Consider the following 41,656-nt stretch of genomic DNA (forward strand, 5'->3'; position numbering starts at 1 on the left):
TATGAACAGAGCGTGGGTGTGCTGGTCTCGGTGGAAGGCCTCGACGGTGCGGGTAAGCGGACGCTGATCGCCGGGTTGGCGGCCGCGCTCGACAGTCGCGGACTCCGCGTCGCGACCCTCGCCTTCCCGCGCTACGGCCGGTCGGTACACGCGGACCTGGCCGCCGAAGCCCTGCGCGGCGCCCACGGCGATCTGGCGGCTTCGGTGAACGCCATGGCCGTCCTGTTCGCGCTCGACCGGGCCGGGGCCGCCGACGAACTGGCGAAATTGCTCGTCGACAACGATATCGTCGTGCTGGACCGATACGTGGCCTCCAATGCCGCCTACAACGCGGCCCGGCTGGGCCAGTCGGCCGACGGGGAAATCGTGCGGTGGATCGGAGAATTGGAATTCGGCCGGTTCGAACTCCCGGTACCACGGGTGCAGTTGCTGCTCGATGTTCCGGTCGAGGTCGCGGCCTCGCGCGCACGCCGTCGCGGTGAACTCGATGCGGCGCGCGACCTGGACGCCTATGAACGCGACGGTGGATTACAGGAACGTACCGCCGAGGTGTACCGTGATCTTGCTCGGCATGATTGGTATGGGACCTGGTGGGTTTTCCGATCCACCGAAGAAGACGGTTCCGGCCGACTCGCCGGGGAAATGAACTCATTGGCCGCGCGGCTCGCCGCATTGGTCGCGAATTAGTGTTGGATATCCGGCGGGAACGCGCCACTGTGTGGCGTGGCGGCCCGTTACGAGCGCGGGAGATGACAACATAGTAACTATGAAGCCGAAGATTCTGGTCGTCGACGACGATATGGCGCTCGCGGAGATGCTCACCATCGTCCTGCGGGGCGAGGGTTTCGATCCGCACGTGGTCGGCGACGGCACCCAGGCCCTGTCGGCAGTTCGTGAGATCCGGCCCGATCTGGTGCTGCTCGATCTCATGCTGCCGGGGATGAACGGTATCGATGTGTGCCGGGTGCTGCGCGCCGACTCGGGTGTGCCGATCGTGATGCTCACCGCCAAGACGGATACCGTCGATGTGGTGCTCGGCCTCGAATCCGGCGCCGACGATTACATCGTCAAACCGTTCAAGCCGAAGGAACTGGTGGCCCGGGTCCGGGCCCGGCTGCGCCGCACCGAGGAAGAGCCGGCCGAACTGCTGAACATCGCCGATATCGTGATCGATGTACCGGCGCACAAGGTCTCCCGCGAGGGCGCGCAGATCTCGCTCACGCCGCTGGAGTTCGATCTGCTGGTGGCGCTGGCCCGCAAACCCCGCCAGGTGTTCACCCGCGAGGTACTGCTGGAACAGGTCTGGGGCTACCGGCATGCCGCCGACACCCGCCTGGTGAACGTCCATGTGCAGCGACTACGAGCGAAGGTCGAAAAGGATCCGGAGAATCCCGAGATCGTGCTGACCGTCCGCGGTGTGGGGTACAAGGCCGGTCCGCCGTGATCCGGCTCGAGTTGCCGGGTCCGGAGGCGCTACCTTGCGCGAGCACGTAGGGTCGGACGCCGGTCGGAAAGACGGACAGAACGGGCGTCTCGCCGACGTGCGGGAGGCGTTGACACCGGTCAACGAATGGTTCCAGCACGTCGGTAGATCACTGGGCCTGCTGTGGCGGCGTTCGCTGCAGCTACGTGTCATCGTTTCGACGCTCACCCTGTCGCTGATCGTCATCACGGTGCTGGGTGTCGTGCTGACCAGCCAGATCACCGACCGGCTGCTCGATGCGAAGATCAATGCCGGGGTCGAGGAAATGGACCGTGTCCGCAATACGGTCGAAACCCAGCTGGCCGGGGTCCACGACATCACCAGTCAGGAACAGCGGCTGTCCGACGCCCGGGATTCGCTGTCCAATCGGCGCGATCCCAGCCGGACCGGGGGCGCGGCGGGCAGTTTCGATTCGGCGCTGAGCATGATCGGCGGGACCCCACAGCAGGTGATCACCGCCGGACCCATCGAAGAGGTGCCCGACGCGCTGCGCCGGTTCGTGCAGCGCAACCAGGTCAGCTACCAGTTCGCCACGGTCGCCGACCCGGACGGCTATCACGGTCGTGCGCTCATCATCGGCAGTCCCAGCGCCGAGGTGCCCACGCTGGAGATCTATCTGATCTTCCCGCTGGGCAACGAGGAGCGCAGTCTGGCGCTGATGCGCGGCACCATGCTGGTCGGCGGAGTGGTGTTGCTGATCCTGCTGGCCGCCATCACGGCGCTGGTGACCCGGCAGGTGGTGCTGCCGATCCGGTCGGCCGCCCGTATCGCGGGCCGGTTCGCCGACGGCCGGCTCAAAGAACGCATGCTGGTGCGCGGCGACGACGATATCGCCCGGCTGGCGAAAGCATTCAACGAAATGGCCGAGAGCCTGTCCAACCAGATCAACCAGCTGGAGGAATTCGGCAATCTGCAGCGCCGCTTCACCTCCGATGTCAGCCACGAGTTGCGCACCCCGCTGACCACGGTGCGAATGGCCGCCGACCTCATCCACGGCAGCAGTGACGATCTCGATCCCGCGCTGGCCCGCAGCGCCGAACTGCTGGTCACCGAACTGGACCGATTCGAAGGCCTGCTCAACGATCTGCTGGAGATCTCGCGGCACGACGCAGGTGTCGCCGAACTCCAGGTGGAATCGCTGGATGTGCGGATGTGCGTACGCGCGGCGATCTCCACGGTGCGCCATCTTGCCCGCGACGCCGGAATCGAGGTGGTGATCGATCTGCCCGAGGAGCCGGTGGTGGCCGAGGTCGATCCGCGCCGGGTGGAGCGAGTGCTGCGCAATCTGCTCGCCAACGCGATCGACCACAGTGAGGGCAAACCCGTCCTGATCCGGATGCGCGGCGACACCGAAGTAAATGCCCTCGCCGTGGTGGTGCGGGATCAGGGTGTCGGTCTGCGGCCGGGGGAGGAGAAACTGGTGTTCAGCAGGTTCTGGCGGTCCGACCCGTCGCGGATGCGCCGATCCGGCGGGACCGGGCTCGGTTTGTCGATCAGCGTCGAGGACGCCAACCTGCACGACGGGAAACTCGAGGCGTGGGGACGACCCGGGGTCGGCGCCAGCTTCCGGCTGACCCTGCCGCTTGTCCGCGGCCAGAAGCTGGGTAAGAGCCCGCTGCCGTTGGAACCGGGTATGCGCCGGGCGCCGCGGCGGCCGAACTCCGAGAACGAGCGGGCGGGCGGCGAACGGGTGGAACTCGGCCCGCCGGTCACCGAAACCGAACCGTGGGCGCCCCTGCCCACCCCCGCGGAGCCGGATACGGGCGGTGCGGAACCGGAAACCCCGGCGTCGGGCCCCTCGACGACCGGAACGAAAAGCGCCGATACGGATTCGGAGCCGCCGGCCCGGGATCCCGGCTCCGGACCGGACGACGCCGCCGACCGGGAGCCATCCGGCCCGGCCGCCGGTTCGGTGCCCACCGACCATGGGGACCAGAAGTCATGAGCGCACGCAGGCGGTGGTTCCGGCAGTTGCTGGTGGCGGTCGCGGTGGTCGGCCTGGCCGCCACCGGGGGCTGCGCGAATCTGCCCGACTCCTCGCAACCCCAGGCTCTCGGCACGATCAACCAGGAACCGACCGCCGAGGGGCCGCCCCTCCCGACGCAGGGGCGCGATCCGGATCTGCTGCTGCGCGATTTCCTGCAGGCCACCGCCGACCCCGCCGACGGTCATCTCGCCGCCCGTCAATACATGACCCCCGCCGCGTCGACCCAGTGGAACGATGCCGACTCGACCGTGATCGTGGAGCGCGCGGATACGCTGCGCGAATCGCGTAACGAGAACGAGGCGACCTATGTGCTGCGCGCGCGCAAGGTCGGCGAACTCTCCGCGGACGGTTCCTACCACGCGGTGGACGGGATCATCGAGAACAAGATCGAGATGACGCGGGTCGACGGCGAATGGCGTATCGACGAGCTGCCCGACGGCGTGGTCGTGGAGTACAGCGCCTTCACCCAGTCCTACCGGCGGTACGCCCTGTACTTCGTCACCGCCGACGGGCAGCATGTGGCGCCGGATCTGCGCTGGGTCGCGGGGCGTCCGGACGAACTCGCGCAGCAATTGGTGACCATGCTGATCGCGGGTCCGCAGCCGTATATCGCCCCGGTCGTCCGCAATTACCTTGCCCCGCCCGTCGCGGTGCGCGGAACCGTCACCAAGGCCAACGGTGATCCGGTAGGCGTAGGTGTGGGCCTGGGCGGGGTGCGGATCGACTTCACCGGGATAGGCGAGCCCAGTCCCCGCGACCGTGAATTGTTCGCGGCGCAGGTGATCCTCACCCTCGCCGGCGCCGATGTGCTCGGCCCCTACATGCTGCTCGAGGACGGCCGGCCGCTGGACGAGCGGTTCGCCGGGAACGGCTGGTCGGTCGATGATCTGGGGCCGCTCGCCGATTCCGTGCAGCCGGACGCCCTGATCGGTTTGCACGCGCTGCGGGAGGGCAAGCTGGTCAAGGTAGAGGACAATCGTGCCCCGGCTCCCGCCCCGGGCTACTTCGGCGAGGTGCAGAACCTGCAGTCGGTGGGTCTGTCGCCGGACGGCAAACTGGTGGCCGCCGTAGCCGACGCGGGCCGGCAGCCCCCGCAGCCGCAACGCACGCTGATGGTGGGCAGCTACGGGGGCAACGCGTTCCCGGTCGCGGAGGGTGGCGCCGTCACCCGCCCGTCCTGGACTGCCGACGGCAGCGCGGCCTGGGCGGTCATCGACGGAAACCGGGTGATCCGCGCGGTCACCAACCGCGATACCGGCACTGTTTCGGTCCAGGAGGTGGACACCGCCCAGCTGTTCGCCCCCGACTCCGGGCCGACCTTCGCACTGCCGATCACCGAACTGCGGATCTCCCGCAACGGGGTCAGCGCGGTGTTGATCGCCGACGGCAAAGTGTATGTCGCCATGGTGCTGCGCCGGCCGGACGGCACCTTCGCGCTCACCTCACCGCGGCAGATCGCGATGGAGCTCAGCACCGACGCGACCTCGGTCGACTGGTTCAGCGACGATACGGTCATCCTGGCCACCGCAGGCAATGTGGATCCGGTACGGACGGTGAAGATCGACGGCTCCGGGATGGCCTCGCTGGGCGGACGCAACCTCACCCCGCCGGTCCGTCAGGTCACCGCTTCCATCGAACGCCAGTATGTCGCCGATTCCCGCGCGGTACTGGAATTCACCCGCACACCCGAAGGCGGCGACCCCTACTGGCGTGAGGTCCCCGGGCTCGGCGCGGACGCCGTACCTGTGCTGCCCGGCTGATCCCGGGCGCCGTGTCGGTGCCCACCGGCACACTTCGCGCATGCGGACACTGCTGGACCTGCTCGTACCGTCGGAATGCGGCGGCTGCCGCCGGCCGGGGATCCCGTGGTGTGCCGAGTGCGCGCGCAGTATCTCCGGCCCACCGATCCGGGTGTATCCCCGCGCGGATCCGGGAGTGCCGTGCTGGGCGCTGAGCGGCTACCGTGGCCCCGCGCGGCAAGCCGTACTGGCGGCCAAGGAACGCGACCGGCGTGATCTCGCCGGGCCGCTGGGACGCGCCCTCGCCGCAGGACTCGCGCCGTTGCGGGCCCCGGACCGGCCCCTGATACTTGTACCTTCGCCGAGTCGGCGGGCCGCGGCACGGCGGCGCGGCGGTGACCCGGTATTGCGATGCGCGCGGATCGCAGCGCAGTCGCTGGGCAGTTGCCAGGTTCTGCCGTGTCTGCGAGTCTGGTGGGGAGTCCGCGATTCGGCCGGTCTGTCGGCGCGCGAGCGCGACCGCAATCTACGCGGGCGGGTGAGTGCTGCGCCGCTGCCGTCGCATGCGGTGAACGCGCAGGTCGTCCTGGTCGACGACGTATTGACGACAGGTGTCACGGTATCCGCGTGCGCTCGGGCTCTCGTTGCCGCAGGAACACGCCCGGATGGCGTATTCGTGACGTGTGCTGGGTGAATCCGGGAAATTTGCGTTAACAGTGGCGAACCTTCGATCCGCGTACTAGCGTCGCGTGCACACACCCGATCCGGGAGTTTGGAGGTGGGCCTCGTACATCACGTGCCGGCCGACTGATCCGACATGGCCGGCACCGTTTCATCCCGCCGCATGCGACGACAAGTGTGCGGCCGAATCCGGGAGGTACGCGTGACGACTACTTCACGACCTTCAGTTCAGGACACAGCCCAGACGCAGCTGGACGACCAGCTCGACCGACCGCGGGACACCCGGGCGGATATCGTCGTCAAGGGCCGCAACGTCGAGGTTCCCGACCATTTCCGAATCTATGTGTCGGAGAAGCTGTCCCGGCTGGAACGCTTCGATCCATCGATCTTTCTCTTCGACGTGGAACTCTTCCACGAGCGCAACCGTCGTCAACGCAAGAATTGCCAGCGGGTGGAGATCACCGCGCGTGGCAAGGGCCCGATCGTCCGCGCCGAGGCCTGCGCGGACAGTTTCTACGCTGCATTCGAGGCCGTGACCGCCAAATTGGAGAGCCGGCTGCGCCGCACGAAGGACCGCCGCCGCGTCCACTACGGCGAGAAGACTCCGGTCTCGGTACACGACGCCACCGCCGACCTGGCCGATGATGCGCTGCTCGGCGACCTCTCCGGAATTCCGCACGACCACTCTCCGCACAGCCGGAAGCGATCCGATTTCGCGGCCGATTACCCCGAATACGAGGGGCCCGGGCATATCGTGCGTACCAAGGTGCACTCCGCGATACCGATGACGGTCGACGACGCCCTCTACCAAATGGAGTTGGTGGGCCACGATTTCTTCCTGTTCCAGGACAAGGAGACCGATCGTCCGTCGGTGGTCTACCGCCGGCATGCCTTCGACTACGGCCTGATAAGGCTCGCCTAGCCGACACTGCAGCCGACCGGTCCGCGCGATGGGCCGGTCGGCTTTATCGTTCCCGGCTCGCGGGCGTGTACCGCTCCCGATGCACCGCGGCACTCAGCGGCCGTCGGTCGCGCCAGCCGAAACGTTCCAGATCGGGAACACGCTGAAATTCGGTGACCGGCCCGATACAGAGCCAGGCGACCGGCCGGACTCCCGCGGGCAGGCCGATCAGCTCGGCAAGGAAGGGTTCCTCGTAGAAGGACACCCAGCCGACTCCGATCCGCTCGGCGGTGGCGGCCAGCCAGAGATTCTGGATGGCGAGAATTGTCGAATACAGGCCGGTTTCGGGAAGTGTCGCCCGGCCCAGCACCTGTGGCCCGCCCCGCGTATCGTCGTGGACCACCACAATGCCGGTGCCGCTCTCGGCGATTCCCTCGATCTTGATCGGCGCGAAGGCCCGGGCCCGTTCGGCGGGCAGTGATCGCGCGAAGTCCAGCCGTCGCTCGGCTACATGCGCCGCGAACGTCCGCAGCGTCGCCGGATCACGAACAACAACGAAATCCCAGGGCTGCGAATTACCGACACTCGGCGCGCAGTGCGCCGCCCCGAGAATCCGCCACAGCGTGGGGTCGTCGATGGGCTCGCCGGTGAACTCCGCCCGCACATCCCGGCGGGTTCGGATGGCCTCGTAAACGCTCATCTCCGCTGCACACACAAAGCCATTGTTCTTGCCCGGCAACCGGCCGAGCGGGACGGGGCTGTGTTTTATCGGCAGCGCCTGTGGTAGCGCGGGGCCCAGGCCCCGCGAAGGTCCCGTCGTTCAGGCCTCGGGAATCGGGGCTGCGCCGCCTGCGATGTGCGGTGGACCGTCCATAGAGTTGTGACCGTTGAGCACCTTCGGCCAAGGGGGCGGGCCTCGGCCCTTCGTAGGCCACGCTGAACTCTGCACCGAGAGGGTGCGGCCGTTCGCGGTGATCAGGTGGAGGTTTGCCGGGGGTTCGGGGCTCGCTGCCGCCGTGGGAGCGTTGTGCCCGGTCGGAGGTGGGGAGCGGGGTGCGGCGGGATCGCAGGGTGGTTCGAAGCCGGGGCCTGCGATCCCGCCGCCGGTGACTCAGCCTGCCAGGGCGACCGAGCGGCGGCGGAGCCGGCGGCGGCCTTCGGCGATCGCCGTACGCAGGCCCCGGCGCTTTCCGGTGACCGGATCGAACGTGGAAACCGCCTGGCCGTTGAATTTCCGCTCCGAGGCCGTTTCGGGGGCGTCGTCGGCGGTGTGGCGGAGGTACTTGTTGGGCAGCGACAGTTTCAGGATGGTGCGCCAAGCCTTGAAGTACTGCACCGGCAGCGAGCCGGTGGTGTACGGCAGATCGTATTTGTCGCACAGCTCGCGCACCCGGACAGCGACCTCGGCGTAGCGGTTACTGGGCAGATCGGGAAAGAGGTGGTGCTCGATCTGGTGGCTGAGATTGCCGGTCATGAAGTGCATGAGCTTGCCGCCGGAGATATTGGCGCTGCCCAGCATCTGCCGCAGGTACCACTGGGCCTGGGATTCGTTGTCGATATCGGCCTTGGTGAATTTCTCGGCGCCGTCGGGGAAGTGGCCGCAGAAGATGACCGCGTTGGACCAGACATTGCGGATCACGTTCGCCGTGAGATTGGCGGTGAGGGTGTGGAAGAACGAGGGGCCGGTCAGCAGCGGGTAGACGACGTAGTCCTTCACCGCCTGTTTCTTGACCTTGGCCACGACCTCGTCGACCTTGCGGTCGAATTCCGCCCGCTCCGGGGTTCCCGGCTTGAATTTTCCGGCGGCCAGCTTCCCGAGTTCGAGGTGCTGGATGGCGACGCCGTACTCGAACAGCGACTGCAGTACCAGGTTGTAGACCGGGTTACCGATATTGAACGGCTTCCAGCGCTGATCGCGCGTGACCCGGAGCAGCCCGTAGCCGATATCGTCGTCCATTCCCAGGACGTTGGTGTACTTGTGGTGCAGATAGTTGTGGGTGTGTTTCCAGTGTTTGGACGGGCCCGCGTTATCCCATTCCCAGTGAGTGGAGTGGATCTCCGGATCGTTCATCCAGTCCCACTGACCGTGCATCACATTGTGCCCGATCTCCATGTTCTCGATGATCTTGGCGGTGCCCAGCAACGCCACACCGGCCAGCCAGGCCGGGGGCAGGAAACTGGCGAACAGAACCGTCCGGCCGCTGATCTCGAGAGCGCGCTGCAGCCTGATGACATTGCGAATGTATCGGGCATCGCGCTCGCCCCGGGTCGATTCTATGTCCCGGCGAATCGCGTCGAACTCTGCTCCGAGAGCCTCGACATCCGCCTCGGTGAGATGCGCGTATTCCTTGACATCCGAGATAGCCATGGCGGCTACCCTACCGTAAGTTACGTCACCGTAGGTTTGGGGATCCGCGTAAGAAATGTGGTGTGCGCCCTATTGCGCGTCCCAAATCCCGATGATAGATCGAGGCGAACGCCGCAATCGTAGGTCACACTCGGGCCTCGGTGGGGATGATCGCGCGCCGTGGCGGCCGTGTTACACCCGCCACGGCATTTCTTTCCGGAATCGCAGCCGCCGCTCAGGCCGAGTAGGAACGCCGCGATGTGCGCAGCGCGTGCCGGGCTCGCCGCAGCACATCCTTCTCCTGCCGGGCCTTGGCCCGCAGAGTCCGCTCGGCGCTGCGCAGCATTTCCTTTTCCTGCTCCGCTTTGGCACGCAACGCGATTTTCGCCTCGTGCAAAGCCCAGCGCAGTCCGCGCCGCTTTCCGGTCGCCGGGTCGACACTCCACGGCCGGTTCTCCGACCCCGCGTGCAAGGTGACCCCGGCGAACTTGCGTTCCGAGGAGGTTTCCGGCGCATCGTCGGCGGTGCGCCGCAGGAATCGGTCGGGCAGGGCGAGCTTGTGAATGGTGCGGAAGGCGAGCAGATATTGTTTGCCCAGCGAGCCGGTGGTGTAGGGCAGGTCGTATTTTTCGCAGAGCTCACGCACCCCGACCGCGACCTCGGGGTAGCGGTTGCTGGGCAGATCCGGGAAGAGATGGTGTTCGATCTGGTAGCTCAGATTCCCGCTCATGAAACCCATGACCGGACCGGCGGAGAAGTTCGCGCTGCCGAGCATCTGCCGCAGATACCATTCACCGGGTGTTTCGCCCTCGAGCTGTTCCTCGGTGAACTTCTCCGCGCCGTCGGGGAAATGGCCGCAGAAGATCACCGCGTAGGCCCACAGATTGCGGATCAGGTTCGCTGTGGCGTTCGCCTTCAACGTCGACATGAAGGCGGGCCCGGTGACCGCCGGATAGAGCAGGAAATCCTTGGCCACCTGCCGGGCGATCTTGCGGCCGAACAGTTTGTTCGGTTCGGAGAAGATCTGAGTACGCGGTGTTCCGGAAAGCTCTTTCTCGATCGCCCAATCATGCAGAGCTATGCCCCATTCGAACGCCGCGGCCAATACGATATTGGCGATCGGCTGCACCAGGTGTACCGGCCGCCACGGTTCGTCGCGGGTCATCCGCAAGATGCCGAAGCCGAGATCCTCATCCTTGCCCAGCACATTGGTGTAGGTGTGATGGGAGTAGTTGTGCGCTCGCCGCCATTGCGCCGACGGGCCGGTCATATCCCATTCCCAGTTCGTGGAATGGATCTCCGGATCGTTCATCCAGTCCCACTGACCGTGGCTGATGTTGTGGCCCAGCTCCATGTTCTCGATGATCTTGGCGACCGACAGCATCGCGGTGCCGGCTACCCAGGCCCAGCGGTTGCGGCTACCGAACAGCACGGCCCGGGCTGCCAGTTCCAGCCCGCGCTGAGCGGCGATGGTGCGCCGGATATAGCGCGCGTCCCGCTCGCCCAGGGATTGCTCCACCGACCGGCGGATCGTGTCGAGCTCTTGCCCCAGCATCTCCACATCTTCGGCCGTCAAGTGGGCAAAGGCTCTGATGTCGGTGATGGCCACCGGCGTCCCTTCTGTAAGCGCTGTCTGCGAAGACGAGATCGGAACAGGCGTACCTCCGCCATCGCTCCGGCCGTGCTTTCTTATGCGGACACTCCGTCCACAAGGCCGGTCCGTGCCGGACCGGGAGCGGAAACCGGAAGAGGGTTTCGGAAATCTTCCCGCGTCGGGAAGCAACCTGTGTTCACCCGAGAATACCGCCAGGTGCCGATCTCCGGGTGAACGTGTCCGGTTACACCTCCAGTGTGCAGTCACCCGCCGCGGCGGAGATACACGTCTGTACCTTCTCGCCCTCGAACCGCTCGGTCCCGTTGCGCAGATCGCGGGCGTGTCCCGAGCTCAGAGTGACCACACAGGTCTGGCAGATACCCATGCGGCAGCCGAACGGCAGCTGAACACCGGCGGATTCCCCGGCTTCCAGCAGGGTGGTGGCGCCGTCCACGGTGACCGTGCGACCGGTCTTGCCGAAGGTGACGGTGCCGCCCTCGGTGGTCGCGGACCGCTCCACCTCGAACCGTTCCACGTGCAGTGCCGATTCGAGACCGGCTTCCTGCCAGTGCTTCTCGACCTCGTCGAGCATGCCCAGCGGGCCGCACGCCCAGGCCTGGCGCTCTCGCCAATCGGGATAGAGCTCGTCCAGGGCGGAGGTGGCGAACTTGCCCTTCTCACCGGTGAGGTGGATATGGGAGACGAACCCGGGATGCCGCGCGTGCAGGGCGTCGAGTTCGGCGGCGAACATCACGTCCTCGGCGGTCCGCGCCGAGTGGATGTGCACGACATCGGTCACCGCGTCGCGGCGGTCCAGGGCGCGCAGCATCGACATGACGGGGGTGATCCCGGACCCGGCGGTCAAGAACAGCACCTTCGGCGGCGGCGGGGACGGCAGCACGAACGCGCCCTGTGGGGCGGCCAGCCGTACGATCGTCCCGGGCGACACCCCGTTGACCAAATGGCTGGAGAGGAAACCCTCCGGCATCGCCTTCACCGCGATGGCGATGACCTTCTTGCCGTAGCGGGGGTCGTCCCAGTCGGGCGGGCTGGTGAGCGAATAGGACCGCCAGTGCCAGCGCCCTTCCACCAGGATCCCGATACCGATGTACTGCCCGGGTTCGTAGCGGAAATCGAAGCCCCAACCGGGTTTGATCACCAGAGTCGCCGAATCGGCGGTTTCCTTGCGGACGTCGACGACCCGGCCGCGCAGTTCCCGCGCCGACCACAACGGGTTGGCCAGATGTAGATAGTCGTCGGGCAGCAGGGGCGTGGTGACCCGCGCCACCGCTCCTCGCAGCAGATTCAGTTTGCCGCCGCGTTCGGCGATACCGGCCGCCGGTGCCTCCAGCCAGTTCTTGACACCGCGCACCGTCATCGCGTTCGGTTTCCTGCCCATTTGCGCTGTTCGTCTCCTGTGTTCTCCGCGCCCGGGGCGCGCCGTGGCACCAGGTTACGGCATCGTAGGTTGTCGCGGGGGCCCAGGTGAACGGCACCGGCGGACCCGGTTGCGGCTCACAACCGGCGGCCGCGGCGGCGGTCTCCGGTCACAAGCGCGGGCTCAGAGCAGTTCGACGAGAAACGGCAGTTCCTGAGTGGCGTACCAGGCCAGCTGATGGTCCTCGGCGTCGCCGAGAACGAACTCGGCGTCCTCGTCGCCGAGGTCGGCGGCATCGACGGCCTCGACCGCCTCGGCCACCGCCGGTTCGGCTTCGGCGAGGTCCAGATGAACCGAGGCGATCCGCTCGTACTCGATCGGTCCGTCCAGTTTGACCACTGCGTCGTCCAGGTCCGGGCGCAGCGTCGCGCCCTCGACATCCACCGCGATCACCGCGCGGCGGTACATCGGGGTGGTGGAACCGTGTACCTCCTCGGCCAGCAGTCGCAGTGCCGCGCGCGCGGCCTCGGCCATGGCGACCTCGGCCAGTTCTTCGTCGTCGCCCGAGGCGTAGGCCTCGCGGAGCGCGGGTGTGAGCGCGAAAGCCGTCCCGCCGACCGCGTGCAGCACGCGTTTGTCCACGAGTTCGCGCAGCATCGGCACGGTGGCCGGCACGTACACGCGCATGGTCTTGCGGTCAGAGGCAGGCACCGAGTAACTCCTCCATCGATTCGGGCACCGACGCGGCCAGAACCCCGATATCGGCCATCGCCTCGCGGTCGGCATTGAGTCCGTAGCAGACCCGCCCGTCATAGGACGTGATCCCGATACTCGTCGCCTGGTTGCGCAGCAGTGGCGAAACCGGGTACATCTCCAGCATCCGCGCGCCGCCGACGAACATCGGCGTCTGCGGGCCCGGTGCGTTGGTGATCACCAGATTGAACGTATGGTCTGCGAACGTACTCGCCGCCCGCACACTCATCGCGTGCAGGCTGGCCGGAGCGAACCCGGCCAGGTGTACCAGGGTCGAGGCCCGCACGCCGTGCCGGCCACGGGCGTCCTCGGCGGTGGCATGGGCGATATGCGACAGCCGCATGACCGGGCTGGGCTCGCCGACCGGCAGGTCGATCAGGAACGGGGTGATCCCGCTGGGCAGGGTGCGGCCGGAACCCGGCTCCCCGCTGTAGCCCGACATCGGCACGACCGCGCGTAGCACGCTCGATTCGGTCAGGCCCTTGTTCCGCGACAGCAGCCAGTTGCGCAGCGCCCCGGTCACCACCGCCAGCACGACATCGTTGATCGTGCAGTCGGCCTGCTGGTGCACCCGTTTGTAGTCATCGAGTTCGGTGACCGCGACGGTGAATCTGCGCTGCCGGGAAGTGCGCGTGTTCAGCGGACTGTCCGGGGTGCCGCTGGCCGCCGAGCGCACCGCCGCCATCGCGCCCTCCACCGTCCGTCCGGCTGTACCGATGAATCCGGCGGTGCCCGCACCGACCTCGCGCAACACCTCCACCGCCGAGCGGGGCTGGGCCACCAGATGCCCGAGGGCGCCCAGCAGGAGATCGGTATCGCTGGGCTCGCGGCCGGGCATCCACGCGTCGTCGGCTATCTCGCGCGGGGACTCCGCCCCGTCGGCGACGACATGGCCGATCTCCAGCGCGGCGCGCCCGTCGACCAGGGCCGCGTGCGATTTCGTGTAGATGGCGCACCGCCCCCCACTCAGCCCCTCGATCAGGTACATCTCCCACAACGGGCGGCCGGGGTCCAGTGGCCGGGACCCCAGCCGGGCGGTCAGTTCGTAGAGCTGGTCGTCGCTGCCCGGCGAGGGGAGGGCGGAACGGCGCAGGTGGTAGGTGATGTCGAAGTGGCTGTCCTCTACCCATACCGGGCGCCCCAGCGAGAGCGGGATCTCCCGCACCTTGCGGCGGTAGCGGGGCACCAGCGGCAGGCGTGACTCGACCAGGTCGACCAGCCCCTGGTAGTCGAGGATCGGCTCGCCGTCGTCGCCGGTGTTGTCCAGAACGGCCAGTGACCCGATGTGTACCGGGTGGGTGGTCGATTCCAACCGGAAGAAGTCCGCGTCCTGCGGTGTCAGCTTCGCTATCACCCTGGTGTCTGCCCCTTCGGCGTCCGGAACCCGGTCTCCATTGTGACCAGGTAGTACGCGTTCCCGCATCATTGTGTGTGATATTCCGATAAGTAATTCGAAGGCTTGCGGGAGGGCTTGCGGTGATATATCCGCGCGGGCCCCGCCCGCCTGCCGAATGTCGGACGAGGCACACTGGCCGGGTACGCTGCGGCGCCTACCATGGGAGCCGCATTACCATGAAGCAAGCTGCGGCTACGTGGCCCGTCGTCGGGCCGCGCGTCGCCGACATCGGAGCCGAAACCGACCCAGAGGACTGACGAGACTCGTGCCTGCGCTGACACTGACGAGGTTGCTACGTTTTGGTGAGGGTCGCATGGTCAAGCGCCTCTCCCATCTCGCCGACGAGGTGATCGGGCTCGAGGGCGACTACTCCGACCTCACCGATAGCGAGCTGCGTGCCAAAACCGACGAATTCCGCGAGCGCTATGCCGACGGGGAATCGCTGGACGACCTGCTGCTCGAAGCTTTCGCGGTGGCGCGCGAGGCCTCGTGGCGGGTGCTGCAGCAGAAGCACTACAAAGTGCAGATCATGGGTGGCGCGGCGCTGCACCTGGGCAATATCGCCGAGATGAAAACCGGTGAGGGCAAAACCCTGACCTCGGTGCTGCCGGCCTACTTGAACGCGATCAGCGGTGACGGCGTGCATATCGTCACCACCAACGACTACCTGGCCAAACGTGACTCCGAGTGGATGGGCCGGGTGCACCGCTTCCTGGGCCTCGAGGTGGGCGCGATCCTGGCCGGTATGACGCCGCCGCAGCGGCGCGCGGCCTACGGCGCCGATATCACCTACGGCACCAACAACGAATTCGGCTTCGACTATCTGCGCGACAATATGACCCATTCGCTGGACGATCTGGTTCAGCGAGGCCACAATTTCGCCGTGGTCGACGAGGTCGACTCGATTCTGATCGACGAGGCGCGGACTCCGCTGATCATCTCCGGCCCCGCGGACGCCTCCAGCAAGTGGTATGCCGAATTCGCCCGGATTGCACCGCTTCTCAAAAAGGATCTCCACTACGAGGTCGATATCAAGAAACGCACCATCGGCGTCCACGAGGCGGGTGTGGAATTCGTCGAGGATCAGCTCGGTATCGACAATCTCTACGAGGCCGCCAACTCCCCGCTGGTGAGTTACCTGAACAACGCCGTCAAGGCCAAGGAGCTCTACACCCGCGACAAGGACTACATCGTCCGCGACGGTGAGGTGATCATCGTCGACGAGTTCACCGGGCGCATCCTGGTCGGCCGCCGCTACAACGAGGGTATGCACCAGGCGATCGAGGCCAAGGAAGGGGTGGAGATCCAGCCGGAGAACCAGACCCTGGCCACCATCACGCTGCAGAACTACTTCCGTCTCTACGACAAGCTCTCCGGTATGACCGGTACCGCCGAGACCGAGGCGGCCGAGCTGCACCAGATCTACAACCTGGGCGTCATCCCGATCCCGACCAACAAGCCGCCGATCCGTATCGACCAGGCCGACCTGATCTACAAGACCGAAGAGGCGAAGTTCAACGCCGTGGTCGACGATGTGGTGGAACGCCACCAGGCCGGGCAGCCGGTGCTGATCGGTACCACCAGCGTGGACCGTTCGGAGTATCTATCCAAGCAGCTCACCAAGCGCGGTGTCCCGCACAATGTGCTGAACGCGAAGTTCCACGAGAAGGAAGCGCAGATCATCGCGGAGGCGGGCCGCCCCGGCACGGTCACCGTCGCGACGAATATGGCCGGCCGCGGTACCGATATCGTGCTCGGCGGCAACCCCGACATCATCACCGACACCCTGCTGCGCCAGCAGGGCCTGGACCCGGTGAACACTCCCGAGGAATACCAGGCGAACTGGTTTCACGCGCTGGAGAAGGTGAAGAAGCAGGTCGCCGAGGACGCCGAGGCGGTGAAGGAGGCCGGCGGTCTCTACGTGCTCGGTACCGAGCGCCACGACTCCCGGCGTATCGACAACCAGCTGCGCGGCCGGTCCGGCCGTCAGGGCGACCCGGGCGAATCGCGGTTCTACCTGTCGCTCGGCGACGAGCTCATGCGCCGGTTCAACGGCGCGGCGCTGGAGTCGATCATGACCCGGCTCAACCTGCCCGACGATGTGCCGATCGAGGCGAAGATGGTCTCCAAGGCCATCAAGAGCGCGCAGACCCAGGTCGAGCAGCAGAACTTCGAGATCCGCAAGAATGTGCTCAAGTACGACGAGGTGATGAACCAGCAGCGCACGGTCATCTACAACGAGCGCAACCAGATCCTGCGTGGGGAGGATATGGAGGGCCAGGTCCAGAGCATGATCACCGATGTGATCACCGCCTACGTGGACGGCGCCACCGCCGAGGGCTATGTGGAGGACTGGGATCTCGACAAGCTCTGGGGGGCGCTGAAAACTCTCTATCCGATCAGCCTGAACCACCGCGATATCACCGGCGAGACCGAGGTCGGTGAAGCCGGTGAGATCACCCGCGACGATCTGCTCGAAATCTTGCTCGAGGATGCGCAGAAGGCCTACGCGGAGCGCCAGGCCGAGATCGACGGCCTGGCCGGCGAGGGCAGTATGCGCACCCTGGAGCGCCAGGTGCTGCTGTCGGTGCTGGACCGCAAGTGGCGCGAGCATCTCTACGAGATGGACTACCTGAAGGAAGGCATCGGCCTGCGGGCCATGGCCCAGCGCGATCCGCTGGTGGAATACCAGCGCGAGGGCTTCGATATGTTCGCCAACATGCTCGAGGGCTTGAAGGAGGACGCCGTCGGCATCCTGTTCAACGTTCAGGTGGAGGTCCAGCAGCCGCAACCCGACGGTGTCCAGGTGGGCCAGGGTCTGCGTTCCCCGGTCGGCTCGCAGCCGGTGCCGCCGGAGAGCCAGTACCCCACCGAGAAGCTGCCGATCCTCAACGGTGCGCCGCCGGCGCTGCGTGCCCGCGGTATCGACGACTCGGGCCCGCGGGGCCTGAGCTACTCGGGGCCGGACGAGGGCGGCCGCACCGCGGTGCACAGCGACGCGGAGGAGTACGGCTCCGATGGGCCGACGCAGGGCACCCGGCGGGAACGCCGCGAGGCGGCCCGGGCGCAGACCAAACAGGGCCGGGGTCCCAAGACCCGTCGTAAGCACTGATCTCGGAACAGGCGGCGCCGCTCCCGGATACCGGGAGCGGCGCCGTCGTGTCGCCAGGGGTTTGTTCGGAATGCCGCGTGGGGTCGCCGCTCAGCCCAGCGCGGTGTGCTGCGGGCAGTAGGCGCCGACCGCGGCTTCCAGGAACAAGTAGGGGTATTCCACGAACGGGCGTGCTTCCTCGGCGAGGTAGGTGCGGTTGGCCGGGGTGTTACCGGAGCTGCCCAGGTAATCGCATTGGGCGTGTGCCAGGGCTATCGCCGCGTCCTGGAGTTGGCGGGTCTCGTCGTCGAACGCACTGGCGCGAAGGAATTCTCGGTCGGTGAAAGGAAGCTGCGCGACGGAATCGTCCTTGCCCGCCGGGCTGTGCACACCTGTCGAGCCCGGCCGCGAGGCGCCGGGAGGGTGTGCCGAGGCACTGGAGAAGCTGCCGAACACGAGCGCGGCCGTGACCGCGCCGATGGCCATGATTTTGAGCATCGTTCCTTCTGTGTTCGTTGGTGCTGGACGGAATGGTCGTCAGGTGGGGCCGCCGACAGCTCGGACCCGGACTGTCGCGCCGACGTTTCGTTGCCGTCTCGGCCGAATAACTTCGGTGCGCGCCGCATATTAACGTGCCGCGAAGCCGGTGGTTTGCTGATTCACCGTGCGTCGCCGATCATCCCATCAATCTGCCTGGTCGATTCGCATAGCCATGCGGTGGCCGGCCGTGTTCCCGCGTTCGCGTGTGGTCGGAGAACAGGCAGGAATGAGGCCGGGCGGTTGGACTCGCCCTGAGGTAAAGGGTTCGCAGTCGCGCCCCCGGACCGCACGATAACCGGGCAGCGCAACCACATCACAAGGGGCAGAACCCATGCCAGTACGTCCGGAAACGACACAGAGTCACCGGCGGCCGCGGGCCGTCGCGTGCGTCGCGGCGGTCGCCGCCCTCCTGATGCTGCTGTGTGCGTGCGGTGCCGGCGGCGAGGCCGCTCGGACGGCCGACGGCAAAACGATCCTGCGCTATCAAGGGTGGGCAGGAAAAGTGGGATTCCACGAACTGGCCGCCGATCTGGGCTATTTCGAGAAGATCCGGTTGGAATGGGTCGGCGACACCACCAGTGGTCCGCAGGACATCCAGTCGGCGGCCACCGGGGAGATCGAATTCGGCTCGGCGTTCAACGGTGCCGTGGTCAAACTCAACGCGGCCGGTGCGCCCATCACCTCGGTGCTCAGTTCCTACGGTGCCGACGCGGGTGAGTACACCGGGTACTACGTGCTGGAGAACAGCCCGATCCGGTCGGCCCGCGACCTGATCGGCAAGAAGATCGGGATGAACACGCTCGGTGCGCATCACGAGTTCCTCACCCGCGAATGGCTGGCCCAGCAGGGCCTCACCAAGGACGAGATCAAGTCGGTGCAGCTGGTGGTGGTGCCCCCGGTGAACACCGAACAGGCGCTGCGTGAGGGACAGATCGATGTCGCCACACTGAACTCGATCCAGCGGGAGAGCGCCCTCGACCGAGGCGGTATCCGGGCGCTGTTCACCGACCGGGACCTCTTCGGCGCGTTCAGTTACGGCACCTATGTGATGCGCGACGACTTCATCGCCGCCAACCCCGAGGCCGTGCGTGATTTCGTCCAGGGCACCGCGCGGGCGATCCGCTGGACCCAGGTCCATCCGCGGGAAGAGGTGGTGGCCCGCTTTCTGGACATCATCCACACGCGGGGCCGCACCGAAAGCGCCGAACCCGTGAAGTACTGGCGCAGTCCCGGAATCCCGGTACCGGGCGCGGTGATCGCCGAGCGTGAGTTGCAGATCTGGATCGACTGGCTGATCCGCAACGGCGAACTCGACGAGGGCAAGCTCGCGGCCCGCGACCTCTACACCAACGAGTACAACCCGTACGCCAACGGCACCTATCCCGCCGACGGTGACCCCGACGGACAAGCATTGGCCGGTGAGAAATGAGCACTGAACCCAAACTCCGCCTGGATCAGGTGACCAAGAGGTTTCCGATCCGAGGCCAGAAAGCCGAACTGACCGCGGTCGAGGACATCACCCTCGACCTTGCCGCCGGTGAGTTCCTGGTGCTCGTCGGACCCAGCGGTTGCGGGAAATCCACGCTGCTCGACCTGCTGGGCGGCCTGAGTACACCTACCTCCGGCCAGATCCTGCTCGACGGCACGCCGATCACAGGCCCGGGCCTGGACCGGGGCATCGTCTTCCAGCAGTACGCGTTGCTGCCGTGGCGCAGCGCCCGGCGCAATATCGAATTCGGGCTCGAGGCCAAGGGCGTGCCCCGCGCCGAGCGCCGGGCACGCGCCGAGCACTATCTCGAATTGGTCGGGCTGGCCGGTTTCGCCGATCGCTACCCGCACGAACTGTCCGGCGGTATGAAACAGCGCGTGGCGATCGCCCGCAGTCTTGCCTTCGATCCCGAGGTACTGCTGATGGACGAGCCGTTCGCCGCCCTGGACGCGCAGACCCGGGAATCGCTGCAGGACGAACTGCTGCGCATCTGGGAGCGCACCGGCAAGACCATCCTGTTCATCACCCACGGCATCGACGAAGCGATCTACCTGGGCGAGCGGGTCGCGGTGCTCACCTCCCGGCCCGGCCGGGTCAAAACGGTGGTCGATGTCGATATCGACCGCACCGCCGAGGACATCCGCTCCGGCGAGCAGTTCCGTGCTCTGCGGCACCGGATCTGGTCTTTGCTGCACGACGAGGTCGAACGCGCCCACTCGCTCGAACTCGCCGATATCTCGACGACCGAAGAGGCTCAGCATGTCTAGCGCACTCGCCACCGGTACCCTCGACGCGCCGCGCGCCGCCGGCCCCGGGCCCGTACTCGTGCCCGCCACACCGGCGAGCACCCCGGGCCGCCGGCCGGTTCAGTGGCTGGCCGCGCTGGCCTGGCGGGTGGTGAAACCCTCGGTCGCGATCCTCGCCTTCCTGGCTCTCTGGGAGGTCGCGCCCCGGGTGGGTCTGGTCGACAGGGTCTTCCTGCCGCCGTTCACCGAGGTCGCCGCGACCTTCTTCGATCTGGTCGGTAACGGGCAGCTCTGGGAACACGTCTCGACCAGCCTGTCCCGCGCGCTGACCGGGTTCGTGATCGCGGTGGCGCTCGCGGTCCCGCTGGGGGTGGCGATCGCCTGGTACCGGCCGGTGGCCGACTTCCTGAATCCGGTTCTCGAACTGTTCCGCAATACCGCGGCGCTGGCGCTGCTGCCGGTCTTCATCCTCGTCCTGGGTATCGGCGAGACCTCGAAGGTGGCGCTGGTGATCTACGCCTGCACCTTCCCGATCCTGCTCAACACCATCTCCGGGGTGCGCACGGTCGATCCGCTGCTCGTCAAATCCGCGCGTTCGCTGGGTTTCTCCCAGATCGCGCTGGTGTACAAGGTGGTGCTGCCGGCGGCGGTACCGACCATCTTCACCGGTCTGCGGATGGCCGCGGCGTCCTCGATCCTGGTGCTCATCGCGGCCGAGATGGTCGGTGCGAAGGCCGGCCTCGGGTACCTGATCACCGCCGCGCAGCTCAACTTCCAGATCCCCGACATGTACGCGGGGATCATCGCCATCGCGCTGGTCGGCCTGATCTTCAACGCGATCCTCGTGTTCGTCGAGCGCCGGCTGTCCAGCTGGCGCGTAGCTCTCTAGACAGGTAGTGATGTCGCACCAACTCCATCTCAACGCGTTCCTCATGGGTGTCGGCCACCACGAAGCGGCCTGGCGGCATCCGCGGACCGAGGCGCGCAATGTGCTGCGGGTCGGCCATTTCCAGGAACTCGCGCGGGTCGCCGAACGCGGCAAGCTCGATTCGGTGTTCTTCGCCGACGGCCTCGCGGTGGGCCCGCGGATCGAACGCAACACCCAGGCGGTGTTCGAACCGATCACCCTGCTGTCGGCGATGGCCGTGGTGACCGAGCGGATCGGACTCATCGCCACCGCCTCCACCGGGTACAACGAGCCCTACAATCTCGCCCGCAAATTCGCCTCGCTCGATCAGATCAGCGGTGGGCGGGCCGGATGGAACATCGTCACCTCCGGGACCGCCGACGAAGCCGCCAATTTCGGCTACGACGAGGTGCCCGACCACGACGGCCGGTATGTGCGGGCGGCGGAGTTCGTCGAGGCCGCGACGGCGCTGTGGGACTCCTGGGAGGACGACGCCGTCGTACTCGACGCCGAGACGGGGATCTTCGCCGATCCGTCGAAAGTGCATACGATCGATCACCACGGCGACCGCTTCAAGGTGCGCGGCCCGCTCAATGTGCCACGTTCGGCGCAGGGACGCCCGCTGCTGGTCCAGGCCGGTTCTTCGGCCAGCGGTAAGGATTTCGCCGGTCGGTACGCGGAGGCCGTTTTCACCGCGCAACGCTCCATCCCGGAGGGCCGGGAGTTCTATCGCGAGGTGAAGGCGCTGGCCGCCGGCCATGGACGCGATCCCGGCGAGGTGCTGATCCTGCCCGGGATCGTGCCGTTCATCGCCGAGACCGAGGCGGCCGCCGAGCGGCTCGAGCGGGAGTTCACCGATCTGATCTCCCCGGAGTACTCGCTGCGCCAGCTCTCCCAGATGCTGGGCCTGGACCTGACCGGTCATCCGCTCGACGCGCCGCTGCCCCCGATCGACCGGATCCAGGGCAACAAGAGCCGATACCAGCTGGTCAAGGATCTGGCCGCCCGGGAGTCGCTGACCGTGCGCACACTCATCGCCGCGCTCGGGGGTGGTCGCGGACATCGCACCATCGCCGGGACTCCCGAGCAGATCGCCGACGATCTGCAGGCCTGGTTCGAGGCGGGCGCCGCGGACGGTTTCAATGTGATGCCCCCGTACCTGCCCGGCGGCCTGATCGATTTCGTCGACCAGGTGGTCCCGATCCTGCAGGCCCGCGGTCTGTTCCGCACGGAGTACACCGAGCGCACCCTGCGTGGGCACTACGGACTCGGCCGCCACACCGGCCGGTTCGCCCCGGACGCGGTCGCGGCGAGCGCTTAGCAGCACGGCGGCGAGCGCCGGGTGGCACGTCGGCGGGTGCCCGGTAGTACTGCGGCCGGCGCGCAGCGGCGCCCGCAACCGGCGACCGCCGTGCCGGCCCGGTGGTCATCACGGCCACCTCTCGACGGCGGGCGCCGGCTTCGGCGGCGCGAAGGCGATCGGCAACCGGGCTCCGCCGTCCGGGTTCGGCGCGTACCTGCGTGTCCCGCGGCCGCGAACGCAGCGCAGGTACGGTCAGCGCCCGGCGGCGCGGACGAGTTCGAGCAGTTCGGTTTCGTCGAGGTCGATGCGGCGGGCGGCGTCCACGAGTTGCCGGGCGAGTTCGATCACCGCCGCCCGCCCGTCCGGCGCCCCGGCGCGGACAGTGGCACCGCGCCCGCGGCGCAGTTCGATCAGGCCTTCGTCGCGTAACCGCTGATAACCCGCGAGCACGGTATGGATACTCACATCCAGCGATACCGCGAGTTCCCGGGCGCCGGGCAGCCGAGTACCCGCGGGCGCGCCACCGTCGGAGATCGCACGCCGGACACAGGCCGCGATCTGGTCGGCCAGCGGTTCGGGCCGCGCCGGGTCGACACGGATCAGCACCGGTTCAGTCCGCCCGTGCGACGACACCGGCCAGGACACCCGCACCCGTGCCGGCGTCGTCGACGGAGACCACGAACCGGCGCCCCGAGCGACGGGTCACCACGAGGCCGGGTCCGGCGCGCAGCACCACGGCCGTGGCGCCCGGAATCATCCGAATGCCGTACCCGCCGTACCGGAGTGGGGAGATGTCGTCGGCCGAGACCTCGGCGATGTCTTCGGGCCGCAGCCGCCACCGGGGCCAGCCCAGCAAGCCGGTCCCCACGGTGAGGCCGCGCTGGTCCACCACCACCCGCAGCAGCGCCAGTTGCGCGAGCAACACTCCGGTGAGCGCCAGCAGTGCACCGGGTACCGGCTGGGCGACGAATCCGACCACCGCCCCCATGAGCAAGGCGAGCACACCGATCAACAGCATCCACGGGGACACCGCCCGCCGCGACCAGCTGACGCGTTCGGTACGGCCGAGAGCAAGGGATTCGGCCGGTGCCGGATCCGGTGACACCGGACTGTTCGGTGCGGCGAGCCAGCCCGCCGCACCGAACAGCACCCCGGCGAGCGCCGCGGCGGCGAACGCCCAGCCCGAGAGCGTGACCTGTGCGGGATCAGCGGCGTCCAGGTTGGCGACGGTACCCGCCGAGGTGAGCGCGCCGACGAATCCGCCCACCCCCCAGGCGGTGGCGACGAGCGACCGGATCGGGTCCACGGGAGTATCGGCCCGGCGCACGTTCGTGCGTGCCCCCACCACGAGGATCGCGGCGAACAGGATTCCCAGGCCCAGGCCCAGGCCGGCGGAGACGAACATGGCCGGTACCCGTCCGGTGAACCCGTCGGCGCCGTCCGCGCCGAAGTGGGTGGCCAGCCGATCGGGCAGCCGGTCGGCCGCCGCGCCGAGCAGCACGACATTGGGCACAGCGGACAGTAGCGGCGGGAGTCCGGCGAGTAGGGCGAGCCGGAGCGAGCTCAGGGTGGTCATGGCACCTCCTTGTTATATTTGAACTATAACAAATGCATCAACTGACACGGCCGGCGGCCGGTCCGGACAGGCTCGCCTCGGGGCGCCGAGAGGCACGGAGGTGCTGTGATTTCTTGGTGGGTGACCCGTCCGGGAGCTCGTGGTCGGGCGTGATCACGGGCGCGGCCGATCACGGCGTCGGCCGGAATCGAATCAGCGCCGGTGCCCGACCGCGGGAAGAATGGCCTGGTCGACGATATCGGCGAGAACCCGATCGCCGGGGAGTTCACCGGAGTCGAGGGAGAACTTGAGGACGAGGGCCTCGCCGATATCGACGACAACGGGGGTGAGGAGGTCCGGGTCGATACGGCCGGCCTCCGCGTAGTGCCGCAACACGGTACTGGTGAAGCGCCCGCCTTTCGGCTCGAACACCTGGGCGTAGATGGACTCGGCCAGCTCCGGATAACGCTCGCGCTCGGCGAGAATCGCGCCGGTGGCGCGGGCGGTGGGGGTCGCCAGCCAGGACACCATCAGCCGGAGCGCCTCGATCAGGTCGTGACGCAGATCGTCGGTCGGGGCGGGTGTGGGCCGCTCCTGCGGGAACGCGTTGCCGAGCGCATCCAGCAGTACCGTCTGCGGGCTGTCCCAGCGCCGGTACAGCGAGGTTTTCGCGATACCGGCGCGCTGCGCGATCCCATCCATGGTGAGCTTGCCCAGGCCGACTTCGATCAGTTCCTCGACGACCGCGGCACGCACCGCCGCCACCACTTCGGCGTCGCTTCGGCGGCCACGTGTGCCGGGCATGGAACCTGTCTTTCCGGTGATCGCGCGGGACCTGTCCCGTGCAGACTAGTCGGCGGCGGAATCGACGACCGCGACGGCGGTGGCGAACGGGCCGAGCTCGACCTCCCCGTTCGTCACCTCTTTCCGCACTGCCGGACCGGAACCGGTTGTGGTGTCGACCGTATCGATCGCGACCACCGGGTCGGTGAAGTTCACCGGTACCGGGTGCGGATTCTTGTTGACGAGCAGGATGCGGCGCCGGCCGTCCGGGGAAGTGAAGGCCTGGCTGTGCACCGTGGTCTCCGGGGCGTCCGGCACGGGAGAGGTCGTGGCCCGGTGCACGGTGTCGCCCGGGCCGAAATTATCGAGCAGCAGCTGCAGCGCGCGATAGCGGGCATTGGGCTCCCCGGTGTTCCAGTCGAGCAGCGAGGCGCCGTGGATCATCCCCGGATAGTCGATGAACTCGGCCACGCCCACCAGGTCGATGCCGAGTGCGGTCAGCCGTGACCACAGGTACGCGACGACGGCTCCGCTGAGCGCCCAATAGTCCTCGGGTGCATCGGGTTCCGGATTCATGACATCCGGGGTGAAGGTGCCGAGTTCGTTGATATGTGTCTCGGTCGCGGGCGACAGGCGGTGTTTGATGGATTCGACCAGCTGCACCTGGCGCAGGAAACCGTCCGCCTGGGCGAAGAACAGGCCGGGCCATTGCTCGAACGGTGCGTTCCCGGCCAGAGACATCGGGTTGACGATCTGCGGGGTCGCGTAGAAGTGGTACGAGAACGCATCCAGGGGGGTGCCGTCCTGGTGGTTGGCGGGGTCGAGGAAGTGCCAGAAGTACTCCGGATCGGTGGTGACCGGGCTGAGCGAGAGCCCGATGAACTTCATCTCCGGATCGAGCGGGCGCAGCCGTTCGACGACCGCGTCGTAGAGCCTGGTGTAGACCTCGGGTGAGAGCTGATGGCCGATATCGGGTTCGCACAGCACCTCCCAGTAGGCGAAGCGGTGGTCGCGGCCGGATTCGTGCCGGACTCCGAACTGGTCGGTGAATCCGCCGTCGATGTACCAGCGGCCGATCCGCTCGAAATGCTCGGCCACTTCGGTGAGGGTCCGGTCACGGAATTGCGTGCCCTGTTCGTAGTCCCAATGGATCGCGGCCGGATCGTCCTGCACCACCACCGGTTCCGGTGTTTCGAACATCCAGGTGGGGATGGTGGCGAAGTTCGCGACCACCGGCCGGCCGGAGGTGGCATCCAGGAAGTCGTCCACGAACTCGTCGAGCCGCCGGAAATCCCATGAGGTCCGGCCGTCGGCGGGCGCCTCGAGTTCGGGTACCGCCAATTTGGGGGAGGACCACCAGGGTAGGAATCGGGTGTAGTCGGTCCGGAGCGCACGCAGCGCGTCGAAGGCCTTGTCGTGGATCTGCGAACCGCGGCGCAGCGGCGGCGCGGTCCACAGATGGGTGGTCAGTGTCGTTTTCGAGGTGATGGTCGGTGTCGTCCAGTCGACCGTGACGGGCAGCGAGAAGTTCATGATTACTTCTTTCGTGGGAGTTAGATCCGCAACTGTAGCTACGGTGATATAGCTACGCAAGTGTAGCTAAATCTGCGCGGGGGTGCGCCGGTTGCTCGATATCGCACGACGGGCTATGCCCTGACGGTGGGAGACTCTGTCGGCCCAGGAGCGGACACTGATCCCATGGCATACGACGAGGAACTGGCGGAGCGGGTCCGGGCTGTGCTGAACGCCGGCACCGAGGTATCCGAGCGGCGCATGTTCGGCGGGCTGGCCTTCCTGATCGGCGGCCATATGGGGGTCGCGGTCAGCCGGGAGGGCGGGTTGATGGTGCGAATGGAGCCCGCGGCGGCCGCCGCGCTGGTCGACGACATCTCGGTGACCCCCATGGTGATGCAGGGCCGGGAACTGGACGGGTGGCTACGGGTGACCGAGGCGGCGGTCCGCGACGACCGTGACCTCACCACCTGGGTCGCACGCGGCGTCCGGTTCGCCGCAGCGCTGCCGCCCAAGACGCCGCAACCCCGGCGACCGAGGCGGAAGAACGCCCGGCTGCGGTGACCGGTGTGCTCACCACTGGTCGTTGGAGTTCAGGGCGACCAGCAGCCGGCGGATCGCGGCCACTCGCCGCGCTTTGTCCGGGAGTTCGTCCAGCGCGCATTCCGGATCGGCGGGTGGGCCCAGATGCGTACAACCGCGCGGGCAGTCCTCGATCGCCTCGGCGAGATCGGTGAAGGCCGCGATCACATCGTCGGGCGTGATGTGGGCGAGGCCGAACGACCGGACACCCGGAGTATCGATGACCCAGCCGCCGCCCGGCAGCGCCAGCGCGACCGACTGCGTGGAGGTGTGCTTGCCCTTGCCGACCCCGGACACCTCGCCGACCGCCCGCTCGGCATCGGGAACCAGCCGGTTGACCAGGGTGGATTTCCCTACCCCCGAATGCCCCAGGAAGCAGGTGAGATGGCCGGTGAGCAGGGCCAGTGTCGCATCGAGCGGGTCGTCGATCCCCGCGTAGACGATGGTCAGGTCCAGATCGTCGAACGCGGCCGCGAATTCCGAGTCTGCGGCCAGATCATGTTTGGTGAGACACAGAACCGGTTCCAGGCCGCCCGCATAGGCGGCCACCATGGCCCGCTCCACGAACCCGGTGCGTGGCGGCGGATCGGCCAGCGCCACCACGATGAACAACTTCTCCGCATTACCGACCACCACGCGCTCGAACGGATCGGTGTCGTCGGCGGTGCGCCGCAGCACGGTGGTGCGCTCGGTGACCCGGACGATCCGTGCGAGGGTGTCGGGCCGGCCGGACAGGTCGCCGACCACCTCGACCCGATCACCGACCACGATGGGGGTGCGTCCCAGTTCCCGGGCCCGCATGGCCACCAGCGGACGCTGCGGATCCCCGTCGAGCACGCATCCCCAGCGCCCCCGGTCCACCGAGACGACCATCGCCGGCTGCGCGTCCCGGTGTTCGGGGCGGGTCTTGGTCCGCGGCCGCGAACTCCGCCCGGGACGCACCCGGACATCGGATTCGTCGTAGGAGGCGGTGGTGCGGCCGCGCCGGCTCAGTGAGCCGCTCCCGGTTCGGCCGACTGCGGGTCGAGCATCGATTCCCACAGGGCGACGAAATCGGGCAGGGTCTTGGCGGTCGTCCCGATGTCCTCGATTTCGATCCCCGGTACCGCGAGCCCGAGAATCGCGCCGGCGGTGGCCATCCGGTGGTCGGCGTAGGAATGCCAGCGACCGCCGTGTAGCGGGGCGGGGACGATCTCCAGGCCGTCCTCGGTTTCGGAAACCTGCCCGCCGAGCCGGTTGATCTCGGTGGACAGTGCGGCCAGCCGATCGGTCTCGTGCCCGCGCAGATGGGCGATGCCCCGCAGCCGGGACTCCGAATCGGCCAGCGCCGCCAGCGCCGCGACGGTCGGGGTCAGCTCGCCCACATCGTGCAGATCGATATCGATACCGGCCAGACGGTCCGGGCCGGTCACGGTGAGCGAGCCCTCGCTGAAACCGGCTTCGGCCCCCATCCGCACCAGGATCTCCCGGATCACATCGCCGGCCTGGGTGGTCAGCCGAGGCCAGTGCGGGATGCCGACACTGCCGCCGGTGACCGCGGCCGCGGCCAGGAACGGAGTGGCATTGGACAGGTCCGGCTCGACCTTCCAGTCGACCGCGCGAATCGGGCCGGGTGGCACGGTCCAGGTCTGCTCGCCCCGGACATCGGTGGGCGCCTCGACCACGACATCGGCGCGGCGCAGCATCTCGACGGTCATCTCGATATGGGGCATGGAGGGCAGCGCGCTACCGGAATGGCGCACCACCACGCCCTCGTCGAAACGCGCCCCCGACAGCAGCAGACCCGAGACGAACTGCGAGGAACCCGAGGCGTCGATGGTGATGGCGCCACCGCGCAGGGCGCCGGTCCCGCGCACGGTGAACGGCAGGGCGTCGCCCTCGATATCCGCGCCGAGCCCACGCAGGGCGTCGAGGATGGTGCGCAGCGGGCGGACCCGGGCGGCGATATCGCCGTCGAAGGCGGTCTCGCCCATCGCGAGGGTCGCCACCGGGGGCACGAAACGCATCACGGTTCCGGCCAGGCCGCAATCGACCCGCCCGCCCCGTAGTGGCGCGGGGGTGACGGCGAGGGTGTCGGCGTCACCGATGATCTGGGTGCCCAGGGCACGCAGCGCGGCGATCATCAGACCGGTGTCGCGGCTGCGCAGGGCCCCGGTGATGGTCGAGGGGCCATCGGCGAGCGCGGCCAGGACCAGTGCTCTGTTCGTGATCGATTTGGAGCCGGGCAGGGTGACGGTCGCATGCACTGGGGCATCGACATGGGGCGCTGGCCAGAAACTCACTCGACCATCTTGGCGCATCGGGCCGACAGGCGTGTCGGTGGTGCTCGTCAGTGTGTCGCCGAGCACCACCGATCGTGTCCTCATCTGTGGTGGCCGGGCTACTTGTTCCGGCCGTGCAGCAGCGGAACCATCTTGCGCAGCATCTTCATGTTGGCCTGGGTGCGGCGATAGCTCTGCAACGCCATCCCGGGAATCGTGAAGCGCTGCACCGCGATCGAATGCGGCCGGACGAATTCGCGCATACCCGGCTCACCGTGGATACGGCCGATACCGGAGTCGGCGCTGCCGCCGAAGGGAAGTCCGGGGATGGCGGCGAAGCCGAGTACCGAGTTCACCGAGGTCGCGCCGACCTTCAGCCGCCGGGCGATCTCGAGCCCCTGCTTCTTCGAGTACACCGCCGAGGCCAGGCCGAAGGTGGTGTTGTTGGCGAGATCCACGGCCTCGTCGATGCTGTTCACCGTGGTGACGGTGACGGTCGGCCCGAAGGTCTCCTCCTTGACCGCCGGCGAATCCTCGTCCACGTCCACCAGCACGACGGGTTCGATGAAGGGGCCCTTGATCGATTCCGGGCCGCCCAGCAGCGCCTTACCGCCGCTGGCCAGGGCCGCGTCGATATGCTTCTTGACGATATCGATCTGGCTCGGCATGGTCATCGGGCCGTAGGCGGCGCCCTTGTCCGAACCGGGTTTCACATCCTTGAGGATGCGGGTCAGCTCGGCGAGGAACTCCTCTTTGACCGACTTGTCCACGTAGACGCGTTCCACGCCGGCGCAGGTCTGACCGCTGTTCGAGGTGGCGCCCCAGGCTATGGCGTCGGCGGCGGCCTTCACGTCCGCGTCCGCGGCCACGATCACGGGATCCTTACCGCCGCACTCCAGCAGTACCGGGGTGAGGTTTTCAGCGGCCGAGGCCATGATCTTGCGCCCGGTGGCGGCCGAACCGGTGAACGCGACCTTGTCCACTCCGGATTTCACCAGCGCGGCGCCGGTCGCGCCGAAACCGTTGATCGCGACGAAAACGCCCTCGGGCAATTCCGGATTGGCCTCGGAGAATGCCTCGGCGAGGAAATTGCCGATTCCGGTCGAGAATTCCGACGGCTTGAACACCACGGTGTTACCGGCGGCCAGGGCGTAGGCCAGCGACCCGTTAGGGGTGTAGACGGGATAGTTCCACGGTCCGATCACGCCGATCACACCCAGCGGCCGGTATTCGATGCGGGCCGAGAAGTTCGCCATCAGCGGGCCCGAGGGGACCTTCTGGGGGGACAGCACCTTCTTGGCGTGCTTGGCCGCCCACGCGATGTGCTCGAGCGCGAGCATCAGCTCCAGGAATGCGTCGTCGAGCGGTTTGCCGTTCTCGGCGTGGATGAGCGCGCAGAATTCGTCGGATTTGGCGACCAGCCGGCTGGACCAGCGCAGCAGGGCCTTCTTCCGGCCGTCGAAGCCGAGGTCTTCCCACACCGGAGCGGCGGCGCGCGCCTTCGCGACAGCCTCGCCGACCGCCTTCTCGTCGGCGATCGGGTACGTGGCCAGGGTAGCTCCTGTGGCCGGATCGACCGAGGTGAGCACCGACTCTTTCTCGGTAGCGTTTTCGGTGGTTGTCACAGGTTCTCCTCTGCGGAAGTAGGGCGGTGGCTGCGCGCGTGAACGGGCAGCCTCTCACCGCCGCGTCCCCGGTGAGAGAATGCTAAGACATAACTCTCAACACGTCACCAAGTACTGGCATCATTGTTGCGGACGGGGGCGGGATTGTCTTGATCTGTCGGTGTTCGGTGGAAGTATCGGAATATGTGCGGACGGTACGCGACAACGACGGATCCCGGCCGGCTCGCGGTCGAGTTGGACGCCATCGACGAGACCGGGACCTCCTGGGGTTCTGGAGCGCCGGGCGGTGGCGAACCTGCGACCGGGGAGGACGCTGATGCCCGCGGAGGCCGGGCGCCGGGGGTGAACTACAACGTCGCGCCGACGACGCAGATCGTCACGGTCGTCGACCGGCATACCCACGAACGCCCCGACGACACACCGAGCCGCCGTATCCGGCGGATGCGCTGGGGGCTGATTCCGCACTGGAGCAAAGCCGCCGAACCGGGTATTCCGGTGAAGGGGAAACCGCTGTTCAACGCCCGGGCCGACAAGGCTGCCACGCTCCCGTCCTTCCGGGACGCGGTGAAATACCGGCGCTGCCTGGTGCCGATGGACGGCTGGTACGAATGGCTCGTCGAACCCGATCCGGCAGGACCGGGCAACGGTAAGAAAGCCAAGGTGGTCAAGCACCCGTACTTCATGTCCCGTCCGGACGGTGACCGGTTGTACATGGCGGGGTTGTGGTCGGTCTGGCGGGATCGCTCACTCGAGGATCCGCAACCGCTGCTGTCGTGCACCATCCTCACCACCGACGCCGTCGGTGACCTCACCCGGATCCACGACCGGATGCCGCTGCCCATGCCCCGCGAGCACTGGGACGCCTGGCTCGATCCCGATCATCGCGCCCCCGCCGACCTGCTCGGCCCACCGAGCGAGGCCCTGGTGGCCGAAATCGTGGCCCGGCCGGTGTCGACCCTGGTGAACAGTGTGAAGAACAACGGTCCGCAACTACTGGCGCCCGCCCCCGAAACGGCGGAGCAGACCACCCTGTTGTGAGGTCACGTCTGCCCGAGACAGTGAACCGCCCCGGGCAGACGCCGGCTCAGCCGCCCAGGGGGCATTCGATCGCCGGAGTGGCGATGTGCAAGCCGCATTTCAAGATATCGCCGCTCAGATCGATGACCTCGGTCACCACTCCGCCGCCGGCTTCCTCGGCGCGCTCGCCGGCTTCCTCGGCGCGCTTTCCGAGTTCGTCCTCCGGGGTGCGGCTCTCCGGGGTGCGGCTGTCCGATTCGTTCTCGGAGGCGCCCTGGCCGTCGAACGGGAACTCACCCGGTGCCGCCAGGGCCACCGGTGCCGACAGCACCGCCGGGCCGGCGGACAAGGCCACGGCCGCGGATACGGCGAAGAACACGGTGCGCACAGATTTGCGCGGGGACATATCGCATCACATCCTCGGGTCGGACGATCGGTCGTACCAAGTAACGCATACGAACGGGTCTGACCTGGGGAATTCCCGCCCGGCACGCGGAGCGCGGGCCGAATCGGAGGTCCGCGCCGCCCGGCCTCAGGCGGTGACCGGCGCGGTGACCGCCGCGGTCAATCGCACCAGATCGGTGGGCGAGAGTTCGATTTCCAGACCCCGCCGCCCCGCACTGCACAGCACCCGATCCCAGCCGAGCGCGGACTCGTCGACCACCGTGGGATGGCGTTTGCGCTGTCCCAGCGGGGAGATACCGCCCAGCACGTAACCGGTCCCCCGCTCGGCCCGGGTACGGTCTGCCAGCGCCGCCTTGGGTACCCCCAGCGCCGCCGCCGCGGCCTTCAGCGACAGGGTGCCGGGGACCGGCAGCACCGCGACCGCCAGCGCGCCGGTGGACAACTCCAGCACCAGAGTCTTGAAGATCTGCCCCGGTTCGACACCGAGGCGCGCGACCAGTACATCGACCGCTTCGCCACCGTAGGTACCGGCGCGGGGGTCGTGGTCGTAGCTGTGCACGGTGTGTGCGGTACCGGCGCTGACCAGTGCCCGGATCGCCGGAGTAGCGGCTGCTGCCATGGTCCGGACCCTACCCGGGCGACACCGTACCGGCCGTTGGGGTGACTTTCCCATGGTCGGGGAACACTTCGCGCGCACAGTGAGTTGTACGCGGCAGATACAGCGCATCGGCGGAACAGACCGTTCCGCTGGTGCGGCCCCGCGCACGAGTGAAGGAGTGACGGTGCCCGTTCTCGTCGAACCACGCCCGGTCCACCATGATCCGGCTCCGGCGCGCACGCGGTTCTTCCCGCAGTTCACGCTCCCGGTAGATTTGGCAGGTAAGCCGATCGAAGGGACACGTGTGACGAGCGAGGACGACGTGGCGACCGACACCGGCGCCGACGCGCGGCCTGCCGGGCAGCCGGAGACCGACGCCGAACTGGCCCAGCGGTTCGAGCGGGACGCGCTACCCATGCTGGACCAGCTCTACGGCGCTGCCCTGCGGATGACGCGTAACCCCGCCGACGCCGAGGACCTGGTCCAGGAGACCTATGTCAAGGCCTACGCCGGTTTCAAGTCCTTCAAAGAAGGCACCAACCTGCGGGCCTGGCTCTACCGGATCCTCACCAACACCTACATCAACTCGTATCGGAAGAAACAGCGCCAGCCCGCGCAGTACCCCACCGACGAGATCACCGACTGGCAGCTGGCCGCCACCGCCGAGCACAGCTCCACCGGCCTGCGCTCGGCCGAGGTCGAGGCCCTCGACGCCCTTCCCGACGACGACATCAAAGCCGCCCTCGTGGAACTGCCCGAGGAGTTCCGGATGGCGGTGTACTACGCCGATGTCGAAGGGTTCCCGTACAAGGAAATCGCCGACATCATGGGCACTCCGATCGGTACGGTGATGTCCCGGCTGCATCGCGGCCGCAAACAACTGAAGGGTCTGCTCGCCGATGTGGCGCGCGAACGCGGGTTCAACCGCGCCGCGTCCGGGTCCGGCGATACCGATACCGCCGCGGCGGTTCGCCAGGAGGTCAAGCAGTGAGCACCGAGCACGACCCCGATATGGAGCTCGACTGCACGGCGGTACTGGCCGACGTCTGGCTCATGCTCGACGGCGAATGCGACGATCGCACCCGCGAACGCCTCCAACACCATATGGACCACTGCGCGCCCTGCATCGAGGCCTACGGCATCGAAGAGAAGATCAAGAGCATGCTGCACCGTAAATGCGGCGGCGACAGGGCACCCGATTCACTGCGCGAACGGCTCGCCGTGGAGATCCGATCGGTGACCTTCCGGACCGGCGATCTCCCGGTCGACCCGAACCGGGCTTGATACCGGCCCACCCCCGAACACCGAGCGGCCCGCACTTCTCGAGAAGTGCGGGCCGCTCGTGGTCTGTGCCCGGCCTCAGCCGGTCGGCTCAGGCGTTGGGACGCTTGCCGTGATTGGCGGCATTTCCCTTACGGCTGCGCTTCTTGCGGCCACGCTTACCCATCGGTAGCTCCCTCCTGGGGACATATCCCGCGACTGCGGGGAGTACATGTTGATCCCGGCCATTCTTCCATGTGTGGTTGGCTGTACCGACGGCGGTACAGCGGGCCCGGCCCCGATACCGGAACGAACCTAGTGAACGGGGTGTCCATGGCGGAAGAAGTGCGGGCGGAGATGGTGTCCACGGTGCTCACCGTCGAGGTCGAAGTCGGGGAGCAGGTCACCGTCGACCAGACCTTGGTCCTGCTCGAATCCATGAAGATGGAGATTCCGGTGATCACCGAGGTCGGCGGCGAAGTCGCCGCCATCGCGGTCACCCCGGGCCAGGTCCTCCAGCAAGGCGACCTCATCGCCGTCGTGCAGTAATTTCGGCGCTGACCGGCGGGACCAAGGGGGCCTCGACCCCGCGCGCCGAAGGCGCGCCAAAATTACCGTATGTCGACACTGAGTGATCTGCTGGCCGAGCACACCGATCTGCCCGGGGCGGGGGTGGATCATCTCCAGCGGGTGGTCGGTGACTGGCAATTGCTCGCCGACCTGTCGTTTTCGGATCTGCTGTTGTGGGTGGGGGCGGGGCCGGTCGACGACGGCGCCGATATCGTCTGCGTCGCCCAGTGCCGGCCGACCACCGCGCCGACGGTGCACCTGGAGGACCTGGTCGGGACCACGGCCCGGTATGCCGAGCATTCACAGGTGTTCGAGGCACTTACCCGTGGCGAGATCGTGCGCACCGACACCGAGGGAGAGGCACAGGGGGTCTACCATCCGCATCCGGTGCAGGCGATCCGGGAGGCGATCCCGGTGCGGTGCGGCGACGATGTGATCGCGGTGCTCAGCCGGGATACCGACCGGCAGCGATCGCGGGTGCGCAGTGGGCTCGAGATCGCCTATGTCGCCTGCGCCGACGATCTGTGCCAGATGATCGCCGACGGGACGTTCCCGACCACCGAGGACCGCGCTGCCACCCATTCCAGTCCGCGTGCGGGCGACGGGTTCATCCGGCTCGATACCGAGGGAATCGTCACCTACGCCAGCCCGAACGCGCTGTCGGCGTATCACCGGATGGGGTTGCAGGCCGATCTGGCGGGCCAGGATCTCGCCGTCACCACGCGATCGTTGATCACCGATCCGTTCGACGCCCAGGAGGTGGTGGGGGATATCCAGGCCGCCCTGGCGGGTCGTACCGGGCGCCGGATGGAGGTGGAGGCGCGGGGGGCCACCGTCCTGTTGCGCACCCTGGTGCTGCGCCCGCACGGGCAATTGGCGGGGGCGGCGGTGCTGGTCCGCGATGTCACCGAGGTCAAACGCCGGGACCGGGCGCTGCTCAGCAAGGACGCCACCATCCGCGAGATCCACCACCGGGTGAAGAACAACCTGCAGACGGTGGCGGCGTTGCTGCGGCTGCAGGCGCGTCGCACCGAGAACGAAGAGGCGCGGGTGGCGCTCACCGAATCGGTGCGCCGGGTCACCTCCATCGCGTCGGTGCACGAGATGCTGTCCATGTCCGTCGACGAGGAAGTCGATCTGGACGAGGTCGTCGATCGGCTGCTGCCGATCATGGCCGATGTCGCCACGGTGCACACGGCCCGGATCACGGTGCGCCGGGCCGGTTCTCTGGGGGTCTTCTCCGCCGAACGGGCGACTCCGCTGGTCATGGTGCTGACCGAATTGGTGCAGAACGCCATCGAGCACGCCTTCGACGGCGGGCAGAACGGTACGGTGACCATCCGCGCAGAGCGTTCGGCACGCTGGCTGGACGTGATCATCAGCGATGACGGGCGGGGACTGCCGGAAGGATTCAGCCTGCAGTCCTCCGACAGTCTCGGCCTGCAGATCGTGCGCACGCTGGTGACCGCGGAACTGGGCGGTACGATCGGCCTGCACCCGGGGGCCGATATCGGCACCGACGCAGTGCTGCGCGTGCCGCTGGGGCGCCGCTCGGCACGGTGATACCTGACGGAAACTCGCCGGTTTCAATTATGCATACCCTGGATCGCCTGTGGTCGAAAACACCACGAGGATTTCCGGGTCTGTATTCCGGTAAAGTCCGCCGCCCGGGCCGCCGGGCCCTGGAAAAGATTCAGCCCGGCACCAGAATGCTGGTGCCGGGCACTCGCGACGCCCCGGACCGGGCTGGGTCCGGTAATCGCTTCCCTGCGCTCTAGACGGCCGTCCGAGTGCGGGTACGCGCATTGCGGCGCTTGAGCGCACGTCGCTCGTCTTCGCTCATTCCGCCCCATACGCCGGCGTCCTGCCCGGATCCCAGAGCCCAGGACAGGCATTCGGCGGTAACAGGGCAGCGAGCGCAGACCAGCTTGGCATCGGCAATCTGCGCGAGCGCAGGACCACTGTTGCCCACCGGGAAAAACAGCTCAGGGTCCTCGTCGCGACAGATGGCCTTATGGCGCCAGTCCATTCCTTCTGCTCCTTAGTAGGGCGCCGCTACCGGGCGCCGATTCGGTTGGTGGGTCGTTCACTTGTGCGAACTGAATGTTTCCGCACGGTTGCTTGTGAATGCTTTCACGAACACCGTAGATGTCAATAGGTATCCGATGCACCGTGGGGAAGCTCACGCACTGAAGTCCCGCATCGGGGACCGCCGCAGTCCTTTGTACTCGCCTACGCCGGTTTCTGCAGCACAACGAGATGTATTTCCCGAATGCGTCAGTTCAAACCGGTCGCGGGGCGACCACGTCCAGGACGTTGGGTACAGCGGTGAAATCCACCACGTCACGTTCACCGATGAAGTCGCCGTCGATTTGCAGGCCGATGGGATCGGCGCTGGTGATGCGCACCGACGGGACGTCGTCGTCACGGAACAATTTCCGCGACTTCGGCTCGGAGTGCGGCGACAGCAGTTGTGTCGCCAGGCGCAGTGTAGGCAGTAACGCCATGGTTCGCACGGCGAACACACCGAGTCCCGTTTCGAACCGGGTACCCGGATTGGTACATACCGGAGTCGCGTTCAGATAAGTCCAGGGACTGGTATTGGTCACAAAGGCGTAATGAACCCCGGAAACAGGTTCGTGTCCGGGAACGTGCACCGTGACTTCGGGCCGGTCGCGTTTGACGCGAAAGAATTGACGGACGGTCGTGCGTACATAGCGCGCCGGCGTCGCGGCATGCCCTTTGGCCCGGGCCGTATCGATCGCGGCACACACATCGGCGTCCAGACCGACGCCCGCGCTGAAACAGAACCACCGATCATCGGTGAGCCCCAACCCTATTCGGCGGTCGGCGTCACCGGCCTTGAGCAGATCGATCAACTGATTGGTGGCCGCCACCGGGTCCGGCCGGATATCGAGTGAACGCGCGAACACATTGGCCGAACCACCGGGAATTATGCCGAGTCGCGGTCGCCACACCTGACCGTCGTCCACCTGCGGCAGCGGTACGAAACCGTTGATGGTCTCGTTGACCGTCCCGTCGCCGCCGTGCACCACGATCAGATCCATCTCATTGGTCGCCGCCCACTGCGCCAGCTCCGCGGCATGCCCGCGATGCTGGGTGTGCGCCACTGTCAGCTGGGTCCGGCTCTCGAGCGCGTGCGCGAGCAGATCTCGCGTGGCCGCGGTGGTAGAGGTCGCATTGGGGTTGACGATCAACAACGTCCGCACCTACGCACCTTAATGGAATGGGCTGTGCACATGGCGGCGCCTCCGGCGCCGCGGGGTCTGCCAGGGGAACGATAGGTGGCCTGAGGATGGGGTGGGTAGCGATCACGTGACGCTGTGGGTGGGATGGGAGTGTGTCCACCTAAGCTGGCCGGGTGGTCGAGCGAAAAGACGTCGGTGGTGTGCCCGGGACGGTCCGTGGGGCCGGGGGGTTGGTGACGCTGGAGGGCGCGGTCGCGGTGATCGTGGCCGTGGTGCTGATCGTGCGGGCGCTGCTGGGGCACCGGGAGGACGAGATCAGCGGCTACGGCACTGCCATGTGGTTCGGGATCCTGGGCGGCGCGGTGCTGGCCTCCGGGATCGGGCTGCTGTTCGGCCAGCGCTGGGGTCGAGCGATCGCGGTCATCACCCAGCTGCTGCTGCTGCCGGTGGTGTGGTCGCTGCTGTTCGGGTCGGGGCAGCCGTTGTACGGGACCGTGCTGGGGGTGGTGGCGTTGGGAGCGCTGGGCCTGTTGTTCGCGCCGCCGACCTCACGCTGGGCGGCGCAGGAGTACGGCGTGACGGGCGAGGAGTGAGCGGCGCCGCGATTCACTCGCAGGCGGCGATCTCCGCGGTATCGGCCAGGGCGGTGAGTGCTTCCCCGGAGAGCCGGTAGCCCACCCAGTCGTCCTGGACGCGCGCGCCGAGTGATTCGTAGAACCCGATCGAGGGCGTGTTCCAGGTGAGCACCGACCAGCTCACTCTGCTGTAGCCGTGGATCCGTGCCTCGTGCGCGAGCGCCGCGATCAGCGCCCGGCCGAGCCCGCTGCCGCGGGCCGCGGGGGTGACGTACAGATCTTCCAGATGGATCCCGTGCACGCCGTCCCAGGTGGAGAAGTTGCGGAACCAGATGGCGCAACCGCTGATCACACCGTCCCGCAGCGCCACATGAGCGAAAACCGCGGGCTCGGGACCGAACAACGCGATGTGCAGTTGCTCGGCCGTGAGCGTGCATTCGTCCCGGGCTTTCTCGTATTCGGCCAGGCCGTACACCAGATCGACGAGGTCGGGGATATCGGCGGGAGTGGCGCGGCGGATGAGCGGGGCGGAAGTCACGGGCGCGGAATCCTTATCTGGTCGTGGGCCGGGGCCCGGGTGGGGAAGTGCGGCGGGCAGACCGCTGGTACGGGATCAATCCGGGTCGTCGGCGCGCAGGTTGTGCGCCCACAACGTCGGGTCCTCGTGTTCGTGGCCCAGGACGCTCACCGCGGCGGTGGTGAGCGCGAACCGGCGTCCCTCCCGGACCTCGAACCCCAGCCAGCGGGCGATGAGGGCCCGGGAGAAATGCCCGTGCCCGACCAGGACCACATCCCGGCTGTCGAGGGCGGCGGCGGCCCGGCGCAGCACCCGGTCGGCGCGGGCGCCGATCTGTTCGGCGGATTCGCCGCCGGGGATCGTGCCGGTCCACACCGTCCACCCGGGATCCCGGGTGCGGATCTCGGTGGTGGTGCGGCCCTCGTAGTCGCCGTAGTCCCATTCGGCCAGGTCGTGATCGATCTGCGGGTCGGGCAGACCGGCCAGCTCGGCGGTGCGCCGGGCGCGTACGCGGGGACTGACGTAGACGAGGGGATCGCGCAACCGCAGCCCTGCCAGCACCCGGCCGGCGGCGGCGGCCTGCCGGGTACCGGTATCGGTGAGCGGTATATCGGTACGGCCGGTGTGGCGGTGCCGCACCGACCAATCGGTCTCACCGTGGCGGACCAGCACCACACGGGCGTCGTCGGAGCCGGGCATAGGGTCCATCATGCCCGGCGTCCGGGCAACCCCGGCGCGGCGGCACCCTGTCGATGCCGGGTGTCAGGTGGCCAGGGTGAGGACCACCAGCGGCACCGGACGGTCGGTGGTGGCCTGGAAATCGGCGAGCAGCGGGTTGTTCGCCAGCACCCAGGCCGCGAATTCGTCGTACTCGGAGCCGGTGAGCACTCGGGCGGTGCCGTGGTACACGTGATCGCCCAGTTCCACGATCACCGCCGGGTCCGCGCGGACATTGTGGTACCAGGCGGGACAACCGCCCTGGACGAACGAGCTGATGTACAGGGTTTCGCCGCGGTACAGCGCCCCCAGCGGGACCACATGCCGTTTACCGGTCCGCGCTCCGGTGCTGGTGAGCAGCAGCAGCTCGGCCCCCGCGTAGGCGCCGCCGACCCGTCCGCCGTTGGCCCGGAACTCCCGGATCACCTCGATGTTCCAGTCGGCCGGGTCCTGCTCGGAGTACTGGTTCCACGGGGCGTCGGGATCGTCGTAACGGAGATGGTCGGTCACGGGGGCCGCGTCGAGAGGTCGCGCTGCTTCGGTCATGGCGCGCAGTCTGCCGGAGGGTACCGACAGAAAATGGCTCACCGCAAAGGTTTTGCGGGTCGCTCGGTATCGCTGCGCGGTGTGTCGACGGTGGCGGGGTCGGCGAGGGCGACGAGTTGGCCGTCGCGGTGTTCGAGCACCGTGGTGCCGAGAGCGCCGAGTGAGATCGGGCCGCCGCCGTAATCGGGCCGCGCCACGGGTATCCGGTTGGTCTGGGCGCCGGTGGCCGGATCGAGGGCGGCGATCGCTCCCGGAACCGGCATCAGTAGCTTCCCGGCCATCGCCACCGGTGGGCCGAGCGCATCCGCCGCGGTCCATTTCGGCTCGAACGTACCGGCATCCAGGGCGATCACGCTGTTGCCGGTGAACACCAGGAATGCCGAGCTGGTGCGTACAGTGGTGGCGGTACGGTCGAGTGGGGCCGAGAGTTCCTGCACCACAATCGGATTGCCCTTGGCGTCGAGGATCGTCAGTCGCGGCGCCGCAGATCCGGGTCCGTCGGCGCCGGGCTGGTAGACCGCGATCCGGTTGTCCGACACGGCGATCACGCGCGCGTCCGCGGATGCCGCGCCCGCGCCCTCCAGCAGTCGCGACCCGTACTCCTCGGGTACGTTGTCGTCCTTGGGGGCGGGTGCCTGCACGGTGATCCGGTCGGCGGGCTCCCCCGGACAGCGTTCCAGTACCACCAGCCGCGACGGGCTGGAGGCGGCCGACAGCAGCGCGCAACCCTTGCGCGGCTGGGTCTTCCAGTTCTCCTTGGCGTCCACATGGCCGTACTCGAGGGTGCGCACCAGATCCGACCGCCACATCTCCAGCCGCTGCGGCCCCTGGGCGAGGACGTAGGTGCCGTCGACCGAAAGGCGCACCTGACCGTCCATATAGCTGCTGCGAGCGGTCCGGCGGCGACCGTCGGCGCCGGAGACCATGGTCGTCTCGCTACACCCGCGGTCGGTGCGGTACACCGCGACGACCATGCCGAACTGGGATTCCACTCCGCACAGCGGCAGGTCACGGGTGTAGCGCCACACCTGCGCCCCGGTACGCGGATCGTGCCCGACCACACTGCCGTCCGCGCCGGTGACCGCCACGCCCTCGGCGGTGAGGGCACGGGTGGTCGCCGTATCGGGTGCCCGCCACATCTCCTGGAGTTTTCCCGGTAGCTTCGCGGCGGGCTGCGGCGGCCGGGCCGGCTGGTCGGCGACGGCCGACTCGGTGCCGGCCACCCCGCTGGTCGCCCACCCCACGACCACCGCGACCACCACGAACACGGCGATCGCGGCTGCGGTGATGACGTCGGCGCGCGTTCGCCGCTCGGGTGCGAGCACGTAGGCGAGCGTAACCGATGGCAGGTAACGCATCCGACGGTGCTCGCCGAGCCCCGCACCGGTGTCCCGGTCCGGATACACCGCGAGCGCCGGCGGTAACGGTTACCGCCGGCGCTCGCGGTGTGCTCGTCAGGCCTGTGCCGCGGCGTTCTCGTGCACCGGTGTCGCGCTGTCGGCGGTATCCGCCCGCGGGGCGTGTTCACCGCCGTTTGCCGCCTCGGCCGGCTTGCGGCGCCGCCGGCGGCGGGCGGGCTTGTCCGCGCC

General features: G+C 67.6%; 41 protein-coding genes. 18 read left to right on the forward strand and 23 right to left on the reverse strand.

The window, feature by feature from the left end:
* Positions 1 to 12: 12 nt before the first annotated feature.
* The 6 genes from NS4_RS27685 to hpf all read left to right on the forward strand — a co-directional run bounded on the left by NS4_RS27685 (position 13) and on the right by hpf (position 6,812).
* Positions 13 to 687 carry a dTMP kinase gene (locus NS4_RS27685; RefSeq protein ID WP_063062458.1) on the forward strand — a complete coding sequence of 225 codons (675 nt, stop codon included), beginning with the start codon at positions 13 to 15 and terminating at the stop codon, positions 685 to 687.
* A gap of 79 nt (positions 688 to 766) precedes the next feature.
* The gene (gene mtrA / locus NS4_RS27690) at positions 767 to 1,444 is read left to right on the forward strand and encodes an MtrAB system response regulator MtrA (RefSeq protein WP_063062429.1); all 678 of its coding nucleotides are present in this window, start codon (positions 767 to 769) and stop codon (positions 1,442 to 1,444) included.
* A 97-nt stretch (positions 1,445 to 1,541) separates the two neighbouring features.
* Positions 1,542 to 3,428: an MtrAB system histidine kinase MtrB gene (gene mtrB, locus NS4_RS27695; protein ID WP_063062430.1), complete on the forward strand. Its 1,887-nt coding sequence runs from the start codon at positions 1,542 to 1,544 to the stop codon at positions 3,426 to 3,428.
* Entirely contained in the window at positions 3,425 to 5,230 is a 1,806-nt protein-coding gene (gene lpqB, locus NS4_RS27700; RefSeq protein ID WP_063062431.1) for an MtrAB system accessory lipoprotein LpqB, read from the forward strand. The genes mtrB and lpqB overlap by 4 nt, the downstream gene beginning before the upstream one ends.
* A 40-nt stretch (positions 5,231 to 5,270) precedes the next feature.
* Positions 5,271 to 5,903, forward strand: coding sequence for a ComF family protein (locus tag NS4_RS31775; protein WP_084487790.1), 633 nt, complete (start codon positions 5,271 to 5,273; stop codon positions 5,901 to 5,903).
* A 189-nt stretch (positions 5,904 to 6,092) separates the two neighbouring features.
* Positions 6,093 to 6,812 carry a ribosome hibernation-promoting factor, HPF/YfiA family gene (gene hpf, locus NS4_RS27705; RefSeq protein WP_063062432.1) on the forward strand — a complete coding sequence of 240 codons (720 nt, stop codon included), beginning with the start codon at positions 6,093 to 6,095 and terminating at the stop codon, positions 6,810 to 6,812.
* 43 nt (positions 6,813 to 6,855) lie between these two features.
* Here the strand turns inward: hpf and bluB are convergent, their stop codons facing one another.
* From bluB to NS4_RS27735, 6 genes are all read right to left on the reverse strand, one after another.
* Positions 6,856 to 7,491, reverse strand: a complete 636-nt coding sequence (bluB, locus tag NS4_RS27710) for a 5,6-dimethylbenzimidazole synthase (protein WP_063062433.1) — start codon at positions 7,489 to 7,491, stop codon at positions 6,856 to 6,858.
* A gap of 411 nt (positions 7,492 to 7,902) precedes the next feature.
* Positions 7,903 to 9,159 (reverse strand): fatty acid desaturase family protein, encoded by a 1,257-nt coding sequence (locus tag NS4_RS27715; protein ID WP_063062434.1) that lies wholly within the window; start codon positions 9,157 to 9,159, stop codon positions 7,903 to 7,905.
* A gap of 214 nt (positions 9,160 to 9,373) precedes the next feature.
* Positions 9,374 to 10,747 carry a fatty acid desaturase family protein gene (locus NS4_RS27720; protein WP_063062435.1) on the reverse strand — a complete coding sequence of 458 codons (1,374 nt, stop codon included), beginning with the start codon at positions 10,745 to 10,747 and terminating at the stop codon, positions 9,374 to 9,376.
* A gap of 229 nt (positions 10,748 to 10,976) precedes the next feature.
* Complete coding sequence (locus tag NS4_RS27725) at positions 10,977 to 12,131, reverse strand: ferredoxin reductase (RefSeq protein ID WP_439955817.1); 1,155 nt, start codon at positions 12,129 to 12,131, stop codon at positions 10,977 to 10,979.
* Between the two features lie 162 nt (positions 12,132 to 12,293).
* Positions 12,294 to 12,797: a DUF6912 family protein gene (locus NS4_RS27730; protein WP_063062437.1), complete on the reverse strand. Its 504-nt coding sequence runs from the start codon at positions 12,795 to 12,797 to the stop codon at positions 12,294 to 12,296.
* Between the two features lie 10 nt (positions 12,798 to 12,807).
* The gene (locus NS4_RS27735; protein WP_063062438.1) at positions 12,808 to 14,217 is read right to left on the reverse strand and encodes a WS/DGAT/MGAT family O-acyltransferase; all 1,410 of its coding nucleotides are present in this window, start codon (positions 14,215 to 14,217) and stop codon (positions 12,808 to 12,810) included.
* A gap of 307 nt (positions 14,218 to 14,524) precedes the next feature.
* On the opposite strand from NS4_RS27735, the gene secA reads away from it, so the two are divergent.
* Complete coding sequence (gene secA / locus NS4_RS27740; protein ID WP_063062439.1) at positions 14,525 to 17,371, forward strand: preprotein translocase subunit SecA; 2,847 nt, start codon at positions 14,525 to 14,527, stop codon at positions 17,369 to 17,371.
* 90 nt (positions 17,372 to 17,461) lie between these two features.
* Here secA and NS4_RS27745 read toward each other — a convergent pair whose 3' ends face one another.
* On the reverse strand, positions 17,462 to 17,848 hold the full coding sequence (locus NS4_RS27745) for a DUF732 domain-containing protein (protein WP_063062440.1): 387 nt from the start codon (positions 17,846 to 17,848) through the stop codon (positions 17,462 to 17,464).
* A 373-nt stretch (positions 17,849 to 18,221) separates the two neighbouring features.
* Between NS4_RS27745 and NS4_RS27750 the strand changes: the two genes are divergently transcribed.
* The 4 genes from NS4_RS27750 to NS4_RS27765 are packed head-to-tail and all read left to right on the forward strand — an operon-like array spanning position 18,222 to position 22,353.
* Positions 18,222 to 19,319: an ABC transporter substrate-binding protein gene (locus tag NS4_RS27750; RefSeq protein ID WP_063062441.1), complete on the forward strand. Its 1,098-nt coding sequence runs from the start codon at positions 18,222 to 18,224 to the stop codon at positions 19,317 to 19,319.
* Positions 19,316 to 20,146 (forward strand): ABC transporter ATP-binding protein, encoded by an 831-nt coding sequence (locus NS4_RS27755; protein WP_063062442.1) that lies wholly within the window; start codon positions 19,316 to 19,318, stop codon positions 20,144 to 20,146. Before NS4_RS27750 ends, NS4_RS27755 begins: the two co-directional genes overlap by 4 nt.
* Positions 20,139 to 21,014 (forward strand): ABC transporter permease, encoded by an 876-nt coding sequence (locus tag NS4_RS27760; protein WP_063062443.1) that lies wholly within the window; start codon positions 20,139 to 20,141, stop codon positions 21,012 to 21,014. Before NS4_RS27755 ends, NS4_RS27760 begins: the two co-directional genes overlap by 8 nt.
* A gap of 10 nt (positions 21,015 to 21,024) precedes the next feature.
* Positions 21,025 to 22,353, forward strand: coding sequence for an LLM class flavin-dependent oxidoreductase (locus NS4_RS27765; protein ID WP_063062459.1), 1,329 nt, complete (start codon positions 21,025 to 21,027; stop codon positions 22,351 to 22,353).
* 234 nt (positions 22,354 to 22,587) lie between these two features.
* On the opposite strand, the gene NS4_RS27770 is transcribed toward NS4_RS27765, so the two are convergent.
* The 4 genes from NS4_RS27770 to NS4_RS27785 form a co-directional block, all read right to left on the reverse strand.
* Positions 22,588 to 22,941 (reverse strand): GntR family transcriptional regulator, encoded by a 354-nt coding sequence (locus NS4_RS27770; RefSeq protein ID WP_063062460.1) that lies wholly within the window; start codon positions 22,939 to 22,941, stop codon positions 22,588 to 22,590.
* A gap of 4 nt (positions 22,942 to 22,945) precedes the next feature.
* A complete protein-coding gene (locus tag NS4_RS27775) occupies positions 22,946 to 23,911 on the reverse strand; it encodes a DUF1648 domain-containing protein (protein ID WP_063062444.1) in 966 nt (321 codons plus the stop codon).
* 192 nt (positions 23,912 to 24,103) lie between these two features.
* Positions 24,104 to 24,694, reverse strand: coding sequence for a TetR/AcrR family transcriptional regulator (locus NS4_RS27780; RefSeq protein ID WP_063062445.1), 591 nt, complete (start codon positions 24,692 to 24,694; stop codon positions 24,104 to 24,106).
* A gap of 45 nt (positions 24,695 to 24,739) precedes the next feature.
* Entirely contained in the window at positions 24,740 to 26,206 is a 1,467-nt protein-coding gene (locus NS4_RS27785; protein ID WP_157106291.1) for a hypothetical protein, read from the reverse strand.
* Between the two features lie 165 nt (positions 26,207 to 26,371).
* On the opposite strand from NS4_RS27785, the gene NS4_RS27790 reads away from it, so the two are divergent.
* The gene (locus tag NS4_RS27790; RefSeq protein ID WP_063062446.1) at positions 26,372 to 26,749 is read left to right on the forward strand and encodes a TfoX/Sxy family protein; all 378 of its coding nucleotides are present in this window, start codon (positions 26,372 to 26,374) and stop codon (positions 26,747 to 26,749) included.
* Between the two features lie 9 nt (positions 26,750 to 26,758).
* Here the strand turns inward: NS4_RS27790 and rsgA are convergent, their stop codons facing one another.
* From rsgA to NS4_RS27805, 3 genes are all read right to left on the reverse strand, one after another.
* Positions 26,759 to 27,760: a ribosome small subunit-dependent GTPase A gene (gene rsgA / locus NS4_RS27795; protein WP_063062461.1), complete on the reverse strand. Its 1,002-nt coding sequence runs from the start codon at positions 27,758 to 27,760 to the stop codon at positions 26,759 to 26,761.
* Complete coding sequence (gene aroA, locus NS4_RS27800) at positions 27,757 to 29,067, reverse strand: 3-phosphoshikimate 1-carboxyvinyltransferase (RefSeq protein ID WP_084487794.1); 1,311 nt, start codon at positions 29,065 to 29,067, stop codon at positions 27,757 to 27,759. Before aroA ends, rsgA begins: the two co-directional genes overlap by 4 nt.
* 80 nt (positions 29,068 to 29,147) lie before the next feature.
* Complete coding sequence (locus NS4_RS27805; RefSeq protein ID WP_063062448.1) at positions 29,148 to 30,653, reverse strand: aldehyde dehydrogenase family protein; 1,506 nt, start codon at positions 30,651 to 30,653, stop codon at positions 29,148 to 29,150.
* A gap of 183 nt (positions 30,654 to 30,836) precedes the next feature.
* On the opposite strand from NS4_RS27805, the gene NS4_RS27810 reads away from it, so the two are divergent.
* Complete coding sequence (locus tag NS4_RS27810) at positions 30,837 to 31,691, forward strand: SOS response-associated peptidase (protein ID WP_063062449.1); 855 nt, start codon at positions 30,837 to 30,839, stop codon at positions 31,689 to 31,691.
* Between the two features lie 46 nt (positions 31,692 to 31,737).
* Here the strand turns inward: NS4_RS27810 and NS4_RS27815 are convergent, their stop codons facing one another.
* Complete coding sequence (locus NS4_RS27815; protein WP_063062450.1) at positions 31,738 to 32,076, reverse strand: hypothetical protein; 339 nt, start codon at positions 32,074 to 32,076, stop codon at positions 31,738 to 31,740.
* Between the two features lie 126 nt (positions 32,077 to 32,202).
* A complete protein-coding gene (locus tag NS4_RS27820) occupies positions 32,203 to 32,694 on the reverse strand; it encodes an aminoacyl-tRNA deacylase (RefSeq protein ID WP_063062451.1) in 492 nt (163 codons plus the stop codon).
* Between the two features lie 283 nt (positions 32,695 to 32,977).
* On the opposite strand from NS4_RS27820, the gene NS4_RS27825 reads away from it, so the two are divergent.
* Both NS4_RS27825 and rsrA read left to right on the forward strand, forming a co-directional pair.
* Positions 32,978 to 33,664 carry a sigma-70 family RNA polymerase sigma factor gene (locus NS4_RS27825; protein WP_439955818.1) on the forward strand — a complete coding sequence of 229 codons (687 nt, stop codon included), beginning with the start codon at positions 32,978 to 32,980 and terminating at the stop codon, positions 33,662 to 33,664.
* 20 nt (positions 33,665 to 33,684) lie between these two features.
* Positions 33,685 to 33,957: a mycothiol system anti-sigma-R factor gene (rsrA, locus tag NS4_RS27830; RefSeq protein ID WP_063062462.1), complete on the forward strand. Its 273-nt coding sequence runs from the start codon at positions 33,685 to 33,687 to the stop codon at positions 33,955 to 33,957.
* Positions 33,958 to 34,045: 88 nt separating this feature from the next.
* Here the strand turns inward: rsrA and NS4_RS34005 are convergent, their stop codons facing one another.
* The gene (locus NS4_RS34005) at positions 34,046 to 34,120 is read right to left on the reverse strand and encodes a 50S ribosomal protein bL37 (protein WP_022597109.1); all 75 of its coding nucleotides are present in this window, start codon (positions 34,118 to 34,120) and stop codon (positions 34,046 to 34,048) included.
* 140 nt (positions 34,121 to 34,260) lie between these two features.
* Between NS4_RS34005 and NS4_RS27835 the strand changes: the two genes are divergently transcribed.
* Entirely contained in the window at positions 34,261 to 34,482 is a 222-nt protein-coding gene (locus NS4_RS27835) for a biotin/lipoyl-binding carrier protein (RefSeq protein ID WP_174552150.1), read from the forward strand.
* Between the two features lie 69 nt (positions 34,483 to 34,551).
* Positions 34,552 to 36,066 carry a sensor histidine kinase gene (locus NS4_RS27840; protein WP_063062453.1) on the forward strand — a complete coding sequence of 505 codons (1,515 nt, stop codon included), beginning with the start codon at positions 34,552 to 34,554 and terminating at the stop codon, positions 36,064 to 36,066.
* 211 nt (positions 36,067 to 36,277) lie between these two features.
* Here the strand turns inward: NS4_RS27840 and NS4_RS31780 are convergent, their stop codons facing one another.
* Positions 36,278 to 36,532 (reverse strand): WhiB family transcriptional regulator, encoded by a 255-nt coding sequence (locus NS4_RS31780; protein ID WP_033243220.1) that lies wholly within the window; start codon positions 36,530 to 36,532, stop codon positions 36,278 to 36,280.
* Between the two features lie 253 nt (positions 36,533 to 36,785).
* On the reverse strand, positions 36,786 to 37,733 hold the full coding sequence (locus NS4_RS27845) for a diacylglycerol/lipid kinase family protein (RefSeq protein WP_063062454.1): 948 nt from the start codon (positions 37,731 to 37,733) through the stop codon (positions 36,786 to 36,788).
* 152 nt (positions 37,734 to 37,885) lie between these two features.
* Here NS4_RS27845 and NS4_RS27850 point away from each other — a divergent pair, with 152 nt between their 5' ends.
* Positions 37,886 to 38,305: a hypothetical protein gene (locus NS4_RS27850; protein WP_051714858.1), complete on the forward strand. Its 420-nt coding sequence runs from the start codon at positions 37,886 to 37,888 to the stop codon at positions 38,303 to 38,305.
* Positions 38,306 to 38,318: 13 nt separating this feature from the next.
* Here the strand turns inward: NS4_RS27850 and NS4_RS27855 are convergent, their stop codons facing one another.
* The 4 genes from NS4_RS27855 to NS4_RS27870 all read right to left on the reverse strand — a co-directional run bounded on the left by NS4_RS27855 (position 38,319) and on the right by NS4_RS27870 (position 41,425).
* Positions 38,319 to 38,825: a GNAT family N-acetyltransferase gene (locus NS4_RS27855; RefSeq protein WP_063062455.1), complete on the reverse strand. Its 507-nt coding sequence runs from the start codon at positions 38,823 to 38,825 to the stop codon at positions 38,319 to 38,321.
* A 75-nt stretch (positions 38,826 to 38,900) separates the two neighbouring features.
* The gene (locus tag NS4_RS27860) at positions 38,901 to 39,503 is read right to left on the reverse strand and encodes an acid phosphatase (protein WP_245665790.1); all 603 of its coding nucleotides are present in this window, start codon (positions 39,501 to 39,503) and stop codon (positions 38,901 to 38,903) included.
* 63 nt (positions 39,504 to 39,566) lie between these two features.
* On the reverse strand, positions 39,567 to 40,067 hold the full coding sequence (locus NS4_RS27865) for a nitroreductase/quinone reductase family protein (protein WP_063062457.1): 501 nt from the start codon (positions 40,065 to 40,067) through the stop codon (positions 39,567 to 39,569).
* A gap of 38 nt (positions 40,068 to 40,105) precedes the next feature.
* Positions 40,106 to 41,425, reverse strand: coding sequence for an Rv3212 family protein (locus tag NS4_RS27870; RefSeq protein ID WP_245665792.1), 1,320 nt, complete (start codon positions 41,423 to 41,425; stop codon positions 40,106 to 40,108).
* Between the last annotated feature and the right edge of the window lie 231 nt (positions 41,426 to 41,656).

The organism is Nocardia sienata NBRC 100364, assembly GCF_001613205.1.
In the GTDB taxonomy this organism is placed as follows: Bacteria; Actinomycetota; Actinomycetes; order Mycobacteriales; family Mycobacteriaceae; genus Nocardia; species Nocardia sienata.

What these genes read in the sequence shown, in the direction of transcription:
- mtrA (WP_063062429.1), top strand. Translation starts at nt 767, where the DNA reads ATGAAGCCGAAGATTCTGGTCGTCGACGACGATATGGCGCTCGCGGAG.
- lpqB (WP_063062431.1), top strand. Translation starts at nt 3,425, where the DNA reads ATGAGCGCACGCAGGCGGTGGTTCCGGCAGTTGCTGGTGGCGGTCGCG.
- NS4_RS31775 (WP_084487790.1), top strand. Translation starts at nt 5,271, where the DNA reads ATGCGGACACTGCTGGACCTGCTCGTACCGTCGGAATGCGGCGGCTGC.
- bluB (WP_063062433.1), bottom strand. Translation starts at nt 7,491, where the DNA reads ATGAGCGTTTACGAGGCCATCCGAACCCGCCGGGATGTGCGGGCGGAG.
- NS4_RS27715 (WP_063062434.1), bottom strand. Translation starts at nt 9,159, where the DNA reads ATGGCTATCTCGGATGTCAAGGAATACGCGCATCTCACCGAGGCGGAT.
- NS4_RS27725 (WP_439955817.1), bottom strand. Translation starts at nt 12,131, where the DNA reads ATGGGCAGGAAACCGAACGCGATGACGGTGCGCGGTGTCAAGAACTGG.
- NS4_RS27730 (WP_063062437.1), bottom strand. Translation starts at nt 12,797, where the DNA reads ATGCGCGTGTACGTGCCGGCCACCGTGCCGATGCTGCGCGAACTCGTG.
- NS4_RS27745 (WP_063062440.1), bottom strand. Translation starts at nt 17,848, where the DNA reads ATGCTCAAAATCATGGCCATCGGCGCGGTCACGGCCGCGCTCGTGTTC.
- NS4_RS27750 (WP_063062441.1), top strand. Translation starts at nt 18,222, where the DNA reads ATGCCAGTACGTCCGGAAACGACACAGAGTCACCGGCGGCCGCGGGCC.
- NS4_RS27755 (WP_063062442.1), top strand. Translation starts at nt 19,316, where the DNA reads ATGAGCACTGAACCCAAACTCCGCCTGGATCAGGTGACCAAGAGGTTT.
- NS4_RS27760 (WP_063062443.1), top strand. Translation starts at nt 20,139, where the DNA reads ATGTCTAGCGCACTCGCCACCGGTACCCTCGACGCGCCGCGCGCCGCC.
- NS4_RS27765 (WP_063062459.1), top strand. Translation starts at nt 21,025, where the DNA reads ATGTCGCACCAACTCCATCTCAACGCGTTCCTCATGGGTGTCGGCCAC.
- NS4_RS27775 (WP_063062444.1), bottom strand. Translation starts at nt 23,911, where the DNA reads ATGACCACCCTGAGCTCGCTCCGGCTCGCCCTACTCGCCGGACTCCCG.
- NS4_RS27780 (WP_063062445.1), bottom strand. Translation starts at nt 24,694, where the DNA reads ATGCCCGGCACACGTGGCCGCCGAAGCGACGCCGAAGTGGTGGCGGCG.
- NS4_RS27785 (WP_157106291.1), bottom strand. Translation starts at nt 26,206, where the DNA reads ATGAACTTCTCGCTGCCCGTCACGGTCGACTGGACGACACCGACCATC.
- NS4_RS27790 (WP_063062446.1), top strand. Translation starts at nt 26,372, where the DNA reads ATGGCATACGACGAGGAACTGGCGGAGCGGGTCCGGGCTGTGCTGAAC.
- aroA (WP_084487794.1), bottom strand. Translation starts at nt 29,067, where the DNA reads ATGCGCCAAGATGGTCGAGTGAGTTTCTGGCCAGCGCCCCATGTCGAT.
- NS4_RS27810 (WP_063062449.1), top strand. Translation starts at nt 30,837, where the DNA reads ATGTGCGGACGGTACGCGACAACGACGGATCCCGGCCGGCTCGCGGTC.
- NS4_RS27815 (WP_063062450.1), bottom strand. Translation starts at nt 32,076, where the DNA reads ATGTCCCCGCGCAAATCTGTGCGCACCGTGTTCTTCGCCGTATCCGCG.
- NS4_RS27820 (WP_063062451.1), bottom strand. Translation starts at nt 32,694, where the DNA reads ATGGCAGCAGCCGCTACTCCGGCGATCCGGGCACTGGTCAGCGCCGGT.
- rsrA (WP_063062462.1), top strand. Translation starts at nt 33,685, where the DNA reads ATGGAGCTCGACTGCACGGCGGTACTGGCCGACGTCTGGCTCATGCTC.
- NS4_RS27840 (WP_063062453.1), top strand. Translation starts at nt 34,552, where the DNA reads ATGTCGACACTGAGTGATCTGCTGGCCGAGCACACCGATCTGCCCGGG.
- NS4_RS31780 (WP_033243220.1), bottom strand. Translation starts at nt 36,532, where the DNA reads ATGGACTGGCGCCATAAGGCCATCTGTCGCGACGAGGACCCTGAGCTG.
- NS4_RS27860 (WP_245665790.1), bottom strand. Translation starts at nt 39,503, where the DNA reads ATGCCCGGCTCCGACGACGCCCGTGTGGTGCTGGTCCGCCACGGTGAG.
- NS4_RS27865 (WP_063062457.1), bottom strand. Translation starts at nt 40,067, where the DNA reads ATGACCGAAGCAGCGCGACCTCTCGACGCGGCCCCCGTGACCGACCAT.
- NS4_RS27870 (WP_245665792.1), bottom strand. Translation starts at nt 41,425, where the DNA reads ATGCGTTACCTGCCATCGGTTACGCTCGCCTACGTGCTCGCACCCGAG.